Source organism: Streptomyces sp. NPDC002054, from assembly GCF_040296685.1.
GTDB lineage: Bacteria > Actinomycetota > Actinomycetes > Streptomycetales > Streptomycetaceae > Streptomyces.
Genome location: NZ_JBEOXT010000044.1, coordinates 1 through 55,353, shown reverse-complemented (window position 1 = coordinate 55,353; position 55,353 = coordinate 1). Strand labels below are relative to the sequence as shown.

General features: G+C 71.9%; 54 protein-coding genes (1 of these 54 only partly in view). 21 read left to right on the top strand and 33 right to left on the bottom strand.

Features of this window, described 5'->3' with window-relative positions; all coding sequences use genetic code 11:
- A protein-coding gene (locus tag ABT123_RS31915) for a maleylpyruvate isomerase N-terminal domain-containing protein (protein ID WP_351321062.1) crosses the window boundary here: on the bottom strand, window positions 1–77 show its 5' end (the start). It extends 1,144 nt beyond the left edge of the window; only the first 77 of its 1,221 coding nucleotides appear in the window; it begins with the start codon at window positions 75–77; its stop codon lies off the left edge, out of view.
- A complete protein-coding gene (locus tag ABT123_RS31910; protein WP_351321060.1) occupies window positions 74–637 on the bottom strand; it encodes a sigma-70 family RNA polymerase sigma factor in 564 nt (187 codons plus the stop codon). Before ABT123_RS31910 ends, ABT123_RS31915 begins: the two co-directional genes overlap by 4 nt.
- Before the next feature lie 268 nt (window positions 638–905).
- On the opposite strand from ABT123_RS31910, the gene ABT123_RS31905 reads away from it, so the two are divergent.
- Window positions 906–1,424, top strand: a complete 519-nt coding sequence (locus ABT123_RS31905; protein WP_351321058.1) for an EF-hand domain-containing protein — start codon at window positions 906–908, stop codon at window positions 1,422–1,424.
- Window positions 1,425–1,458: 34 nt separating this feature from the next.
- On the opposite strand, the gene ABT123_RS31900 is transcribed toward ABT123_RS31905, so the two are convergent.
- Window positions 1,459–2,703 (bottom strand): serine hydrolase domain-containing protein, encoded by a 1,245-nt coding sequence (locus ABT123_RS31900; RefSeq protein WP_351321056.1) that lies wholly within the window; start codon window positions 2,701–2,703, stop codon window positions 1,459–1,461.
- 87 nt (window positions 2,704–2,790) lie between these two features.
- Window positions 2,791–4,344, bottom strand: a complete 1,554-nt coding sequence (locus tag ABT123_RS31895) for a class I adenylate-forming enzyme family protein (protein WP_351321054.1) — start codon at window positions 4,342–4,344, stop codon at window positions 2,791–2,793.
- Window positions 4,345–4,480: 136 nt separating this feature from the next.
- Here ABT123_RS31895 and ABT123_RS31890 point away from each other — a divergent pair, with 136 nt between their 5' ends.
- The 4 genes from ABT123_RS31890 (at window position 4,481) to ABT123_RS31875 (ending at window position 8,490) form a co-directional block, all read left to right on the top strand.
- Window positions 4,481–5,668: an amidohydrolase family protein gene (locus tag ABT123_RS31890; RefSeq protein WP_351321052.1), complete on the top strand. Its 1,188-nt coding sequence runs from the start codon at window positions 4,481–4,483 to the stop codon at window positions 5,666–5,668.
- The gene (locus ABT123_RS31885) at window positions 5,668–6,807 is read left to right on the top strand and encodes an acyl-CoA dehydrogenase (protein WP_351321050.1); all 1,140 of its coding nucleotides are present in this window, start codon (window positions 5,668–5,670) and stop codon (window positions 6,805–6,807) included. The genes ABT123_RS31890 and ABT123_RS31885 overlap by 1 nt, the downstream gene beginning before the upstream one ends.
- A gap of 8 nt (window positions 6,808–6,815) precedes the next feature.
- The gene (locus tag ABT123_RS31880; protein WP_351321048.1) at window positions 6,816–7,736 is read left to right on the top strand and encodes an acyl-CoA dehydrogenase family protein; all 921 of its coding nucleotides are present in this window, start codon (window positions 6,816–6,818) and stop codon (window positions 7,734–7,736) included.
- A 304-nt stretch (window positions 7,737–8,040) separates the two neighbouring features.
- The gene (locus ABT123_RS31875) at window positions 8,041–8,490 is read left to right on the top strand and encodes an ATP-binding protein (RefSeq protein ID WP_351321046.1); all 450 of its coding nucleotides are present in this window, start codon (window positions 8,041–8,043) and stop codon (window positions 8,488–8,490) included.
- Between the two features lie 170 nt (window positions 8,491–8,660).
- Here ABT123_RS31875 and ABT123_RS31870 read toward each other — a convergent pair whose 3' ends face one another.
- From ABT123_RS31870 to ABT123_RS31860, 3 genes are all read right to left on the bottom strand, one after another.
- Entirely contained in the window at window positions 8,661–9,371 is a 711-nt protein-coding gene (locus tag ABT123_RS31870; RefSeq protein ID WP_351321044.1) for a hypothetical protein, read from the bottom strand.
- A 200-nt stretch (window positions 9,372–9,571) separates the two neighbouring features.
- A complete protein-coding gene (locus tag ABT123_RS31865; RefSeq protein WP_351321042.1) occupies window positions 9,572–10,615 on the bottom strand; it encodes an AraC-like ligand-binding domain-containing protein in 1,044 nt (347 codons plus the stop codon).
- A 168-nt stretch (window positions 10,616–10,783) separates the two neighbouring features.
- Window positions 10,784–11,179, bottom strand: coding sequence for a hypothetical protein (locus tag ABT123_RS31860; RefSeq protein ID WP_351321040.1), 396 nt, complete (start codon window positions 11,177–11,179; stop codon window positions 10,784–10,786).
- Between the two features lie 58 nt (window positions 11,180–11,237).
- On the opposite strand from ABT123_RS31860, the gene ABT123_RS31855 reads away from it, so the two are divergent.
- On the top strand, window positions 11,238–13,934 hold the full coding sequence (locus ABT123_RS31855) for a DUF6185 family protein (protein WP_351321074.1): 2,697 nt from the start codon (window positions 11,238–11,240) through the stop codon (window positions 13,932–13,934).
- Window positions 13,935–13,944: 10 nt separating this feature from the next.
- Here the strand turns inward: ABT123_RS31855 and ABT123_RS31850 are convergent, their stop codons facing one another.
- Window positions 13,945–14,871, bottom strand: coding sequence for a cyclase family protein (locus ABT123_RS31850; RefSeq protein WP_351321038.1), 927 nt, complete (start codon window positions 14,869–14,871; stop codon window positions 13,945–13,947).
- Between the two features lie 97 nt (window positions 14,872–14,968).
- On the opposite strand from ABT123_RS31850, the gene ABT123_RS31845 reads away from it, so the two are divergent.
- The 3 genes from ABT123_RS31845 to ABT123_RS31835 are packed head-to-tail and all read left to right on the top strand — an operon-like array spanning window position 14,969 to window position 18,186.
- On the top strand, window positions 14,969–15,880 hold the full coding sequence (locus ABT123_RS31845) for an SDR family NAD(P)-dependent oxidoreductase (protein WP_351321036.1): 912 nt from the start codon (window positions 14,969–14,971) through the stop codon (window positions 15,878–15,880).
- 9 nt (window positions 15,881–15,889) lie between these two features.
- Entirely contained in the window at window positions 15,890–17,122 is a 1,233-nt protein-coding gene (locus ABT123_RS31840) for an acyl-CoA dehydrogenase family protein (RefSeq protein ID WP_351321034.1), read from the top strand.
- A complete protein-coding gene (locus ABT123_RS31835; protein WP_351321032.1) occupies window positions 17,119–18,186 on the top strand; it encodes a Zn-dependent alcohol dehydrogenase in 1,068 nt (355 codons plus the stop codon). The genes ABT123_RS31840 and ABT123_RS31835 overlap by 4 nt, the downstream gene beginning before the upstream one ends.
- 149 nt (window positions 18,187–18,335) lie before the next feature.
- On the opposite strand, the gene ABT123_RS31830 is transcribed toward ABT123_RS31835, so the two are convergent.
- The gene (locus ABT123_RS31830) at window positions 18,336–18,953 is read right to left on the bottom strand and encodes a flavin reductase family protein (RefSeq protein WP_351321072.1); all 618 of its coding nucleotides are present in this window, start codon (window positions 18,951–18,953) and stop codon (window positions 18,336–18,338) included.
- A gap of 168 nt (window positions 18,954–19,121) precedes the next feature.
- Between ABT123_RS31830 and ABT123_RS31825 the strand changes: the two genes are divergently transcribed.
- Window positions 19,122–19,898 (top strand): VOC family protein, encoded by a 777-nt coding sequence (locus ABT123_RS31825; protein WP_351321030.1) that lies wholly within the window; start codon window positions 19,122–19,124, stop codon window positions 19,896–19,898.
- 27 nt (window positions 19,899–19,925) lie between these two features.
- Here the strand turns inward: ABT123_RS31825 and ABT123_RS31820 are convergent, their stop codons facing one another.
- From ABT123_RS31820 to ABT123_RS31810, 3 genes are all read right to left on the bottom strand, one after another.
- Complete coding sequence (locus ABT123_RS31820) at window positions 19,926–20,726, bottom strand: enoyl-CoA hydratase/isomerase family protein (protein WP_351321028.1); 801 nt, start codon at window positions 20,724–20,726, stop codon at window positions 19,926–19,928.
- A 590-nt stretch (window positions 20,727–21,316) separates the two neighbouring features.
- Window positions 21,317–23,557 (bottom strand): acetate--CoA ligase family protein, encoded by a 2,241-nt coding sequence (locus ABT123_RS31815; RefSeq protein WP_351321026.1) that lies wholly within the window; start codon window positions 23,555–23,557, stop codon window positions 21,317–21,319.
- Between the two features lie 95 nt (window positions 23,558–23,652).
- Entirely contained in the window at window positions 23,653–24,819 is a 1,167-nt protein-coding gene (locus ABT123_RS31810) for a flavin-containing monooxygenase (RefSeq protein ID WP_351321024.1), read from the bottom strand.
- A gap of 166 nt (window positions 24,820–24,985) precedes the next feature.
- Between ABT123_RS31810 and ABT123_RS31805 the strand changes: the two genes are divergently transcribed.
- Both ABT123_RS31805 and ABT123_RS31800 read left to right on the top strand, forming a co-directional pair.
- Window positions 24,986–25,438 carry a DoxX family protein gene (locus ABT123_RS31805; RefSeq protein ID WP_351321022.1) on the top strand — a complete coding sequence of 151 codons (453 nt, stop codon included), beginning with the start codon at window positions 24,986–24,988 and terminating at the stop codon, window positions 25,436–25,438.
- Window positions 25,435–25,860, top strand: coding sequence for a Zn-ribbon domain-containing OB-fold protein (locus ABT123_RS31800; RefSeq protein WP_351321020.1), 426 nt, complete (start codon window positions 25,435–25,437; stop codon window positions 25,858–25,860). Before ABT123_RS31805 ends, ABT123_RS31800 begins: the two co-directional genes overlap by 4 nt.
- Here ABT123_RS31800 and rfbB read toward each other — a convergent pair.
- The 17 genes from rfbB to ABT123_RS31715 form a co-directional block, all read right to left on the bottom strand.
- Window positions 25,857–26,849: a dTDP-glucose 4,6-dehydratase gene (gene rfbB / locus ABT123_RS31795; RefSeq protein WP_351321018.1), complete on the bottom strand. Its 993-nt coding sequence runs from the start codon at window positions 26,847–26,849 to the stop codon at window positions 25,857–25,859. The two genes, ABT123_RS31800 and rfbB, sit on opposite strands and share 4 nt — an antisense overlap.
- 57 nt (window positions 26,850–26,906) lie before the next feature.
- Window positions 26,907–27,974, bottom strand: a complete 1,068-nt coding sequence (locus tag ABT123_RS31790) for a glucose-1-phosphate thymidylyltransferase (protein WP_351321016.1) — start codon at window positions 27,972–27,974, stop codon at window positions 26,907–26,909.
- Window positions 27,971–29,059, bottom strand: coding sequence for a glycosyltransferase family 2 protein (locus ABT123_RS31785; protein ID WP_351321014.1), 1,089 nt, complete (start codon window positions 29,057–29,059; stop codon window positions 27,971–27,973). The genes ABT123_RS31790 and ABT123_RS31785 overlap by 4 nt, the downstream gene beginning before the upstream one ends.
- A 240-nt stretch (window positions 29,060–29,299) precedes the next feature.
- A complete protein-coding gene (locus ABT123_RS31780) occupies window positions 29,300–29,875 on the bottom strand; it encodes a LuxR C-terminal-related transcriptional regulator (RefSeq protein WP_351321012.1) in 576 nt (191 codons plus the stop codon).
- Between the two features lie 248 nt (window positions 29,876–30,123).
- A complete protein-coding gene (locus tag ABT123_RS31775; protein ID WP_351321010.1) occupies window positions 30,124–30,786 on the bottom strand; it encodes a GOLPH3/VPS74 family protein in 663 nt (220 codons plus the stop codon).
- A 51-nt stretch (window positions 30,787–30,837) separates the two neighbouring features.
- Window positions 30,838–32,145, bottom strand: a complete 1,308-nt coding sequence (locus ABT123_RS31770; RefSeq protein WP_351321008.1) for a YcaO-like family protein — start codon at window positions 32,143–32,145, stop codon at window positions 30,838–30,840.
- A gap of 93 nt (window positions 32,146–32,238) precedes the next feature.
- Window positions 32,239–34,899: a class III lanthionine synthetase LanKC gene (lanKC, locus tag ABT123_RS31765; RefSeq protein WP_351321006.1), complete on the bottom strand. Its 2,661-nt coding sequence runs from the start codon at window positions 34,897–34,899 to the stop codon at window positions 32,239–32,241.
- 29 nt (window positions 34,900–34,928) lie between these two features.
- Window positions 34,929–36,590, bottom strand: coding sequence for a daptide biosynthesis intramembrane metalloprotease (gene mpaP / locus ABT123_RS31760; RefSeq protein ID WP_351321004.1), 1,662 nt, complete (start codon window positions 36,588–36,590; stop codon window positions 34,929–34,931).
- Window positions 36,587–37,333 (bottom strand): ABC transporter permease, encoded by a 747-nt coding sequence (locus tag ABT123_RS31755; RefSeq protein WP_351321002.1) that lies wholly within the window; start codon window positions 37,331–37,333, stop codon window positions 36,587–36,589. Before ABT123_RS31755 ends, mpaP begins: the two co-directional genes overlap by 4 nt.
- Window positions 37,326–38,090: an ABC transporter ATP-binding protein gene (locus ABT123_RS31750; protein WP_351321000.1), complete on the bottom strand. Its 765-nt coding sequence runs from the start codon at window positions 38,088–38,090 to the stop codon at window positions 37,326–37,328. The genes ABT123_RS31755 and ABT123_RS31750 overlap by 8 nt, the downstream gene beginning before the upstream one ends.
- Before the next feature lie 105 nt (window positions 38,091–38,195).
- Window positions 38,196–38,366, bottom strand: a complete 171-nt coding sequence (locus ABT123_RS31745; protein ID WP_351320997.1) for a daptide-type RiPP — start codon at window positions 38,364–38,366, stop codon at window positions 38,196–38,198.
- A 49-nt stretch (window positions 38,367–38,415) separates the two neighbouring features.
- Complete coding sequence (locus tag ABT123_RS31740; RefSeq protein WP_351320995.1) at window positions 38,416–38,583, bottom strand: daptide-type RiPP; 168 nt, start codon at window positions 38,581–38,583, stop codon at window positions 38,416–38,418.
- Window positions 38,584–38,622: 39 nt separating this feature from the next.
- Window positions 38,623–39,828, bottom strand: coding sequence for a daptide-type RiPP biosynthesis dehydogenase (gene mpaC, locus ABT123_RS31735; protein ID WP_351320993.1), 1,206 nt, complete (start codon window positions 39,826–39,828; stop codon window positions 38,623–38,625).
- Window positions 39,825–41,096, bottom strand: a complete 1,272-nt coding sequence (gene mpaD, locus ABT123_RS31730; protein ID WP_351320991.1) for a daptide-type RiPP biosynthesis aminotransferase — start codon at window positions 41,094–41,096, stop codon at window positions 39,825–39,827. The genes mpaC and mpaD overlap by 4 nt, the downstream gene beginning before the upstream one ends.
- A complete protein-coding gene (mpaM, locus tag ABT123_RS31725) occupies window positions 41,093–41,911 on the bottom strand; it encodes a daptide-type RiPP biosynthesis methyltransferase (protein ID WP_351320989.1) in 819 nt (272 codons plus the stop codon). The genes mpaD and mpaM overlap by 4 nt, the downstream gene beginning before the upstream one ends.
- A 10-nt stretch (window positions 41,912–41,921) precedes the next feature.
- Window positions 41,922–43,007, bottom strand: coding sequence for a daptide biosynthesis RiPP recognition protein (gene mpaB, locus ABT123_RS31720; RefSeq protein WP_351320987.1), 1,086 nt, complete (start codon window positions 43,005–43,007; stop codon window positions 41,922–41,924).
- Window positions 43,008–43,028: 21 nt separating this feature from the next.
- Complete coding sequence (locus ABT123_RS31715; RefSeq protein ID WP_351320985.1) at window positions 43,029–43,991, bottom strand: LLM class flavin-dependent oxidoreductase; 963 nt, start codon at window positions 43,989–43,991, stop codon at window positions 43,029–43,031.
- A 195-nt stretch (window positions 43,992–44,186) separates the two neighbouring features.
- On the opposite strand from ABT123_RS31715, the gene ABT123_RS31710 reads away from it, so the two are divergent.
- The 6 genes from ABT123_RS31710 to ABT123_RS31685 are packed head-to-tail and all read left to right on the top strand — an operon-like array spanning window position 44,187 to window position 50,529.
- Window positions 44,187–45,236, top strand: coding sequence for a glycosyltransferase (locus tag ABT123_RS31710; RefSeq protein WP_351320983.1), 1,050 nt, complete (start codon window positions 44,187–44,189; stop codon window positions 45,234–45,236).
- Entirely contained in the window at window positions 45,233–46,525 is a 1,293-nt protein-coding gene (locus tag ABT123_RS31705) for an NDP-hexose 2,3-dehydratase family protein (RefSeq protein WP_351320981.1), read from the top strand. The genes ABT123_RS31710 and ABT123_RS31705 overlap by 4 nt, the downstream gene beginning before the upstream one ends.
- A complete protein-coding gene (locus tag ABT123_RS31700; protein WP_351320979.1) occupies window positions 46,519–47,610 on the top strand; it encodes an NAD-dependent epimerase/dehydratase family protein in 1,092 nt (363 codons plus the stop codon). The genes ABT123_RS31705 and ABT123_RS31700 overlap by 7 nt, the downstream gene beginning before the upstream one ends.
- Window positions 47,607–48,719 (top strand): DegT/DnrJ/EryC1/StrS family aminotransferase, encoded by a 1,113-nt coding sequence (locus tag ABT123_RS31695; protein ID WP_351320977.1) that lies wholly within the window; start codon window positions 47,607–47,609, stop codon window positions 48,717–48,719. The genes ABT123_RS31700 and ABT123_RS31695 overlap by 4 nt, the downstream gene beginning before the upstream one ends.
- Window positions 48,716–49,306: a dTDP-4-dehydrorhamnose 3,5-epimerase family protein gene (locus ABT123_RS31690; protein ID WP_351320975.1), complete on the top strand. Its 591-nt coding sequence runs from the start codon at window positions 48,716–48,718 to the stop codon at window positions 49,304–49,306. The genes ABT123_RS31695 and ABT123_RS31690 overlap by 4 nt, the downstream gene beginning before the upstream one ends.
- Entirely contained in the window at window positions 49,303–50,529 is a 1,227-nt protein-coding gene (locus ABT123_RS31685; protein WP_351320973.1) for a methyltransferase domain-containing protein, read from the top strand. Before ABT123_RS31690 ends, ABT123_RS31685 begins: the two co-directional genes overlap by 4 nt.
- Here the strand turns inward: ABT123_RS31685 and ABT123_RS31680 are convergent.
- Complete coding sequence (locus ABT123_RS31680) at window positions 50,526–51,137, bottom strand: TetR/AcrR family transcriptional regulator (RefSeq protein WP_351320971.1); 612 nt, start codon at window positions 51,135–51,137, stop codon at window positions 50,526–50,528. The genes ABT123_RS31685 and ABT123_RS31680 overlap by 4 nt on opposite strands.
- Before the next feature lie 108 nt (window positions 51,138–51,245).
- Between ABT123_RS31680 and ABT123_RS31675 the strand changes: the two genes are divergently transcribed.
- Window positions 51,246–52,184 carry an alpha/beta fold hydrolase gene (locus ABT123_RS31675; protein WP_351320969.1) on the top strand — a complete coding sequence of 313 codons (939 nt, stop codon included), beginning with the start codon at window positions 51,246–51,248 and terminating at the stop codon, window positions 52,182–52,184.
- 126 nt (window positions 52,185–52,310) lie between these two features.
- Window positions 52,311–52,562, top strand: a complete 252-nt coding sequence (locus ABT123_RS31670) for a hypothetical protein (RefSeq protein WP_351320967.1) — start codon at window positions 52,311–52,313, stop codon at window positions 52,560–52,562.
- A 100-nt stretch (window positions 52,563–52,662) separates the two neighbouring features.
- Here the strand turns inward: ABT123_RS31670 and ABT123_RS31665 are convergent, their stop codons facing one another.
- The 3 genes from ABT123_RS31665 to ABT123_RS31655 form a co-directional block, all read right to left on the bottom strand.
- Complete coding sequence (locus tag ABT123_RS31665) at window positions 52,663–53,145, bottom strand: hypothetical protein (protein WP_351320965.1); 483 nt, start codon at window positions 53,143–53,145, stop codon at window positions 52,663–52,665.
- The gene (locus ABT123_RS31660) at window positions 53,142–53,366 is read right to left on the bottom strand and encodes a hypothetical protein (RefSeq protein ID WP_351320963.1); all 225 of its coding nucleotides are present in this window, start codon (window positions 53,364–53,366) and stop codon (window positions 53,142–53,144) included. Before ABT123_RS31660 ends, ABT123_RS31665 begins: the two co-directional genes overlap by 4 nt.
- 102 nt (window positions 53,367–53,468) lie before the next feature.
- Window positions 53,469–54,659, bottom strand: a complete 1,191-nt coding sequence (locus ABT123_RS31655) for a helix-turn-helix domain-containing protein (RefSeq protein WP_351320961.1) — start codon at window positions 54,657–54,659, stop codon at window positions 53,469–53,471.
- A 159-nt stretch (window positions 54,660–54,818) separates the two neighbouring features.
- Between ABT123_RS31655 and ABT123_RS31650 the strand changes: the two genes are divergently transcribed.
- Window positions 54,819–55,262 carry a GNAT family N-acetyltransferase gene (locus ABT123_RS31650; protein WP_351320959.1) on the top strand — a complete coding sequence of 148 codons (444 nt, stop codon included), beginning with the start codon at window positions 54,819–54,821 and terminating at the stop codon, window positions 55,260–55,262.
- Window positions 55,263–55,353: the final 91 nt, after the last annotated feature.

The following is a 55,353-nucleotide window of genomic DNA, read 5'->3' as shown; positions in this document are numbered from 1 at the left end:
GCAGCGCGCGGACCCGGTATCCGGGCAGAGCCGGGGCGCTTGTAACCGTCGTCAGGGGACTCGGCGGGGCCGTTCATCGCGGTGTTCCGTATCCGGGCGGGGAGGTGCCCTCCCGTGGGAGGGCGTTGGCGGTCGACAGCAGCTGCAGGCCCAGCCGGAGCCGGCGGCGCGCCTCGTCCTCGCTGATCTGCAGGTCGGCGGCGGCCTGCCGGTAGTCCCGGCGCTTGAAGTACGCCAGTTCCAGGGCGGCCCGCAGCGGCGCGGGCATGGACGTGACGATGTAGTCGGCGCGGGCCGCCGCGTTGGCGCTGCGCACCTTCTGTTCGAGCTCCTCGCGCGAACCGCGGCCCAGCTCGGCCTGCCGCAGCCGGGCCACCGCCTGTCCCTGGGTGATCCGGGCCACCCAGGAGCGCATGGAGCCCTGTTTGGGGTCGTACGCGTCCGGGTTCTCCCAGATGTACCCGAAGACCTCGCGGGTGATCCGGTCCGCGGCCTGCTCGTCGCCCAGCACCCGGTGCGCCAGACTGTGCACCAGCGAGGCGAAGCGGTCGTACAGCTCCCCGAGTGCGGCGGCCTCGCCGCGCGCGAGCCGTTGCTGCATCCGGCGGTCCCAGCGGGGTGGTGCATCCTTCGGCATAACGCCCCCAGCCCTTGTCGACCCTCCCGAATGTAGTGTCAGTTCGCCGCTCTGCGCCTGTTTTGGCCGAAGCTCCTCCTTGCGGGGGAGGGCGCGTGGTAGGTGAAACGGCAGGTTCCGGGCGACGCGCCCCATTGCGCTCCTCGTGCGCGGGTTCGATGCGGCCACCTGCTTGCCCGCTTCGCTTAACGCGCAGGCCATGGAGGCCTTACGCTCCTGCCTTGTCTTGAACTGCACCCCACCGCATATGCAAAGGCGGATCCCGAATATGGACAGCGCACAGTACGAGCGCAAGATCGCCGCCCGATTCGCCATCTTCGACCAGGACGGCAACGGCCATATCGACCGCGAGGACTTCAGCAAGGCCGCCAAGGAGGTGATGGCCGAATTCGGTGTCACCGCACGCTCCGACAAGGGGCAGGCGGTCATCCACGGTGCCGAGGCCTTCTGGCAGGGCATGGCCGGCATCGCGGACGTGGACGGCGACCAGCGCGTCACCCGCGAGGAGTTCATCACCGGCGCCGCGAAGCGGCTGCAGGACAGCCCGGAGCGGTTCGCCGGAATCGGCCAGCAGTTCCTGCACGCGGTGATCGCCGTGGCCGACGAGGACGGGGCCGGGGTCACGCCGCCGGCCGCGGCCCGGGTGCTGCGGGCGCTGGGCATCGCGCCCGAGCTCGCCGCGACGGTGGCCGCGGCGCTGGACGCCGACGGGGACGGACGGATCTCGGAGGCCGGGATCCTGACCGCCTTCGCCGGCTACTGCGGGGTCGAGGCCCCGGACGCGTAGGCCCCCTCCGGGCGGTCTCCCGGTCCCTTCGCGGTCACCGCGGCGGGCTCGGGCTCGAATTGGGGCTGGGGCCCGGTGCGGTCGGCCGGGCCGCGGCCGGGCTGGACCACGGGTGTGCCGGTGTGGCGATCTCGGTGACGGTCTTGCCGATGAGGTCGCTGGCGCTGCCGTTCTCGTGGTTGATGTCGGAGTTGACGAGCACCACCAGGGTGGCGCCCGCCGACGGCAGCCGGATCGCCAGGCTTTCGTAGCCGGGCAGGTCGCCGGTGTGTCCGAACCAGCCGTTGACCTCCATGATGCCCAGGCCGTACGAGATGCCGGGGTGGCCGGTCGGTTCGACGTCCAGCCGCTGGGCCTGGGTGGCGGGCTTCACGAGGGGTTTGCCGTCGGGGAGCCTGCCGTCGGCGAGGACCGGCACCCAGTCGTGCAGGTCGTCCAGGTCGGAGATCACCGCGCCGGCGGCCCAGGTCCAGGAGGGGTTCCAGAGGGAGGCGTCGGCCGTTTTCCCGGTGGGCGTGAAGTCGGTGTAGCCGTGGGCGTACGGCTCCGGCATGGCGGCGTCCGTCGGGAAGACCGTGTCCGACAGCCGCACCGGCGCGAACACCTCCTGCCGGAGGAACTCGCCCAGGCTCTTCCCGCTGACCTTCTCGATCAGCAGCCCCAGCAGCACGGTGTTGGTGTTGCTGTACTGCCACCGGGCGTCCGGGGCGAATTGCGCGGGGTGGGCGAAGGCGATGTCCAGGAGCTGCCGCGGGGTCCAGGTCCGGTACGGGTCGGCCTTCAGCGAGGCCTGCAGCTTCGGGTCTTCGGCGTAGTCGTAGAGCCCGCTGCGCATCTCGGCGAGCCGGCGCACGGTGATGGCGTCGCCGCCGGGGACCCCTTCGACGTAGCGGGAGATCGGGTCGTCGAGGCCGACCCGGCCGGCGTCGACCAGCCGGAGCACGGCGGTGATGGTGAAGGTCTTGGTGACGCTGCCGGTCCGGGTGAAGAGGTCGGTCTTCATCGGGGTTCCGGAGCTTGTGTCGGAGACTCCGAAGGAGCGCACGTAGTCGCCCCGGCCGTCGATCCACAGCCCGACGTTGGCGCCCGGGATGCCGGTCTGCCGCATGACCGCGGTGATCGCCTCGTCGAGCCGTTCGACGGTCGCCTGATCGAGGTCTGCCCGGCCCGGTGGCGCCGCCGCGGGCGCTTGGCCCGTGCAGAGCACGGTGAGCAGCAGGGCCGCGGCGGCGCAGGCCGGGCCGGCCCGGAGCCGTCTGCGCATGGGGCGTCTGCGCATGCGGGGATCACCTCTGACGCGCCGGTCCCCCGAGACCCCCGAGGCCGCTTCCTTCCATCGTAGGAAGGACTGCCCGGCCCGGCGACCTCAGTCGGCGCGGCGCGGCTCCGCGTAGCGCTCGCGCAGTTTGTACTTCAGCACCTTGCGCAGGGTGTCGTTGCGGGGGAGGGCTTCGACCAGTTCCAGCTGTTCCGGCAGTTTGTGGGTGGCCAGGCCCTCGGACCGCAGGTGGGCGGCCAGCGCGGCCAGGGTCAGCGGCTCGGCGCCCGCGGGCTGTTCGACGACCGCGCAGACGCGTTCGCCGCGTTCGGGGTCGGGCAGGCCGATGACGGCGACGTCGCCGACGCCCGGGAGGCGGTGCAGCAGGTCTTCGATCTCCTTGGCGGAGATGTTCTCGCCCTTGCGGATGATGACGTCCTTGCTGCGTCCGGTGAGGACGAGGTGGCCGTCCTCGGTGAGGTGTCCGAGGTCGCCGGTGATCAGATAGCCGTCGGCGTCGAAGGCGGCAGCGGACTGGGCGGGGTCCAGGTAGCCGCGGCAGACCGCCTCGCCGCGCAGCCGGACCTCGCCGTCGGTGCCGGCCGGCAGGGGCTTGCCGTCCGGGTCGGTGATGCGGACGGACATGCCGGCCGGGGGCCGGCCCTCGGTGGTGGCCAGCTGTTCCGCGGTGTCGGTCGGCGAGCCCATGGTGATCATGGGTACTTCGGTCATGCCGTAGCCGTGGGTGAGCGCGCAGCCCATTTCGCGGACCACCGCGTGGTAGATCTCCGGCGGTTTGGGTGCTCCGCCGCCCGCCAGCAGCCGGAGGGTGGGGATCAGCGGCCGGCCGGGGTCCTTGCGCTGTTCGGCGAGGAAGAGGGAGTAGAAGGCGGTGGAGCCGCCTGCGAGGGTGACCCCGTGGCGGCGGTAGCCGTCCAGGGCCTCGGGCAGGGCGAACTTCTCGAAGAGCACGGCCGGGAAGCCGTACAGCAGCAGCATCACCAGGTAGTCCGGGCCGCCGATGTGGGCGTAGGGGAAGGCGATCGAGCCGACGTCGGCCGCCGTCAGGTGCAGGGCGTGGCCCAGGCAGGAGCCGCCCGCGATGAGCGAGCGGTCGGTGTGCAGGACGCCCTTGGGATCGGAGGTGGTCCCGGAGGTCCAGTAGATCCACCGTACGTCGCTGCCGGCGGCCGGGGCCGGCGGCAGCAGGGCCGGGTCGCCCTCGGGGAGGTCCTCGTACGCCTGGAGGACGCCGCGGGCGCCGAGCCGCCGGGCCATGGCGATGTGGTCGAAGCCGCGCCAGGTGCCCGGCACGGCGAAGTACTCGGCGCGGGACTCGCGGAGGGCGAAGCCGACCTCGCGGTCCCGGTAGAAGGGGATGACGGGGGACTGGACGGCGCCGATCCGGGCCAGTGCCAGGGACAGCAGCACCGTTTCGATGCGGGTGGGCAGCTGCCAGGCGACGACCGTGCCGGGGCGGACGCCCAGGCCGTGGAGTCCGGCGGCGACCCGCTCGGCGCGGTCGCGCAGCCCGCCGAAGGAGAGCGTGCGGCCGGTCTCCGCCTCGATCAGCACCGGGGCGTCGGGGGTGAGCGCGGCCCGGCGGGAGACCAGCTCCCAGAAGGTGGCGGACCGGTCCAGTTCGTGTGCGGTGTCGTCCATGCCCGGCCTCCCGAATGACATGAAACTGACGTCTCGTCAGATCCGACGGAGAGCGTAAGGCGGGAGCGCTTTACGGTCCAGGGGTCGCGGGGCTAGCTTGTTTCTGACGGGCCATCAGAAACGGTGAGGGGAATCCATGGAACTGCCTCGGATCATCAGCGTCGACGACCACGTGATCGAGCCCGCCCACCTGTTCGACCGGTGGCTGCCCGCGAAGTACCGCGACCGCGGCCCCAAGGCGCTCACCGCCGGCATCGGCGAGCTCGTCTACACCGGCGGCAAGTACGTCATCTCCATGGACCCCGACGGCCCGCCCACCGACTGGTGGATCTACGAGGACCTGAAGTTCCCGTACAAGCGCAACATCGCCGCCGTCGGCTTCGACCGCGACGAGATGACCCTGGAGGGCATCACCCGCGAGGAGATGCGGCGCGGCTGCTGGGACCCCAAGGCCCGGCTCGCCGACATGGACCTCAACCACGTCGAGGCCTCCCTCTGCTTCCCGACCTTCCCGCGGTTCTGCGGCCAGACCTTCGCGGAGGCCCAGGACAAGGAGGTCGCGCTGGCCTGCGTGCGCGCGTACAACGACTGGATGGTCGAGGAGTGGTGCGGGGACAGCGGCGGCCGGCTGATCCCGCTGTGCATCATCCCGCTCTGGGACATCGAGCTGGCGGTCGCCGAGATCCGCCGCAACGCCGCCCGCGGGGTGAAGGCCGTCACCTTCTCCGAGATCCCCACCCACCTGGGCCTGCCCTCGATCCACTCCGGCTACTGGGACCCCTTCTTCGCGGTCTGCCAGGAGACCGGGACGGTGGTCAACATGCACATCGGGTCCTCCTCGCAGATGCCGGCCGCCTCCCCGGACGCCCCACCCGCCGTGCAGGCCTCGCTGAGCTTCAACAACGCGATGGCCTCGATGATGGACTTCCTGTTCAGCGGGGTGCTGGTGAAGTTCCCGACGCTGAAACTCGCCTACAGCGAGGGCCAGATGGGCTGGATCCCGTACGCCCTGGAGCGGGCCGACGACGTGTGGGAGGAGCACCGGGCCTGGGGCGGGGTCCGCGGCCTGATCCCCGAGCCGCCGTCGACGTACTACTACCGGCAGATCTTCTGCTGCTTCTTCCGCGACAAGCACGGCATCGCCTCGCTCGACGTCGTCGGGCGGGACAACGCCACCTTCGAGACCGACTACCCGCACGTGGACTCGACCTTCCCGCACACCAAGGAGGTCGCCCTCGACCATGTGAAGGGCCTGGACGAGGAGACGGTCTACAAGCTGATGCGCGGCAACGCGATCCGGATGCTCGGCCTGGACCTGGTCTGATGCGCCTCGACCACACGGCGGAGGACGAGGAGTTCCGGGCCCGGCTGCGCGAGTGGCTGGCGGTGGTGCTGCCCAAGCTGCCCGCCAAGCCCTCGCCCGCCGACTGGCCGGGCCGGCGCGCCTACGACGCGGGCTGGCAGCGGGCCCTGTACGACGCCGGGTACGCGGACGTGCACTGGGACGCCACCCCCACCCGGCGGCTGATCTTCCTGGAGGAGACCGAGAAGGCCGGCGCCCCCTACGTGGGCGCCAACTTCGTCGGCCTGCTGCACGCCGGCCCGACCATCGCCGCCGAGGGAACCCCGGAGCAGCGGGAGCGCTGGCTCGGGCCGATCCTGCGCGGGGACGAGATCTGGTGCCAGGGCTTCTCCGAACCGGACGCCGGCTCCGACCTGGCCGCCCTGCGCACCCGGGCGGTCCGGGACGGGGACAGTTACGTGGTCAGCGGATCGAAGATCTGGACCTCGCACGCGGAGGTCGCCGACTGGTGCGAGCTGCTGGTCCGGACGGACCCGACCGCTCCCAAGCACCGGGGGATCAGCTGGCTGGCGATGCCGATGGACGCACCGGGGGTCACCGTCCGGCCGCTGCGCACCCTCGCGGGCTCGACGGAGTTCGCCGAGGTGTTCCTCGACGAGGTCCGGGTGCCGGTGTCCCACCGGGTGGGCGCGGAGAACGACGGCTGGCGGGTCACCATGGTCACCCTGTCCTTCGAGCGGGGCACCGCCTTCGTGGGCGAGGTGGTCGCCTGCCGCCGGACCCTCGGCGAGCTGGCCCGGGCCGCCCGCGACAACGGCCGCTGGGACGACCCGGTGCTGCGCCGCCGGCTCGGCCGGCTGTCCGCGGAGTTCACCGCGCTGTGGCGGCTGACCCAGTGGAACGTGAGCGAGGCGGAGCGGGAGGGCGGGGTACCGGGGGCGGGCGGTTCGGTGTTCAAGCTCCGCTACTCCCATGCCCGGCAGGAGCTGTACGAGGCGGCGGCGGAGGTGCTGGGCCCGCTCTCGCTGTCGCCGGATGCGGGCCGGGAATGGACGGCGGACCGGCTGTCCTCCCTCTCGTACACGATCGCCGCCGGTACCTCGCAGATCCAGCAGAACATCGTGGCCGAGCGGATCCTCGGCCTTCCGAAGGGCCGGTGAGGGGTGCCGTGGACTTCCAGCTGACCGAGGAGCAGCGGGACCTGCAGGCGGGCGTCCGCGACCTGCTGGCGGGCCGGTACGGGCGGGACGCGCTCCGGGCTTCGGTGGACTCAGGTCACTCTGGTCAGTCCGGTCCGGTGGTGGACCGGGCGCTGTGGCGGGAGCTGGGCGAGGCGGGCTTCTTCGCGCTCCGGCTGCCGGAGGCGGACGGGGGCGTGGGGCTGGGCATGCCGGAGGCGGTGCTGGTCTTCGAGGAGGCCGGGCGGGCGCTGCTGCCGGGCCCGCTGGTGGCCACGCACCTGGCGGCCGGCCTGGTGCCGGGCGCGGCCGAGGGGCGGGCGGTGGTCACCGCGTACGACCTCGGGGACGGCGGCCTGGTGGCGTACCTGGCGGAGTCGGACGCGGTGCTGGGGGCCGCCGAGCCGGTCACGGGCGAGCCGGTGGCGTCGGTGGACCCGCTGACCCCGCTGTCCAGGGTGGCTGAGCCGGGCGTCTCCCCGTACTCCCCGTACCGGGAGGAGGGAGCGCTGCTGACGGCCGCGCTCCAGCTGGGCAGTGCGCTCCGGGCGGTCGGGATGGCGGTGGAGTACGCCCGTACCCGCGAGCAGTTCGGGCAGCCGATCGGGGCCTTCCAGGCGGTCAAGCACCTGTGCGCGCAGATGCTGGTGCGGGCGGAGCTGGCCCGTACGGCGGTCTACGCGGCGGCGGTGACGGGCGACCCGGCGGAGATCGCGGGGGCGAAGCTGCTGGCGGACGAGGCCGCCGTGCTGGGCGCGCGGGACTGCCTCCAGGTGCACGGGGGTATGGGGTTCACCTGGGAGGCGGACGTCCATCTGCATCTGAAGCGGGCCTGGGTGCGGGCGGAGCAGTGGCGGACGGCCGCGGAGGCGGAGGAGCTGCTGGCGGCGGAGCTGTTGGCGGCGGAGTAACGGATCGGACAGGAGCAGACTCATGTCCGATTACGGAGAGTTGATATCTGTTTGTGTCCTTAGCCGTGACTCGTAACGGACCGGAGTCGGGGGCTGCTCCGGTACGCTCCCGTCAATGCGAGCGGTTGAGCGGCGTGAGCGTCGCACAGTATGCACCACGCCTACTCCTTCGCGCTGGAATATGCCCGAAGCGCTTGTTCCGGTGACTGTATGTCAACCATGCTGCTCCGCAAGGGGGTCACTTTCGGTGATCCCGTCGTCCTTTCGCGAGGCGAAGTGTCCGCCGGTTCGGATGGTGTGAGCGGTGCAGGTGCTTCAGGTTCAGCTGGAGGTAGGCCCGGATCCCGCGGAGGTCGGCCGGGCGCGCAGATGGGCGCGCTCCCGGCTGGCCGGATCCGGGATAGGGGACGATGAACCGCTGGCGGAGACGCTGATCCTGCTGATCTCCGAGCTGGTCACCAATGCGGTGGTGCACACCGGCTGCCCGGCGGTTCTGCGGATGCTGTTCGGCGGCCCGGGCGTCCGCGTCGAGGTCGCCGACGCCAGCGACCGCCCGCCGGCCCCGCGCCATGCGGGCGGCGAGGACACGGGCGGCCGTGGCCTGGAGCTGGTGGACGGGCTGGCGGACCGCTGGGGCTGGCAGCGCGAGGGCGCCGGAAAGCGGATCTGGTGCGAGATCGACCGGGCTGACAAGTCGGTGGATGACACATCGGAATTTCCCGGCGCGCCGCGGGAACCGCGCGTGTACCTCTAACGAGGTGTTGACGGCTCGTCACATGGTGATCACCCTGTAGTGAGCGATTCGTCGCGAGGGGACGTCAAGGTTCCGCCTTGGCGAGTGCGGGTCGTGGGGTGGCGGCTTGCCGTGCCGCGCTCGGGGCGTGCACGACCGTACGCCGCCACCCACAGCTTGTGATCGGGCCGTCAGCGCTTGGCGCAGATCACGTCATAGGGCCGGCCGACCGACATGGTCAGCCGCATCGGCTCGTTCGTGCCCGACGGACACTCGTCCTTCGTCTTGACCAGGGCCAGCACCTTGAGCGCGCGCGAGCCGCCGGAGGCACAGGCGACCTCCTGGGCCTGCGAGTCCACGCAGTCGCCCTTGACCAGCTGGCCGCCGCCGGCACCCGCATCACCGGGGTGTGCGCCGGTCAGGTTGCGGCCACAGACGGTGTTGGTGGGGATGCCGCTGCTCGCGCTGTTCGATCCGAAGGAAATGCTCACCTCGATCACGAGGTCGGTGCCCGCAGGGCACTGGATCGACCCGGGGAGGATGCTCGCCTCCTTGATGTCGATGGCCTTGAAGGTGGCACCGGACTCGGAACACTTCAGCGCCCGGTACCCGTCGGGCTGCCGCTTCGGGTCGGGCCCGCCGCAGTCGCCCACCTTCCAGTGGTTGGAGGTGTCGGAGGAGGACTCGGCGGAGCCGGGGTCCTTGGTCTTGGCGGCGGCCGAGGCGGACGCGGAGGCGGACGGGGAGGACTTCGACTTCCTTTCGTCCTCGCCGAGCACCTTGGAGGCACCGTAGGCGCCGCCGATGATCAGGGCGAGGATGAGGAAGCGGGCGAGCTTCCCGCCCGGGCGTCTCGGCGGTGCCGGCGGTGGGGGCGGCGTGACCTGGTACGGGTTTGCCATGCGCTTCTCCTGCGTGGAGTGAGGTGGGGAGTGGGGGGTGACGCGCGAACGGGGACGCGTCATGTACACCTCATGGTTCCACGGTGGGATGCACTGGGGGCGGGGTGTTCTGCCGAGATGCCCGCGGGCCGGAAGGTCCCCGGTTCCTTCCGGGCCGCGAGCGGTGCCGGGCGGGTTCTTGCCCTCGCCCAGCGGGGAGCCTATGGGGCCGCCGGGGGGCGGGGTGTGCGCGGCGTGCGGCCCGTTTCGCCATTTCGTGCAGCCACGTTTGCCAGGGCTTCGTGTGCCTCGTGGCGGTGCTGGGTCGGCGTGACCCCGTACACCTCCCGGAAGGCGCGGGAGAAGGCGGTGGCGCTGGTGAACCCGCGGCGGGCGGCGATGGACTGGACGGTGTGGCGGCGGAGTTCGGGGTCGGCGAGGTCCTGATGGGCCCGCTCGAGGCGGCGCCGGCGGATGACGGTCGCGACGCCGCCGTCGTCGACGTCCTCGTACAGGCTGTAGAGCGTCCGCAGGGAGACCGCGTGGTGGGCGGCGATGGCGCGCGGGGTCAGCTCCGGATCGCCGAGGTTGTGCTCGATGAACCGGTCGATACGGGCCCTCAGGGCCCGGCTCCGGGCCTCGGCCGGGAGCTCCCCGGGCGTATCGAGGTGCTCGGCCAGGCAGGCCGCGACCAGGTCGGTGGTGATGCCCGCCAGCCGGGCCAGGTCCTGCGGAGCGCAGTCGGGGCCCTCCTCGTGCAGGGAGGTCAGGAACCGGGCGAGGATCGCCGCCATGCCGGTGCGGGCGGGGATACGCCGGGCGAGCAGGCGGTCCAGCCGGTCGGCGCGCAAGGGCATCGCCGACCGGGGCAGTTGCAGCACGACCGCCTCGACCTGGCCGTCCGCCTCCGGGACGCCGGCTTCCCAGGGGTGCGAGGAATTCCAGAACACCAGATCGCCGGCGGCCAGCTTCGACCCGTTGCCCCGCTGGGTGATCCACTCGCTGCCCGAGGTCACCAGGGCGAGCTGGTACTGCTCGGGGTCACTCCGGCGGATCAGCGCGGGGGTGCGCTTCGAACGCAGCGGGGAGTAGGAGAACTTCGACACCTGGAGCGCGCCGAGGTCGAGCGCGGCGACCTCGGCGCGGAAGGTGGCGGTCTGGTCGGTGCTGAGGGCGGTGGGCATCAGCTCGCTGGCAACGACCTCGTTGAACCACTCGAACCGGTCCGCCGTCGGTACGCCAACGGTCGAAAGATCCACCCACATCGCTCGCGCCCCCTCCCTCACCCGGGCCTCGCCCCAGACTATTCTCGCCCGTCCGGCCGAACGCTCCCGCGCCACCGGGTGCGTGGCCGCTCCCGGTGCTGCACGCTGGGCTCGCAGCGTTTCGATTTCCCGCAGAGGGGTCGATCGGTCATGCCGTCAGCGTCAGCGTCAGTGCTTGCGTTCACGTCCGGGGCACAGGTCCTCCAGCGGGTCGCACAACATGATGACCTGATAGGGGCCCTGCTTCCGGTCGTCCCTGTCGTCCCTGTCGTGCCGGAGGAACCTCCACTGTGAGGGCTTGGCGTGCCGGGTCCGGCCTGCCTTCTCCACTTGGGTGTGCAGGGTGCGTGCCTGCGGGTCGTTGGTCTCCACCAGGACCTCGTCCGGGCCGAGCGGGAAGTGGTCGTGCAGCAGGCACAGGCCGAATCGGTCCAGATTCCCGTGCTTGTCCAGCACGGCGACGAGGTCCCGCACGAACTCGGCGTCCTGAGGCCCCAGCCCTTCGGCTTCCTCGAACGAGGGAAGCTTCGCCTTCGGCGTGGGGGAATCCTTTGTCTCGGTCATTAATCCTCCCGGTGAACGCGCCCATCCATCCCGTTATGAATATGATCGGTTGCACAATGTGATGCCGCAATCCGGAAATCAACAACCAGAAAAGCCCTGGTGGCGTCGGTACCGTCTGCTGCCCTTGTCGCTGCTGATCATCGGGTGTCTGCTGGCATTGTTGCCGTTGATCACCGGGTGGTGGGCGATGTCGTCGGGCGTGGTGGACGCCGCCGCTCGTGATCACTGCCAGACGGGTCTGCTCGCAGCGCGTGTCGAGAGTGCCGAGCTGGAATTTCAGCACCGGGGGCGCATGTCCACCCAGGTGCAGTCGGATATGACCGTCGAAGTTCCGGACACCTGGCCTTACGCGAGAGATCTGACCCTGGGTGAGGACTCCACGGAGTACCAGAACGCGATGAGCTGTCTTCTGCGCGGGAGCGAGGACAGCCTGCCATCCGCTGTTCCCGGGGCAAGGGCCTCCGTACCCGCCCGCCATGCCGAGTGGCGCTTCCACAACCCGAAGGTCACCGCAGAGGGCGACTCGATCGCAGTGAACTACCGGGCGCTCGCCTGGATCGATCGCAAGGGGAACATCCGGATCGGGCCGTGGGGAATCGACGTCGATGACGAGGTGTGGCGGGTTGCGCTCAAGCCGCCGGACGCACTGAAATTTGTCGTATGGCGGGGTGTCAAGGTCAAGCTGGGCGGCCTCGATGCCGCCGTGATCTCACCGGAGCCCATGTCCCTCAAAGAGGGTGTGCTGGAATGGCCCGAGCCGCAGACCCTCGACATCGCCGTCGATGTGGATCCGCCCTGGCAGCGGTATTTCACCTTGACCAGCGCCTGGCAGCTGGCGACCACGGTGGGTGTCATCTCATGGTGGGTGGCCGCCTCTGTCGTGATGGCGCTGGCCGCGATCCGCGCCCTGCCGCAGGCGGGGAACGCGGCGCAGGAGCCGGGGCGTACCGACACATTCTCCCGTCGGCCGGCCGGCGGGAGGGGCAGGGGTTTCAACGAAGGCCCCAAGGAGGCGGTCCTGTACTGGGCCGTGCTGAGCGCGGCGGTCATCCTGACGCTGCGCATGCCCATGAAAGAGATCGCGTCGCCTTCGTGGCGCGCCCTCATCGGCATCGCGGCAGGGCTGGCCCTGGTCCTGGTCGCCCGCCCGTGGTGCCGCACCGAGTCGCCCACCCGGCAGGAGCCCGGGGTCGAGACGGTCGTCCCACCTGCCACCCGACGCCGTCAGGCCCTGGCCGTGACGGTGACCGCAACCGGGGTGGCCGCGGTCGGGGCGCTCGTGATCGGGGCCCTGCACCTCCTCGGACATGGGTCGCTTCCAACGCCGGAGGCCCAGCGCCTTGGCCACCTCGGGCTTGTGATGCTGTGGCTGGTGACGCTGTGGCTGGCTCTGGCCGCCATGACGGCCTGGGCATGGCGTTTCGTTCGGGAAGGGGAGCTCCGGAAATCCTGGATCAAGAGGTGGGACGATTCCCCGGTCCGATGGGTCGTGGGCGTCTCGGTGGTGCTGGCGGCGATCGCAGCGGTCATTCTGGGCTGCTTTGTGTGGGCGAAACATCGTGACTGGAAGCGCGTCGCCTGGCCGGGCGAACGCACCGGAATCCCAGATAGGGAGCTCAGGCAGTTCCTGGAAGACTTTCCCTTGCTGAGCCTCCGCTGGGTCTACGCCTACTCCTGGGTGTTGGCGGGTATCGCCCTCGTCGCACTGCTGCGCATCGGCGTCGAGAAGCAGCGGGGTAAGGGAGATTCCGGGCAGGAAATCTCCCTGTACCCGAAGGAATCGGACTTTCTGCTGACGGCCGCGATCTTCGCCTTCCTCGTGGGTATGAGGCAGGTCGAGTTCGCAGGCTCCTCGGCATTCTATGGTCTGTGGTTCCTGCTGATCATGCTCTCGCTCCTTGCCGTCCGCAAGGTGGGCTTGCGCTGGTCGGTGTTGAGCCAGGCGGGCGAGCAGTTCTGCAAGCAGACATTCAGCAGGCCGGAACGCCGAGAGGCACTGCTGAAGAAGGCCCATGAGTACCGCAACTGGCATCACCAGATCTACCTGATGGAACACGGCCGTGCGGACGGCGCCTCGCGTGAAATGATGGAAGGGAAACTGCGCGAACAGGAGCGGTGGCTTTCAGGGCAGGGTCGAAGGCGGCCGGCGGAGCAGTATTCGGTGGTGGACATCGCCCTTGCCTGGGGGCCCGAGTTCCACTGGTGGGACAACGCGAAGCATTCCGCCCGGCTGGCATTCCTCTTTGGCATCCCGGCAAGCATCGCCCTGGCATGGCTGACCAGCCTCTCGCGTTCCCAGAGTTGGCTCTTCATGTTGCACAACTCCACGGGACTGCCGGACTTGTTGGCGAAGTTCTGTGCATGGCAGATTGCCTGGGCCGGTGCCGGCATGGTCCTGGGGGCACTCTGGCGTGTGCTGCCCGGACGCCACAGCCCCGTGCGTGCGCTGAGCCTGACCTTGGCCTATGCCCTCCCGGTCGGGTTGGGTGCCCTGCTCAGCCGCATCACCGACACCGAACTGGGCTATGCGCTCCTGAGCGTCCTGCTCATGCTCACCGTCCTGACGCTCACCAGCCTCTGGATGGACATGGCGACCTTCCATGAGGAAAGGCAGTTCTGGCCCACCCGCTTCGGCCTGCTGCTGTCGATCTACCAGATGCGCGGCCTCTCGGCGCAGATCGCCTACCTCCTGGCCCAGGTGGCTGCCGCCGTGGCGATCTGGCACGAGGTGACGAGCGGCTTGGGCGCGTCGTAGTGGCATGGCGTCAGAGGATCGCCACCGGGGCGACCGGGGTGCCCGTCGCGCCGACGAAGGGTTCCGGCATGGCCGAGAGAAAGAAGCTGTAGCGGCCCTCTTCTGCACAGGCTGTGGACAACTTTTCGAGGTTCCAGTTCTGGCCCTGGTGCATGCCCATCTCGACCAGGTCGAGCGCATGCACCGGCAGCCACAGGTTCTCGATCTCCGGCGGGAAGATCTCGAAGGTCAGGGTGTCGTTGGCGACGGCCGCCACGTCGCGGGCGTGGAACCACTCCGGGGTGTGGACCGACAGGCCCGGGGACGGGAAGCCGTAGCCGTGCTTGTCGCCCGCCAGGTAGGTCTGGATCTGGCCCGTGCGGACCAGCACGATGTCGCCGGGCCGGACCTTCACCCGGCCGAACTCCTCCGCTTCGGCCAGGTCCGCCGGGGTCACCGCGTGGGCGCCCGGCAGCCGGTCCAGGCCCTTGGCGCGGGCGATGTCGAGGAGGACGCCGCGCGAGACGATCGGGGTTGCCTTGTCGATGCCGCTGAACCGGGCGCGGGTGTGCGGGGTGATGGAGTCGGCCGGGCGGCCGTTGTAGATGCGGCCCGAGTGCGAGACGTGGGTCAGGGCGTCCCAGTGGGTGGCCGCCTGCAGGCCCATGGTCACCGCGTCGTCGCTGCAGGCCACCGTGCCCGGGCCGAAGAGCTCCTGGTTGATCTGCACCATCGTGTGCAGCGGGTTGATCCGGCCGGGGATCAGGCCGGCCTGTACGCCGTCCTCCTTGAGCGGGAGGGCCAGCGGGATCCGGCGGCCGGTGCGGATCTCGGCCGCGGCGGCGCGCAGCACCTCGGCGGTGATCAGGTTGAGGGTGCCGATCTCGTCGTCGGCGCCCCAGCGGCCCCAGTTGTTGACGCGCTTCGCGATGGCGTGGAACTCGGCGGGGAGAGTCATGGCTTCGCTCACTCCTGACGGACGAGGGCTTGTGCACGTGTATCCGGGTGCCCATAGAATCTAACGGTCCGTCAGAAACCGCGGGAAGGGGCCGGACGTGGGGAACTTCTTGGCAGGCAAGGTGGTCGCCGTCACCGGCGCGGGCCGGGGCATCGGCCGGGCCGTCGCCCTTGCCGCCGCCGCCGAGGGCGCGCAGGTCGTCGTCAACGACTACGGGGTCTCGATCGAGGGCGGGGAGCCGACGAGCGAGGTCGCCGACACGGTGGTGAAGGAGATCGTCGCGGCGGGCGGGCAGGCGGTGGCCGTCGCCGACGACATCTCCACCATGGCGGGCGGCCAGCGCATCGTCGACACCGCGCTCGCCGAGTACGGGCGCCTCGACGGGGTCGTCTGCGTGGCCGGGATCCTGCGCGAGCGGATGCTGTTCAACATGAGCGAGGAGGAGTGGGACCCCGTCGTCGCCACCCACCTGAAGGGCACGTTCACCGTGTTCCGGGCCGCCGCCGCCGTCATGCGCAAGCAGGGCACCGGCACCCTCATCGGGTTCACCAGCGGCAACCACCAGGGCAGCGTGGCGCAGGCCAACTACTCCGCCGCCAAGGGCGGGATCATCTCGCTGGTGCGGTCCGCCGCCCTCGGCCTGAACAAGTACGGGGTCACGGCCAACGCCGTCGCCCCCGTCGCCCGGACCCGGATGTCGGCCAACGTGCCGATGGAGCTGAAGGAGATCGGCGAGCCGGAGGACGTGGCCGCGCTCGTCACGTACCTGCTCAGTGACCGGGCCCGGGAGGAGAAGATCACCGGGCAGGTGTACACCATCGCCGGTCCGAAGATCGCCGTATGGGCACAGCCGCGCGAACTGCGCGCCGGATACGCCGAGGGGGCCTGGACCCCGGAGAAGATCGCCGATTTCCTGCCCGGCACCGTCGGCACCGACCCGATGCCGATGCTGGCGCAGCTGGAGGCCATGGCTCGGGCGGCAGCCGCCAAGGACCGCCCCAACGCGTAAGGGGATCTCGTGGAGTTCGGCTTTGATGCGGCGGACGACGATTTCCGGTCCGCCGCGCGGCACTGGCTCGCCGGGCACCTCCTCGGGCCGTACGCCGAGGCCGCCGGCCTCGGCGGGCCGGGCAGCGAGCACGAGGGCGTGGCCGCCCGCCGGGAGTGGGAGCGGGAGCTTGGGCGGGGCGGCTGGATCGGACTCGGCTGGGATGCGCCGCCCGGCGCGTACGGGCAGCAGCGCGCCACGCTCACCCAGCAGGTGGTGTGGGCCGAGGAGTACGCCCGGGCCCGCGCTCCCGGCCGGGTCGGCCACATCGGCGAGAACCTGCTCGCCCCCACCCTGCTCGCGTACGGCACCCGGGAGCAGCGGGACCGGTTCCTGCCGGCCGTCGCGCGCGGCGAGGAGCTGTGGTGCCAGGGGTACAGCGAGCCGGGAGCCGGCTCCGACCTCGCGGCCGTCCGCACCACCGCCGTACGGGACTGGGAGCAGGGGCGGTACCGGGTCAGCGGGCAGAAGATCTGGACCTCGCTGGCGCGGGAGGCCGACTGGTGCTTCGTCCTGGCCCGCACCGAGCCGGGCTCCCGCCGGCACCACGGGCTGTCCTTCCTGCTGGTCCGGATGGACCAGCCGGGCCTGATCGAGGTCCGGCCGATCCGGCAGATGTCGGGGACCAGCGAGTTCAACGAGGTCTTCTTCGACGGGGCGGTGGCCGAGGAGGTGGTCGGCGGGGAGGGCCACGGCTGGACCGTGGCCATGGGACTGCTGGCCCTGGAGCGCGGGGTGTCCACCCTGGTGCAGCAGATCGGCTTCGCGGCGGAACTCGAGCGGGTGGTGGGCGCCTACCTCGCCTCCTCCGAGGCGGCGGACGAGGTGCTCCGGGACCGGCTGGTCCGGCAGTGGGCCGAGCTGCGCACCATGCGGTGGAACGCGCTGCGCACCCTGGGCAGCGACGCCGGCAGTGCGGGCAGCGCCGGCAGCGCGCAGGACCCGGGGGCGCCGAGCGTGGCCAAGCTGCTGTGGGGCGGCTGGCACCGGCGGCTCGGCGAGCTGGCGGTGGCGGTCCGGGGCGCGGCCGGCGGGGCCGGGGTCCGGGACTGGGCGCCGGGGATTCCGTACGAGGACGGCCTGGCGGAGGCGCAGCGGCTGTTCCTGTTCACCCGGGCCGACACGATCTACGGCGGTTCGGACGAGATCCAGCGGAACATCATCGCCGAGCGCGTGCTCGGCCTCCCTAAGGAGTCCAGGTGAGAGGCGTTGTCTTCGACGGCAAGCAGGCCCAGGTGGTCGACGATCTGGAGATCCGCGATCCGGGCCCGGGGGAGGTGCTGGTCGCGGTCGCGGCGGCCGGGCTGTGCCACAGCGATCTGTCGGTGATCGACGGGACGATTCCGTTCCCGCCGCCGGTGGTGCTGGGGCACGAGGGCGCGGGGGTCGTGGAGGCGGTGGGGGCCGGGGTGACGCATGTGGTGCCCGGCGACCACGTGTCGCTGTCCACCCTCGCCAACTGCGGGGCCTGTGCGGACTGCGACCGGGGCCGGCCGACGATGTGCCGGAAGGCGATCGGGATGCCCGGTCAGCCCTTCTCGCGGGGCGGCAGGCCGCTGTTCCAGTTCGCCTCCAACTCCGCGTTCGCGGAGCGCACGATCGTCAAGGCCGTGCAGGCGGTGAAGATCCCGGCGGACATACCCCTGACCAGTGCGGCGCTGATCGGCTGCGGGGTGCTGACCGGCGTGGGCGCCGTACTGAACCGGGCCCGGGTGGACCGGGGCGAGTCGGTGGTGGTCATCGGCACCGGCGGGATCGGCCTCAATGTGCTGCAGGGGGCCCGGATCGCGGGAGCCTCGGTGATCGTCGCGGTGGACGCGAACCCGGCGAAGGAGGCGGTGGCCCGGCAGTTCGGGGCGACGCACTTCGTGGACGCGTCGGCCGTGCCGGACAGCGGGGTGGCGGTGAAGGAGATCCTGCCGACCGGGGCGGACCACGCCTTCGAGTGCGTGGGCAGCGTGAAGCTGATCCGGCAGGCGATCGACCTGCTGGACCGGCACGGGCAGGCGGTGCTGCTGGGGGTGCCGGGCTTCACCGAGGAGGCGTCCTTCCAGGTGTCCTCCCTGTACCTGGACAAGACGATCATGGGCTGCCGGTACGGATCCTCGCGCCCGCAGCGCGATATCGCGCTGTACGCGCAGCTGTACCGGGAGGGCCGGCTGCTGCTGGACGAACTGGTCACCGAGGTCTACCCGGTGGAGGACTTCGCCAAGGCGGCGGCCGACGCCAAGCACGGGCGGGTGGCCAGGGGCGTGCTGACGTTCTAGCGGGGCAGGGCCGCAGCCCGAAGCCGGGGGCCGGGGCGGGCTTCGGCCCTGGCCCCGGCCCCGGCTTCGGCCGGGCGAGGCCCGCGCTTTGACCCAGGCCCCGGCCGGGCCCAGGCCCCGGCCCGGGCTCCGGGCCGGGGGGGCGTTGGTCAGGTCGGGGAGGTGGCGGCCAGGCGGCCGAATCTGCCCTTGTGGAAGAGCAGCGGATCGCCCTCGCCGGCCGCGCCCATCGCCTCGACCCGGCCGACCACGATCAGGTGGTCGCCGCCGGTGTGGACGGCATGGATCCGGCAGTCGATCCAGGCCGGTACGCCGGCCAGCTGCGGGGATCCGGTGACCGGCGCCGGTGTGTGGTCGACCCCCGCGAACTTGTCGGATCCGCTGACCGCGAAGGCCCGGCAGAGCGCGCTCTGTTCCGCCCCGAGGATGTTCACGCAGAACACCCCGGCCCGGGCGATGCGCGGCCAACTGGTCGAGGTGCGGCCGACCATGAAGGTCACCAGGGGCGGATCGAGGGACAGCGAGGCGAAGGACTGGCAGGCGAAGCCGGCCGGCCAGGGCTCGTCGTCCACGCCGGGGGCGGTGATGATCGTGACCCCGCTGGCGAAGTTCCCGAGCACGGCCCGGAAGTCGGCCGGGCTGACGGGGGCGCGCTCGTCGTCACCGACGGCGCGGAGATCGGGGCGCGGATGCGCGTCGATCGGCGCGGGCTCCATGGTCGTGGGGAAGCCGGCTGACCTGAGGTATCGGACGACGGTGGCCGCCATCCCTGCGTGTCCCATCACAGAATCGATTCAAGCTGACGGATCGTCAGATTGGAACCCCTTGAGGCCAGCCGGGTGAATCCTGGGGATGCCCGGGGGAGGTGCGGGCGGTGGGCGGGTGCGGCTCGGCATCGTGGCGGGGGCGTCTCAACCGACCCTCAGGAGGACAGCATGCTCGCCACCGACTTCCGTACCGGATCGCCCAACTGGCTCGACCTCGGCAGCCCCGACACCACCGGTGCCGCCGCCTTCTACGGCGTGGTCTTCGGCTGGGAGTTCGTCTCGGCGGGGCCGGATGCGGGCGGGTACGGGTTCTTCCACAAAGGCGGGAAGACCGTTGCCGCAATGGGGCCGCTGATGGACGAAGGGGCGGAGCCGGCCTGGATGGTGTACTTCCAGACCCCGGACATCCAGACCACCGCCAAGGCCGTGGAGCAGGGCGGCGGGCAGGTGCGGGCGGAGCCGATGGACGTGATGGGCGAAGGCTGGCTGGCCCAGTTCACCGACCCCGGCGGCGCCGAGTTCGCCGTATGGCAGCCGGGGAAGACCAAGGGGCTGGGGGTGGCCTCCGCCGACAACACGCTGTGCTGGGTGGAGCTGCACACGGCGGACCCGGTGGCGGCCATCGCCTTCTACCGCACGCTGTTCGGCTGGCGGTCGCAGGAGATGGACGCGCCCGGGATGACCTACCGGGTGCTGAGCGTCGGCGAAGGCGACCAGCAGGACGGGTCGTTCGGCGGGGTGGCGCCGCTGCAGGAGAGCGATGACACGCGCTGGGTGCCGTACTTTGCCGTGGCGGACGTCGATGCCATTGCCACGGCGGTGGCGGAGAACGGCGGCACGGTGCTGATGCCGGGGGTGGACGTGCCGGACGTCGGGCGGATTGCCTGGCTGGCGGACACGAGTGGGGCGGTGTTTGCCGTGCTGAGGCCCAACCCGCAGCAGTAGGAGGAGCGGGGCGGTTCGCGGGGCGGATTAGTGGCCGTGGTACTTGGGCGTGCGTCGTTCCACGAAGGAGGCCACGCCCTCGTTCGCGTCCGCGGTGGTCATGTTGATCTCCTGGGCGGTGGCCTCGGCGGCCAGCGCGGTTGCGCGGTCCGAGTCCAGGGAGGCGTTGACCAGCTGCTTGGTCAGGGCGATGGCCCGGGTCGGGCCCTGCGCGAGGCGTTCCGCCCAGGCGCGGGCCGTCTCGGCCAGCTCGTCGGCCGGGACCACCGTGTTGACCAGGCCGAGCCGCTCCGCCTCGCGGGCGGTGAGCGCATCGCCGAAGAACATCAGCTCCTTGGCCTTCTGCGGGCCGATCAGGCGGGGCAGGAGGTAGGCACCGGCGCCGTCCGGGACCAGGCCGCGGCGGACGAACACCTCGATGAACTTGGCCGGTTCGGCTGCGATGACAAGGTCACAGGCGAGGGCGAGGTGGGCGCCGATGCCGGCGGCGGTGCCGTTGACTGCGGCGATCACGGGTTTCTCGCAGTCCAGGACTGCGGTGATGAGGCGTTGGGCGCCTAGGCGGATCATGCGGGCGATGTCGCCGGCAATGCGATTGCCGCCGGTGGCGGGGCCGCCGCGGAGGTCGGCGCCCGCGCAGAAGCCCTTGCCGGTGGCGGTGAGGACGACCGCCCGGACGGCGGGGTCGGCGGTGGCCTCGGCGAGGAGGTCGATGAGGCGGTCGCGTTGGTCCCAGGTGAGGGCGTTCATGGCGTCGGGGCGGTTGAGGGTGATCCAGGAGACGTTGTTCTCGGTGCGGTGGAGGAGGGTGGGGGTGGGGTCGGTCATGGTGGTGCGGCTCCTTGGGTGACGGTCGGATGCTGTGGCGGGGCTGCGGGTTGCGGGGTCCGCTGCGCGGGGCCATTCCCCCACCCCGCCCCTTCCCGAAACCGGGGCTCCGCCCCGGACCCCGCCGGTGGCCCGGGCTTCGCCCGGCAACCCGGGCCGGCCGGGCTCCGCCCGCCGGTTACCCGGGCTCCGCCCGGCAACCCTTTGCGGGGCTGCGCCGCACCCCGCCGGTGCGGGCTTCGCCCGGCAACCTTGCGGGGCTGTGCCCACCCCGCTCCGCGGGGTGCGGGGCGGGGCCTGGGCCCCCGTTCTGGTGCGGGCTGCGCCGCACCCCGCCGGGTGCGGGCTTCGCCCGGCACTCCGGGCCGGCGGGGCTTCGCCCGGCAACCATGCGGGCTGTGCCCCCCGCTCCGCGGGGTGCGGGCTGGGCCCCCCGCAGGGTGCGGGCTCCGCCCGGGCACCCGGGGGAGCGGGGCTCCGCCCGCCGGTTGGCCGGGCTTCGCCCGGGAACCCCGGGCAGCTGCGCCCGTGCCCTGCCGGGGTGCGGGCTTCGCCCGGGGGAGCGGGGCTGCGGGTTCGCCCCGGCGGGGTCAATGGCAGATGGCCAGCGCGTCCAGGGCTACTGCGCCTTGGCCGCGGGGGAGGACCATCAACGGGTTGATGTCGAGTTCCGAGAGTTCGTCGCCTAGTTCCAGGGCCATGCGCTGGATGCGGAGGACGACCTCCACCAACGCGTCGACATCGGCTGGAGGGGCTCCGCGGACGCCCTCCAGAAGGGCGTGGCCGCGGAGTTCGGTGAGCATTGCGCGGGCCTGGTCCTCGCCGAATGGGGGGACCCGGACCGCCGCGTCGTGCAGGACCTCTACCAGGACGCCGCCCAGGCCGACCGTCACGGTGGGGCCGAAGAGGTCGTCCTGGGTGACGCCGACGACCATTTCCACGCCCCGTTCGACCATCTGGCAGACCAGGATCCCGTCCAGCGGGATGTCCTCGTAGCGGGCGATGTCCGTGAGCTCGCGGTAGGCGTCGCGGATCTGGCTGGCCGAGGTGAGGCCGACCTTGACCAGGCCCAGTTCGGTTTTGTGGGCCAGTTGGGGGCCTGAGGCCTTCATGACGACTGGATAGCCGACCAGGCCCGCCGCGCGGACGGCCGCTGCCGCGCTGGTCACCAGCTGTTCGCGCGGCACCCGGATGCCGTACGCGCGCAGCAGCTGCTTCGCCGCGTGCTCGCTCAGCTGCTGGCCCGGCCGCATCAGGGCCTGTGCCTTGCGGTACGAGGGCGAGGGGGTGCGGGGGGCGTCGTCGAAGGGGGAGCGGTAGGCCGTGGTGAAGCGGTGGTGGTCGAGGTAGGCGCGGACGGCGGTGATGCAGTTGCCGAAGGTGCGGAAGGTGGCCACCCGGGAGGAGCCCAGCAGCACCCTCCGGTAGGCGTCCTCGGTGCCGACCGGGGAGCCCCAGATCACGCAGATCAGTTTGTCGGTCTGCTCCGCTGCGTCGACCAGGTCTTGGGCGAGCTTGTCGCTCATCGGGGGGAAGGGGCCGGTGATCGGGCAGATGAGGATGCCGACCGACGGGTCCGCGAGGATGGCGTCGATGATTTTTCGGCCGCGCCAGTCGCCGACCGGGTGGCCGCCGTTGTCCACCGGGTTCGCGACGTTCAGGTACGACGGTATCCACTGGTGGAGTTCGGCCTGCTTGGCGGCGGAGAGGCCGGGCAGGCGCAGGCCCGCCTCCGTGGCCAGGTCGGAGAAGTGGGCGCCGGTGCCGCCGGAGATGGAGTAGACGACCACCCCGTCGGACTGCGGGCGGCGGGCGCGGGCCAGCAGGGCGGCGGTGTCCTGGAGTTCGTCCAGGCCGTCGACGCGGATCACGCCGAACTGGCGCATGGCGGCGTCCACGACCGTGTCGGCGCCGGTGAGTTTGCCGGTGTGGGAGGCGGCCATCCGGGCGCCGGTCTCGGTTCGGCCGACCTTGACGGCGACGACGGGGACGCCGTTGCGGGCGGCTCGGTCGGCGGCCAGGAGGAAGGAGCGGCCGTCCTTGAGGCCCTCCACGTAGCAGGCGATGGCGCCGACCTCGGGCTGCTCGGCGAAGTAGGAGATGAAGTCGGAGGTCTCCAGGTCGGCCTCGTTGCCCGTGGGGGCCCAGTGGGAGAGCCGGATGCCCAGTTCCTGGAGGGTGTAGACCGGCCGGCCCTGGTGGCCGGACTGGGTGATCAGGGCGATGGCCGGGCCGTCGAGGTCCTCGCGGAACCGCTCGAAGGCGTTGAGGTTGGTGTTCGGGCCGAGGAGGCGCAGTCCGGAGCGCGCCACGGCCGCGGTGAGGCGGGCCTGGGCGGCCTTGCCCTCCTCGCCGGTCTCGGCGAAGCCGGAGGCGAAGGCCACCGCGAACTTCACCTTCGCCTCGGCGAGTTCCTCGATGACCGGCAGCGGGTCGCCGACCAGCAGCACCGCCAGGTCCACCTGTTCGGGCAGGTCGGCCACGGAGGCGAAGCAGGGGTGCCCGAAGACGGTGGGGCGGGTGGGGTGGACGGGGTGGATGCGGGCGCCGACGCGCTCGGCCCAGGCGAAGAGCTGGCGGGTGATGCCGGTGTTGGGTCTGCCATCGGCGTCGGAGGCGCCGATGACCGCCACGGACTCGGGCCGGAAGAACCGGTCGAGGTCGGGCACGTCGGCGTGCAGGGGTCGCCCGCTGACGTCCAGGGCGTCCCGGTCCGCGCCGCCCCCGGACGGGGCCGTCGTGGAATGGACAGCCGCCCGGGGGTGCTCCCCGCAGGCCTCGACACGTGCGCGGAAGTCGGTGGTGAGGGTGCCGTGAGTAGATCCAAGCATCGTTCCGCCCGCTCCTGCTCGATGACTCGTACTAACTGACGCGTAGTCAGATTACTGAACTGACGCGCCGTCAGGAACAGGTGCGGCGTGAAGAATCAGTGGCGGCGGCTCCGTGCCAGGGCCTTGGCGATCTTCTCGGCGTCCCGGGCCATCTCTCGGAACATTCCGCTTATCGGGTTGGTGAAACCGGTGAAATACAGCCCCGGGGCGGCCGGATCCGTGCGGGCACCGTGCGGACGGGGCCGGCCGCGCTCGTCCAGGACGCCGAGATGCCCCACCAGCCCCTCCAGGGCCCGCCGGTAGCCGGTGGCCGCGATCACCACGTCCGGGCCGATGCGCGAGCCGTCCGCCAGGACCACCTCGGCCCCGTCGAAGGAGGCCACGGCCGCCACCGGCTCCACCTTCCCCGCACGCACCGCGGCGATCAGCCCGACGTCCTGCACCGGGATCGCGCCCTGCCGGACCCGGCTGTACAGGCCGGTGTCCGGGCGCGGGAGTCCGTACGCCGACAGGTCCGGCACCGCGACCTTGGCCTGGAGGGCGGAGATCCGGTCCACCAGCTTCACCGGCAGCCGGCGCACCAGGATGCCGGAGCGCTGGGCCGGCCAGCCCGCGGTGGAGCGGCGCACGATGTGCGGGGCGGTGCGGACCGCCAGCCGGACCCGGGCCGCCCCGCCCTCGGCGAGGTCCACGGCTATCTCGGCCCCCGTGTTGCCGGTGCCGACCACCAGGACATCGCGCCCCGCGTACGGCGCGGGATTGCGGTACGCGCCCGCGTGCAGCAGCTCGCCCGGGTACGCCGCCGCACCCGGCCAGTCCGGAACCGCCGGGGTGTGGTTGAAACCGGTGGCGACGACCACGGCGCTCGCGGCGAGCTCGCGGCCCCCGCTGGCGTGCAGCACCCAGCCCGCCCCGTCGGCCGCCCGCTCGATCCGGGTCACCTCCACCCCGGTGACCAGCTCCAGCTCGTGGTACTCGGCGTACTTCTCCAGGTAGCGCACCACGTTGTCGCGGGAGACCCAGCGCCCGAAGCGGCGCGGGATGGCCAGTCCGGGCAGCCCCGACAGGCGGCGGGTGGTGTGCAGGTGGAGCCGGTCGTAGTGGCGCCGCCAGGAGGCGCCGACCGAGCCGGACTTCTCGACCACCACCGCGCGGACCCCCTGGGCGCGGAGTGCGGCGGCTGCGGCGAGACCGCCGGGTCCGCCGCCGATCACGTACACGGGGCGGGGCTCGGTGGTGGTCATGTCAGGCGCTTCAGGCATGAGGTGTGAGCGTATCGCCACGGAGCGTTGATGGGTCTCGGTCAAGCGGGGAATCGGTTGCGGATCGATCACGGCGGGGTGTGCGGACCCTTGCGCCCGCCCTTGCGCACGGGCCGCGGATCCGCTTATCTGACGTACCGTCAGGTAGTGAGGGAGGGGAGGCTGTATGCAGACCATCTGGCTCAGCGGGGCCGAATGGCTCGCCGTGCTCCGGATCGGCCTCGGCCTGTGGTGGCTGGAGAGCTGGCGGCACAAGGACAAGAAGGGCTGGTTCGAGCGCGGTACCGGCATCGCCTGGGCCGCCGACGTGGCCGGGAAGCACCGGTGGCCGTTCGTGAAGACCGGCTTCGCCACCGTGGTCGAACCCCGCCCCCGGCTGATGGCGTACGTGGTGGTCTACGCCGAGCTCGCCCTGGGCCTGGGCCTGGTCCTCGGGTTCCTCACCCCGGTCGCCCTGATCGGCGGGCTGCTGCTGAACCTGCTCTACCTGGTGCTGATGATCCACGACTGGGCCGAGCAGGGCCAGAACGCGATGATGGCGCTCATCTCCCTCGTCGCGCTCCTCGCCATGAGCTGGCAGACCTGGTCTCTCGACTCGGCGATCGGACTCTTCCTGTGAGCACCGTACGGTTCGACCTTCCCGAGGTGGACGAGTTCACCCGGCCCTACTGGGCCGCCGCGGCCGAGGGCCGGCTGCTGCTGCGGCGCTGCACCGCCTGCACCCGGGCACACCACTACCCCCGCGAGTTCTGCCCGTACTGCTGGGCCGGCGAGGACCGGGTGGTCTGGGAGCCGGCGAGCGGGGACGCGGTCCTCTACACCTGGTCGGTGATCCACCGGAACGACCTGCCGCCCTTCGGCACCCGTGTCCCGTACGTCGCCGCCGTTGTGGACCTCGCCGAGGGGCCCCGGATGATGACCGAGATCGTGGACTGCGCAGATGCGCAGCTGCGCATCGGCATGGTGTTGCGCGTCGCCTTCCGGGCGGAGCCGGCGGCCGGGCTCGCGGTCCCGGTCTTCCGGCCGGCGGACACTCCCTAGAGCCGGGCCTGGGAGGGCGTGGTCAGGGGTTCCCACCAGGCGCGGTTCTCGCGGTACCAGTCCACGGTGGCGGCCAGGCCCTCGTCGAAGGAGCGCAGCGGCCGGTAGCCCAGCTCGTCGCGGATCTTGGACCAGTCGACCGAATAGCGGGCGTCGTGGGCCTTGCGGTCCGCCACGTGCTCCACGCTGTCCCAGTCCCGGCCGCAGGCCTCCAGCAGCAGGGCGGTCAGCTGCTTGTTGGTGAGCTCGGTGCCCCCGCCCACGTTGTAGACCTCGCCGGGCCGGCCGCCCTCCAGCACCAGCCGGATGGCCCGGCAGTGGTCCTCCACGTGCAGCCAGTCCCGGATCTGCTCGCCGTCCCCGTAGAGCGGGACGGAACCGCCGTCCAGCAGCCGGGTGATGAACAGCGGGATGATCTTCTCCGGGTACTGGTGGGGACCGTAGTTGTTGGAGCACCGGGTGATCCGGACGTCCAGGCCGTGGGTCCGGTGGTACGCCAGGGCCAGCAGGTCGGAGCCCGCCTTGGCCGCCGAGTAGGGGGAGTTGGGGGAGAGCGGCTGCTCCTCGGTCCACGAGCCGACCGGGATCGAGCCGTACACCTCGTCCGTGGAGACGTGGACGAAGGTGCCGAGCCCGGCGTGGACGGCGGCCTCGAGGAGGTTCTGGGTGCCGAGGACGTTGGTGGAGGCGAAGCCGCCGCCGGCGGCGATGGACCGGTCCACATGGGATTCGGCCGCCAGGTGGACCACCGCGTCGTGCTCGGCCATCAGAGCGGTGACCTTGTCGGTGTCGAGGATGTCCCCGCGGATGAAGGTCAGCCGCGGATCGTCCTGTACGGAGGCCAGGTTGGCGGGGTTGCCGGCGTAGGTGAGCACGTCCAGCACGGTCACGGCCGTGGGCGCTGTGAGTCCCGGGCCGGCGTCGGACAGCAGCTGGCGGACGAAGTGGGAGCCGATGAAGCCGGCCCCTCCGGTGACGAGGATTCTCATGGTGCGTCTCGCGGTCTTTCGCGTCGGGTGGGATCGGGTCGGGAGGGGTGGGGGTGTTCAGGAGGCGATCTGGATCCGGCTGTGGTCGCCCAGCACCAGCCGGTGCGCGCGGGGTGCCCGCACCGCGCCGGAGACATGGACGGACCGGCCGATCAGGGAGCCCTCGATCCGGCCCGCGTCCTCGATCCGGGCGCCTTCCAGCAGGATGGAGAACTCCACCTCGCTGCCGCTGATCCGGCAGTGGTCGGCCACCGAGGTGAAGGAGCCGATGTGGGAGTCGGTCACGACGGCGTCCGCGCCGATGACCGCGGGGCCCACGATCCGCGACCGGACGATCCGGGCGCCCGGCGCGATCCTGACCCGGCCCACGATCTCGCTGGCCGCGTCCACCGAGCCGGCGACGGCCGGTTCGATGCCCTCCAGCACCGCCCGGTTGACCTCCAGCATGTCGGCGACGTTCCCGGTGTCCTTCCAGTAGCCGGTGATGGTGGTGGCCGTGACGGTCCGGCCCGCGTCGATCAGCCACTGGATGGCATCGGTGATCTCCATCTCCCCGCGCGCGGAGGGCGCGATCGCGGCGACCGCCTCGTGCACGGCGGAGGTGAAGAGATAGACCCCGACCAGTGCCAGGTCGCTGCGCGGGGCGGCCGGCTTCTCCTCCAGGCGTACGACGGCGCCGTCCGGGCCGAGTTCGGCGACGCCGAACATCGACGGGTCGGCAACCTTGGTGAGCAGGATCCGGGCGTGCGGGCGCTCCTGCCGGAACTCCTCGACCAGGCCGGTGATCCCGCCGACCACGAAGTTGTCGCCGAGGTACATCACGAAGTCCTCGTCACCCAGCCAGTCCCGGGCGATGAGCACGGCGTGCGCGAGGCCGAGCGGGGCCTCCTGGGGCAGGTAGGTGATCCGGGCGCCGAACTGCGAGCCGTCGCCGAGGGCGGCCCGGATCTCCCGCTCGGTGCCGCCGACGATCACCCCGATCTCGGTGATGCCGGCCGCGACGATCGACTCGATGCCGTAGAAGAGGACCGGCTTGTTGGCGACCGGGACCAGCTGTTTGGCGGCGGTGTGGGTGATGGGGCGCAGTCGGCTGCCGGTGCCTCCGGCGAGGACCAGCGCCTTCATCGGGCGCCCGCCGACTCTGTGTCCGCCTCGGCTGCCATGGCGTTCAGCAGGGCGAACAGCCGTGGCTGGGTGCGGCGGACGAGTGCGGTGATGCGTTCCGCGTGGTGCGCATCGGCGCAACGCAGCGGCTGGGCCAGGACGTACCGGCCCGTTGGCGCGGTGGAGCGTGGCAGCCGTACGACCGCGAGCTCCGGCCACAGCTCCTGCCCGGCGGTCGGCTGCCGGTCCCGCGCTATCTCGGCCGCCGCGTCGCCGGCCCAGCCCACGGGCCGGGTGAAGTCCGGGTCGGCCGTCAGGCGGGCCAGCCATTCCGCGGTGTCGGCGGCCTGGGCCGCGCTCAGTGCGGCGTCGGAGTGGCCGGAGCGCAGCCGCTCCAGCATCGTGTGGGCCGCGCGCGGGTGGTCGAAGGTTGCCAGCGGCAGCCAGTGCCGGGCCGGGATCCGGTGCCGGCGGGTGCCGGCGTCGTCGAGCAGTACGGCCGTACGCTCGGCCACCGTGGTGAACCGGGCCCCCGCGTCGGTCATCCGCAGCCACAGGTCCCAGTCCTCCAGCCCGGCCCCGGCCCGCCAGCCGCCGACCTGCTCGGCGAGGCCGCGCCGGTGGGCCACCCGGGAGGGCTCGAAAACCACGCCCAGCAGCTGGAACTCCGGGTGCCAGCACATCTCGTACGGCCGGGACAGGGCGGTGGACCGGCCCTGCGGGTCCTGGAGTTCGAAGCCGGTGGCCACCAGCTCGGCGCCGGCGTCGGTCAGGGAGAGGACCACGGCGAGGTGGTCCGGCCGCCAGCGGTCGTCGTGGTCGAGGTAGGCGATGACCTCGCCCCGGGCCTCGGCGAGACCGAGGTTGCGGGGGCCACTGGGATGGCCGTGGCGCTCGGCACGCAGCAGCCGGATCCGGGGATCGGCAAGGGCGGCCTCGCGCACGCAGGCGTCGGTGTCGTCGGTGCTGCCGTCGGACACCACCAGCATTTCCCAGTCGGTGACGGTCTGGGCGCTCACCGAGGCGAGGGTGTCGAGAATCGGGCGCGACCGGTTGTAGGTCGGACAGATCACCGATATGCGGGGCTGCCCGGGGGAGTGGTCCATCTGTGCAACTTTCCGCGCGGCGATATCGGTGGCGGCACCGCCCGCCCGCCCGGCCGAATGAATTACCGGCACGCCGAATTGACGCATCACTGATGCGAATCCGTGGTAACGCGAATTCGTTTTCTCCCGGTACGGCGTGCGGCGCCTGGCGTAAAACTAGTGCCAGGCGCCGCAGGAGCGCGCCCGCCGCGAGGCGGGTCATCCCCCGTCCCGGGACGGGGGTTTGTGTCAAGGTTCCGTCTAGGCCGCGAAGCGGACCGGTGTGGCGTGCGAGTGCCAGAGCGCGGCCACCTGGGACCGGTCGCGCAGGTGCAGCTTGCGCAGCACGTTCGACACGTGGAACTTCACCGTGCTGCGCTCGATCGTCAGATGCTCGGCGATCTCCGAGTTGGACATGCCCTCGGCGACCAGGTTGGCCACTCCGCGTTCCCGGTCGGTGAGCCGGATGACCTCGGCGGCCGGCGGTTCCGCCGGGCGGAACTGCCCGGTCCGGCCTGCCAGCAGCGTCGGCACCAGCTCGGGGGAGACCCAGCCCCGGCCGCCCAGCACCTCGCGGACGGCGGTGATGTGTCCGTGGTCGGGGTCGTCCCGGTCGATGATGCCGACCACCCGGCCGAAGGCCGCGGACTCCCAGAACGGGTCGTCCTCGCCGGAGACCAGGGCGATGGCCCGGGTGCCCCACGCGGCCAGGCCGTGGTCGGCGTCCAGGGCGCCTGCCTCGACCACCACGACATCGGCCGGAGCGGCGGGTCGCACGCCCCCGTCCGCTTCCCGTCCGCAGACCTCCCAGCCGGGTGCCGAGAGCACCTCGGTCATCCTGCGGCGCAACGATGGAGAATTGATGACAAGAAAGATACGTTCCATGCTTCCCCGTAATTCTGCTATGCAAAGCGGTCGGTAACCCGAGTCGGTCGAACCTCGGGTTGTCGCCCCCGCGACAACAACCTTGATCAGCAATAGGGAAGTTAACACATTCGGCCACCCCGGTGAACGGAAGGTGCCGGCCGGAACGGGTCGGTCCGGGGGAATTGAGGAAGACCTGAGGAACCCCCGTTCGTTGCGTCCTAGTTGCCCGTGTTGATGGCGGCCACGCTGGTGGCCGCGTACCCCGCCAGGCCCACGAACACCGAGTCCACCAGCTGCTTCATGACCGGCTCGGACCAGTGGTTCTCGGACAGTTCGGCCATCCGGGCGCGGACCGCCTCCTGGTCCTTCCGGTCGGCAAACACCAGGCTCTCCAGGCCGCCGCCATGCAGCAGCGCGATCAGGGCGGCCGTCCGGTCGTCCGGCTGCCCGCCCTCCAGGACCACAGCTGCCAGCTTCGCGCGGACCCCGTCCTCGGCGGTGCCGTCGGCCTCCGGGTAGCGCTTCGTCGGGAAGATGCCCCAGCGGCGGGTCAGCTCCTCGCGGATGATGCCCTTGTCGAGCAGCCCCTGCCGGGCGCCCTCCACGGCCTCTTCCTTCAGCCGGAAGATCCAGGCCTGGGCGTCCTCGGGCTGCTTCGCCGCGGCGATGGCCGCCAGCGTCGCGTCCAGAACCGGAATCCCCAGCGGGGCAGGGTCGTTGACGAGGATCCGGCCGTCCTCCAGGCGGATGCGGCCGGCCAGCGCGAGCTCCAGCACCGAGGCGGTGGAGATCATGAACTCGGACTGCGGCTGCAGCGCGGCGGCGCCGGTGGTGTCGTCGAGCGACAGGAGCATGATCTGCTCACCCAGTGTGGTTTCCATACGAATGGTCCTCTCCATGGTTCTGACCTGCGAAACTTCCTGTGTTGCAGATCATGGCAAGGGGTGCGGGCGCCACTTCACGGCGGGTTCGGTATCGGCCGGCAGCCCGGGAAGCCCGGTTCGCGCCTCCGCGGTGCGCAGCCGTCCGGTGTTCCAGGTGAAGTCGTGGCTCTCGGCCAGCCGCAGCGGCTGGTAGCCGACCGGGACCACCTTCACCGCCGCCCAGCCCATCTCCCGCAGCCCAAGCGGAAGTCGGTGGGTGAGGTCGACCGCGACCGGGTCGGCGCCATCGGCGAGCATTCCCGCCACCAGCTCTGCGGTCGGCACCTCGCGGGCCTCCCGGGGCGGGCGGGATCCACGGAACCCGCCGGTCCACTCCGCGACGTGCTCGAAGCACTCCCGTGAGGCGACGTACCGCAGCCGGTCGTCATCGTCCTCGATGGCGGCCGGAGCCGTCCCGTACCCGTGGCTCTCCCACTGGTTGACCACGGCGGAGCGCACCTGAAGGGCCTCCTGCAGCGCGCCCAGCATGCTCCAGTCCACCCGGTCGGTGGCATTGCAGCCCATCGTCGCCAGCGGCTGCGGGCCGGTCCGGTCGATCACCACCCCGACCGTGCAGACCACCCCGGGGATCCCGGTGGGCAGATCGGCCAGCACCGGTTCCAGCCCGGCCCGCAGCGCCGACTCCCACAGCCGCAGCAGCCCGCGCCGCAGCGCGTTCTCCTTGCCGCGCGGGATCCCGTCGGCCGTCAGCGGGGCCAGGTCAATGCGCATCGGGCGCAGCCGCTGCTGCCAGGCCACGAGCAGTGCGTCCCGCTCCACCAGCTCCAGCAGGGCGGAGCGCAGGGCCATGTCGTACCCCTGCCCGGAGGCGGCACCGGAGGGGCCCGGATCGAATCCCTCCGCTTCGCCGGGCGGGACCGGATAGTCCACCAGCCCGGCCGGTACGAGGAGTTCGGCCCCGTCTGCGAGCCGCCGGGCCGGGTACCAGGTCAGGGTGCGGTCGGCGGCGGCCGGATCGCCGAGGCCGAGGCCCGGGGCGGCGAAGTCCAGGGCCCGCGCCCCGAGTCCGGCCGCGGTGCCCCGGACCTGCCCGGGCACCCCGCCGTCCTGCGGAAACAGCGCGAACCGCTCGACGGCCTCGCCGGCGCCGCGGACCAGGGCGTCCATCCGGGTGTGCCCGTACGCGCCGACCACGCGCGGGGTCAGGGCCTGGCCGTCCCGCTCCGCCTGGTCGGTACCGGCGGCCAGCCGGACCAGGGCCCGCCACAGCAGGTCGTCCGGCGGCCCGGGCGGCAGCATGCAGGAGTCCTCGGCCAGGCCGTTCGCGGGGTCGAGGGTGGCCAGGAAATCGATCATCAGCGGTTCCAACCTGGGGAGGGAAGGACGAGCCCCTTCGGCGGGGGCTCCGTCGGGGCTCGTCCGGTCTGTGCGGTGCTACGCAGGTGTGGTTCAGAAGAACGGCAGCCGGGCGCGGCGGTCGCTCAGGGCGGCGGTCAGGGCCAGCAGCACCCCGGCCGATCCGGTGGCCAGGTCGGCGGAGATCCGCAGGCACTCCTGGCCGAGGAAGGCGATGCCGCCCCGGAAGGGCACGGCATTGATCCCGAGCCCGGCCAGATGCCGCTCCAGCGCGGGGTCCGCCCCGGCGCCGATGCCGGCTGCACCGGCGCCCTCCGGGCCGGATCCCCGGCTCGCGGGGGCCGAACGGCCCTGGCCGGGTGGGGCCACTGCGGGGGGCTCTGCCCCCGGTCCGGCAGCCCGCGCCGGTTCGCGGACGCCGTCCGAGTGGAGCGGCCGGCCGGAGGCCAAGTGGACGCGGGTCAGGATGGCGCCGGCGCGGCCGTTCAGGAGGCCGGCCTGGGGGAGGAAGGGCAGTTCGGTGGCCGCCAGGATCGCGTCCCGGGCCTGGGCCAGCTCCTCGTCCGGCCGGTGCGCCAGCAGATCGTGCAGCACCATGCCGGTGCCGCCGCTGCCCGCGCCGATCACCGGGATACGGCCGGTGGCGGACTCCCCGAAGGGTTCCCCGCTCTGCCAGCCGAGTCCGGCCAGGTCGGTGCGCAGGGCTTCGGCCACCCGGTCCAGCAGGGTGCCGTCGCCCGTGTGCTCGTACAGCCGGAGCAGGAACAGGGCGGTGCCCGTGCTGCCTCGCAGCAGCCCGGTGGCCGGGCGGCGGTCCGGTCCGCGGCCGGCCGGGGAGGGCAGCTCGGCGAGCCGTCCCGCGATCTGTACGGCCTCGTCCGGGAGCCCGAAGTGCAGCAGGGTCAGGCCCACTCCGGCCAGGCCGTCCTGCAGGGTGTGGTCGAGCCCGGACAGCGGCGCCTGGGCGATCCGGCCCACCAGCTCGCGGGCGGTGTCGGCGCGGCCGAGCCGGTCCAGGGCGTACGCGATGCCGCCCAGCCCGGCGTAGAAACCGGGCTGCGGATCGGCCGCCGCCTGCACCCGCTCGACCAGCCAGTCGAGGTGCTCCTCCGGGACCGGCAGCCCGGCCTCCCCGAGCGCCCACAGCACCCCGGCGGCTCCGTGGGCGAACCCGAGACCGCCCTCCGGGGTGAAGAACTGCGCGGCGTCACCGGGGAACAGCCGGTCCTCCCGCCCCTCCTGCACGGTGGCCAGCACGCTGTCCCCGAGGGTTCGCAGCCACCCGGCACACTCCCCGGCCCCGGGCACGGCCCACAACCTGCCCGAGTCCGGGCCGGCGGCAGGCAGCCCCAGGTCACGGCGTACAGCGGCGGCGAAGCCGGATGGCACCGGATAGGACCGCGTGATCAGCTCGAGCAGTTCCTCCGGCTTGTCCGGGGACCACGACACCATCGCCACCAGCGGCGCGAACATCGCCAGCCGCAGACAACCCAGCGCATAGCGGTCCACCGCGAACCCGGTGTACCCGGCCGGGGCGATGAAGCCCACCGCGCCCATGGTCTGGCCGTTCTGCTCCTCCGGCGGTACGGCCGTCTCGAAGTCGATGAACACGACGTCGCCGTCCGGCCGGACCAGCAGGTTGCCCGGGTGCAGGTCGCCGAAGACCACGCCCCGCTCGTGCATCCCGGCCACCCCGCGCTCGGTCTGGCCGAGCACGTCCAGCGCCCACGCGGTGTACTCCGCGAGCGCCTCGGGCGACGTCAGCCCGTTCAGCAGCGGGTTGCGCCGCATCAGCTCCTTGGACAGCGCGGTGCCCTCCACCCACTCCCGGACCAGGAAGTAGTGCTCGTGGCCCTTGCGGTAGTCGATCAGCCGCGGCATCGCCGGTGCCCCGGCCAGCCGGCGCAGCGCCCAGTGCTCCTGCTGGTGCCGGGTGACCGCGTCCCGGCCGTCCGCGTCCAGGCCCGCGTACGGCCGGGCCTCGCGCAGCAGGACCTCCGAGCCGTCCCGGGTGTCCGTACCCCGGTACACCCCGCCGCCGTTGGAGAAGTGCACGGCGGCGGTCACCCGGAACGGGAAGTCCCGCAGGGTGCCCGCCCCGCGCGCGGCCAGCGACTCGGCCAGGCAGTCGGGCACCGTCACCCACTCCGGCGGCCGGAACCCCGGGCCCCGCCGGTCCGGCACCAGTTCGCCGTCCGGGTTCTCGATGCAGTAGACGAGCTCACCGGTCTCGGCGGAGCGGACCGCCTGGAGCACGAAGCCGCCGTAGCGGACGTAGAGCGGGCCCTGCCGGTAGCGCAGGTCGCTGAGGATGTACGGGCCGGGCTCGCCCCCCACCAGGGTGTCGAGCTCCCGCAGCACCTCCTCGAAGTGCGCGTCGTCCAGCGGGTACACGGTGAGGAACTTGCCGCTGCCGCTGCGGTCGCCGTACTTGCCGTTGCGCTGCCGCAGCAGCTGCGGGGAGCGGATGAACTTGAACATCACGCCCTCGGCGACGCAGTACTTCGCCACCAGGTCGAGCAGGTGCGCGGCATTGTCCAGGGTCGCCGACACATGGATCTTCCAGCCCTGCTTGGGCAGCGTCACCCCCGGCGGGGCCATCACCACCCACTCGCTGCCCGGCGTACGCGACCAGCCCTCGGGCAGCGCGTCATGCGCCAGGGGGAAGGCGTCCTCGGCCGGATCGACCCGGGCCGGCAGATCGAAGAACGGCGTACCGGGCGGGCAGAAGTGCAGATGCCGGAGGATGTCCATGTCGTGTGCGAGTCCTATCCCCGTGAGGGTCAGCGAGTGGCCGGGGCGATGTACGAGAGGTAGAGCCAGGTGCCGAGCGAGCGGGTGCCGGCGGCGACGCGCGCGGTGCCGATGGGCTCGGCCGGAGCCGTGCCGGTCACCGACAGCGGCAGGACCAGGGCGGGCACGGGCAGGGAGTCGCCCTCCCGCACGGGCACGAACGCGGACATCGGCGCGCTGCCTTCCTCGGCCCGGCCCCGCCCCACGGTTCCGGTCCCGGTTTCGGTCCGGGTGACCATCCCGCGGCGGAACAGGGTGACCTCCGCGCCCTGGGTGACGGCCTCCACGTCGGCGGAATCGGACAGCACCAGCGAGGCCTTGCCGTCCTCGACGACGTACCCGCCGGCCACCGTGTACGGCACGGTGACCGTGGTCAGCACGGCACCGGCGGCGGCGACGGCCAGCAGCGCCGTGGCGCAGATCCGGGCGGTCCGGGCGCCGGCCGTACGCGCCTCGCGCAGCAGCAGCCGGCCGCCGACCCAGGCCCGGTACCCGAGGTAGCCCACACCGGCGAGGACCAGCGTGGAGCCGATGAACCCCATGCCCTGGAGCAGGTCGAGCCAGAGGGTGACCGCCAGCACGATCAGGTACAGCGGGAAGAGCATGCAGACGAGCCCGAACGGCACGGACCACCACAGCCCCGGCAGTTCCTTCTCGTACCGGCCGCCGAAGAGGATCCGGGCCAGGAACCGTCGGGCGTCGGCCATGGTCCGGTCCCGCAGGTGCGGGATGTCCAGATGGGTCATCAGCGCGATGTAGCCGTCGAGTTTGACGAACGGCAGCAGGTTCAAAAGGCTCGTGAGGTACGTGGAGACGGCGAAGACGAGCATGCCGTCCCGCAGACCCCCCTCGCCCGCGGCGAGCGAAGCGAGCCCCGCCGAACCGGCGATGACCAGCTGCGTCACGATGCCGGCCAGCGCCACCTGGACGCGCTGCCGGCGCTCGGGCAGCCGCCAGCCGTCGGAGACGTCGCAGAAGAACGCGGGGGTCAGGTAGAAGAGCATCACGCCCATCCGGCTGGGCCGTCCGCCGTGATGGGTGAGGACCGCGCCGTGACCCATCTCGTGCAGCGCGGTCGCCAGGGCGGAGGCGCCGGAGACGCCGAGCAGGATGCCCAGCGGCAGCGGCGCTCCCAGACTCTCCTTGAGCACCGGCGCCTGGGAGGCGAGGGCCAGCAGACCCCCCAGGGCGAGGACCGCCGCGAGGACGGCGCCCGCCCGGTTGGCGAACAGCCGCAGCAGCGGCGCGAGCCGGGAGAGCATCCGGTCCGGCTTCACCAGGGTGAGCTGGAAGGTCAGCGGCGGCACGAACTTGAACCAGGTGCTGCTGTGCTTGTGCGGCAGGCCGTCCTCCAGCAGCCGCATCCGGTTCAGGTTCTCGACGGCCTTGCCGACCGTGTCCTCGGTCCACGGCGAGCCCAGCTCGGCCGCCAGGTCCGGGTGGCCGCGTTCTCCGTCGATGGCCTGGAGCAGCCGGACCATGTCCGCGCCGACCCGGATGTACTGCTGGGCGCCGCGCTGCACCACCCAGGGGGCGTCCTCGGCGATCGGCTCGTGGAGCGTGACGTCGGGTGCCAGTTGCGGCCGGGCCAGCAGCGCGGTGGCCCGCTCCGGGGTCAGCACGGCGCCCGCGCCCGCCCGGCCGGACCTCATATGACGTCCCGGGACAGGAACAGCTTGCGGGCGGCGAACCCGGACAGGGCCAGCCAGCCGGCGATGACGAGCAGGGCCAGCGGCACGGACAGCAGCTCGGGCTTGCCGTCCCGGTAGACCGAGCTCATCGCGATGGTCAGGGTGAACTTGCCGGCCTCGGGCAGCAGCCGCAGCAGGGCCTCGTCCACGAACAGGGTCAGGCCCAGCAGGGTGGCGACGGCGGCGGTCTGGTTGCGGATGATCCAGCCGAGGAAGACGCCCCAGGGGGCGCTGAGCAGGGTGACGGCGAAGACGCCGACCAGGGTCAGGGTGGTCTCGCCCGTCCACACCGGCTCGTGCTCGGTGGCGCCGGCCACGAGGAGCATCGGGGAGGCCGCGGCCAGGGCGGTGGCGAGTACGGCGTACAGGGCGCCCATGCCGGTGCCGGCGATCAGCTTGGCGGCCAGCAGCCGGCCGCGCCCGCCGCTGAGCAGCACGGTCCGGGCGATCGCACCGGAGTTGTACTCCTTGGTGACGGACACGGCGCCGAACAGAGCGGAGAACAGCATCAGCATGAACCAGCAGCGGACCACCTGGTCGGTGGCCGCCTCGACGGTCTCCCGGCCCGCGGCGATGTCCGCGTCGGCCTGGGCGACGAAGCCGGTGCCGGCCAGGACGCCGAGGAACACGCCGATCAGGGCGAGGATCCACCAGGCCTTGCCGGTCCAGGCCTTGGACCACTCGGCGGCGATGACGTTACGCATGTGCGGCCTCCTTCGCCGGCTTGGTTCCGGTACCACCGGTGCTTCCGGTGTCCCCGGCGAGGGCGAAGAACCGGTCCTCGAGGCTGTACCGGCCCTGTTCGGTGAGCTCGTCGAGGGTGCCGCAGTAGCGCAGGCTCTGCTGCACGATCACGACGTCGTCCACGGTCTGTTCCACCTCGGCCAGCAGGTGGCTGGAGAGCAGAACGGTGCGGCCCTCGTCGGCGAGGGACCGCAGGAAGGTGCGGAGCCAGCGGATCCCGTCCGGGTCGAGACCGTTGGCGGGTTCGTCCAGCACCAGAAGTTCGGGGTCGGCGAGCAGCGCGCAGGCCAGGGCGTGCCGCTGCTTCATGCCGGTGGAGAAGCCCTTGTGCTTCTTGTCGGCGCGGTCGGCGAGGCCGACCCGCTCCAGTACCTCGTCCACCCGGCGGGCGGGGAGGCCGAGCATCTTGGCCCAGATCCTCAGATCGCGGCGGCCGGACACGCCCGGCATGGCGCCGATGCCGTCCATGGTGACGCCGATCCGGTGGGCCGCGTCGGGCAGTTCGGCGTAGGGGGTGCCGAAGACGGTGGCGCTGCCGGAGGTGGGCGCGGTGAGGCCCAGCAGCATGCGCAGGGAGGTCGTCTTGCCGGCGCCGTTGCGGCCGAGCAGACCCACGATCCGACCCGAGGGGACCTCGAAGGTGATGTCGTCGACGGCGGTGAATGCGCCGAAACGCTTGGTCAGACCGTCGAATTTCGCTACTGCGGTACTACTCATGCGTGCTCCGTGGCAACGTGGCAACGTACAAACGGCGGGACCCCGGGTCCCGGAAGGAAATGAGGCTTCCTTCCGGGACCCGGGACCTTGCTGTGCACCTGAGGATCAGGTGACGGCGACAGCGGTGGCCACGCTGCCGTAGATGGCGGAGGCGGCGACCGAGACGGTCACACCGTCCTTGAAGTTGGACCAGACGCCGGGGGCCTCCATGGCCTCCAGCTCCTGCATGCCCAGCTCCAGGGAGTCGATGGCGTCCTTCTCGAAGATGTCCTGCATGTTGTTCACCTCCTTCACGCGGTTCGTGGGGTCGATGGGGGGACGGTCATCAGGTCGCCGCGATGGCGGTGGCGACGATGCTGTACGTGACCGCACCGCTGATGCCCGCGCCGCTGATGTAGCCGCCGACGGACCACCAGCCCGGGGCCTCCATGGCCTCCAGCTCCTGCATGCCGAGCTCGAGCGCCTCGAAGTCCTGGTTCAGGTTCTCCTTCATGTGTGACACCTCCTTTCTTCGTTCTGACGTGTGTTTCGGTCATCCGCAGGCGGTGAGCGACAGCTCTCCGCGAGCGGAAGTCTTGGTGGGGACCGCCCGGTGCAGCAGGGCCTCGATGTCCGCGGCGCTCAGGCCGTCGAGCATCGGCAGCCCCGCGCCCCAGGCCCGTACGGAGCTCCGGGCGACCGCGGTGAGTTCCGCGGGGTCCGCGGCGATCTCCCGTATGACTCCCCAGGAGTCGATCAGGGCCGCGATGCCAGGACCGGGGTCCTCGGGCAGCGCCGCGTCCGGTACGGCCGTCCGCAGCAGCCGCCACAGCCGGTCCAGCCGGCGGGCCGAGCCGAGCCGGGTGTCGCCCGCGGCGATCGCGGACCACAGCGGCGGCAGCAGCGCGGCCACGGCCGTCATCTTCCGCAGGCCCAGCCCCGTCGACAGCTCGTTGGCGAGGTACCAGCCCCGGCCGGCGTACGGAGCCCGGCCCAGCAGCACCCAGCCCGCATGGCTGAGACCGCTGATCTTGGCGATCTCGGCGCGCAGCCCGGCGTCCGCGGAGCGGAGTCCGGCGCCGAGCCGGACCGCCCGGACCGCCAGCGCCTCGGCCAGTGCGTCCTCGGTGGGCAGGTCCCGGTGGTCGCCGATGTACTGGCCGGTGATCCGGAACAGCACCTCCAGCAGGCCCTCCGCGAGGAGTGCGTACGGCAGGGTGGCCGTGGCCTCCGGGTCGATCACCGCGGCGTCCGGCCGCAGCGAGCCGCCCATGACCAGCCGCTTGCCCTGCGGGTACTCCAGGCAGGCGACCGCGCTCAGTTCGGCCCCGGTGCCCAGGGTGGTGGGCACGGCGACCAGCCGCGGCCCGCGGTGCTCCGCCGGCGGCAGCAGGATCAGCCCGCACCGCTGCGGCACCCTGAGCCGGTCTTCGGTCCCCGGGTCCGCCGACAGCAGGACCGCCAGCTTGGCCTGGTCGAGCAGCGAGCCGCCGCCGACCGCGATCACCAGTTCCGTGTCCGCCAGTTGCCGGGCGAGCCCGGTGACGGCGGTCAGATCGCCGGAGCCGCCGATCACGACGGTCCGTGCGGTCCGGCCGGCACGCTCGATCTGCTCGCCGACCGAGGCGGCGATCGCCGCGCCGGCGATCCCCTCGTCCAGCAGCAGGGTGATGGAACGCTCCGTACGGGTGCCGAGCCATGCGGCGAGCTCGTCACCGCCGTACATCATCACCGTCGGGCAGTGCCAGCCGTTGCTCATGCGAGGGCCTTCTCCCCGGGCGTCCGGGCCGCCCGGTATACGGCCAGGCCGGTCCGGACGCAGTCCAGCAGTTCGGCCAGCTCGGCCTCGGTGTAGGTCAGGGCGGGGATCAGCTGGATGCCGTGGATTCCGGGGTGGACGATGGCGCCCGCCGCGCGGATCGCGGAGACCAGCGCGGGGACTTCGGCCTGGGGCAGGGGAGTGCCGTCGGCCGTGGTCACCCGGATGGAGCGGAAGCAGCCCGCACCGGTAGTCCCGGACACCGAAGGGTCCTCGGCGGTCAGCCGGGCCAGCTCGGTGTCCAGCCGCTCCGAGAGCCGCTGCCCGAGGGCCACGGCGTCCAGCCGGCGCATCTCCGCCAGGGTGGCGAGGATCGCGGCGCAGGTCACCGGCGTACCGGCCTGGGTCTCCCCGTGCGAAAGCAGCGCACCGGCCTCGTCGAAGGCGTCCGCCACCCGGTGGGAGACGATCACGGCCGCCGCGGCGGACGTGCCGTTGGTGAGGCCCTTGGAGCTGACCACCAGGTCGGGGGCGGCCGGCCAGCGCTGCGAGGCGAAGAAGCTGCCGGTCCGGCCGAAGCCGGTGGCCACCTCGTCGGCGACCAGCAGGAAGCCGTACTCCTCGCGCAGCCGCAGCAGTTCGGCCACGTACTCCTCGGTGAGCGCGACCGCACCCGAGCCGAGCACCGGCTCGACCACCACGGCGGCGATCTGGCCGCCCTGCCGGGTCAGCAGTGCGCCGATCTCGGCGGGGTCGTTCGCGGTGACGTGCCGGACCAGCCGCTGGTCCACGCCGTACAGCTGCTGGCCCAGGTTGTCGCCGGTCAGCGAGAAGCTGCCGTAGGTCAGGCCGTGGTAGCTGCCGCGCAGACCGACGACCACCTTGCGGCGGTCGTCGCCGCGCAGTGCGTGGTAGTGCCGGGCGAGCTTCATCACCAGGTCGTTGGCGGCGCCCCCGGAGGTCGAGAAGAGCACCCGCTTGTAGTCCTCGGGGCCGCTGACCTCGATCAGCGCCTCGGCGGCCCGCCGGGCATAGGTGTTCTCGTACCGGAAGGTGCTCAGGTAGGAGGCCTCGCGCAGGGCTTCGGCGGCGGCCTCGGCGATCGCCGTGTTGCCGTAGCCGATGTTCGTGTTCCACAGGCCGCTGGAACCGCAGAGCAGTTCGCTGCCGTCGGCATAGCGCACTCGGACGCCGTCCGCGGACACCGCGCAGAGGTCGTCGCGCCCCTGGTCTGCCGGGGCGAGCAGGGAGGCCCAGAGGGCGGTCATGCCGTGACACCTGCTTCCAGTAGTACGTCGTGGTGGCGCGAGCCGCCGGCCGGCAGCGGGTGCCGGGCCAGGACGGACAGGCCGGCCTGTTCGAGTTCGGTCGCCAGCCGGTCGGCGGGCAGCACTCCGACGGTGCTGGTGCACACCGTGACGGGGCCGCTGTCCGCGATCGGGGCGGGAAAGATGGTGACGGTCCGGGTTTCGGCGCCGGCCGGCCAGTACTCGTGCATCCGGTAGCCGGAGCCGCCGGCGCCGGTCACCTCGAACACGGCCTCGGCGTCCGTCTGGGCGCTGGGGTCGGAGATGTCGGCCGTGGAGAGCAGGAACCGGCCGCCGGGCGCGAGGTGTTCGCGCACCGCTGCGTACAGTCCGGCCCGTCCGGTCGCGTCGAGCAGCGAGATCGAGGTCGTGCCCAGCACGATCAGTTCGAACCGGCGGCCCAGCGCGAAGGAGCTCATGTCCCCGTGGACGGGGGTGCAGCGGTCGCGCAGCCGGGCCGGGGAGCCGGCGAGCCGCTCGGCGAGCAGGCCGAGCATGCCCTCCGACAGTTCCAGGGCGGTGACCGAGCGGCCCAGCGCGAGCAGGGGCAGGGTCAGCCGTCCGGAGCCGGCGGCGAGTTCGAGGATGTCCCCCGGAGTACGGCGGACCTGGGCGATCAGTTCGCGCACCTCGTGGGTGTCGCGGACCGAGAGGTCGTGGTAGACCGGGGAACCGGTCGGGTCGTACAGGTCGTGGAGCTCGGCCCGGTCGCCGAGCTCGGCGATCAGCCGGCCGGCGTCGCCGGGTACGGCGAGCGGAGTCAGTGCGAGGGCCATGGCCGCGGGCTCACTTCCCCGCGCCGAGCAGTTCGCCGGAGCGCAGGGAGACACCGGCGGCGGCGAAGGAGGATTCGACCCGCGCCAGGGCGTCACGGTCGGCGTGGGCTGCGGCGGCGTCGAGGGAGCCGTGCACCAGCAGGGCCTCGGCGAGTTCACCGGCGGACCGGTTGATCCGGAAGGTCCGGCCGGAGGCGTGCAGGTACGCGGCCTCGTCGGTCCACAGCAGCAGCGGCAGCTCGGCGTCGGTGAGGTCGGCGGGGCTGGTGGGTTCGCCGGCTTCGCTCGTGGGCGCCAGGCGTCCCCCGAAGCCGGAGACCCGTATCTCGCCCAGACCGCGGGCACGGAGTTCCCGTACGGCGTTCAGCGCGGCCAGGTACCGGCCCAGCCAGGGGCGTGCCGCGAGCTCGGCGGCCCGCTCCGGCTCCGGCAGCACCTCGCCGAGGGAGACCGGACAGGGCTGGTCGCTCGTGGAGTTGAGGTATTCCCAGGCGGCGTGGACGGTGGCGAAGGAGTCGCCGAGCGTACCGATCCGGCTGCCGCCGGGGGAGACCGACAGCTCGCCCTCCGGGCCGACCCACAGCCGGGTGGCGGGGCCGTCGCCGGCCGGGCCGCCGCCCAGGGCGGAGAGGTCGGCGAGCTGCACCGCGGGGTCGGTGACGAAGGAAGCGAACTCGCCCTCGGCGCGGGCCCGGTCGGCGTCGGCGAGGAAGGCTTCAAAGTCGGCCTCCTCGGTGATCCGGATCAGGGTGGCGCCGATCACCGACATGTAGGCGGAGGTGGCGTAGTCCTGGGACTGGAGGAAGAAGTCGTCGTCGATGGAGAGGTCGCCGCCGGGTTCGCTCAGCGAGCCCTCGTACCCGACGACCAGCGGCGTGCCCTCGGTCTCCGGCGCTCCGGGGGAGAGGATGACCGAGTGCGGGCCGACCAGGTCCGAGCCGAGCAGCTGCGCCAGGTGGTCCGCGTTCTCCAGGACCACCGTGGCGGCGCCTGTGCCTGCGGCCGGTTCCCCGGCACGGCCGGGCAGTGCCCGGCCCACACCCCAGGACATCAGGTGCCGCTTGGCCACGGACATACGGTTACCGCTACCGTTCATGATTTCCACCCCCCTTACTGATTACTGAGAAACTGCCGAAAGAATGGTCTTGAGATCGTCCATGACGGCGTTCTGGCCATGGACATTGAAGACACCGGTCAGGTTGAGAATGATTTCCTCGACCCCGGCCTTCGTATAGGCGTCGAGCTGTTCGACGACCCGGTCGATATCGCCGTGCACGAATGCACCGCCCTCGATCATTCTCTTCGCCGCTGCCGGGAGTTCCAGTCCGGAAATGTCGATTCCGGCCTGCCGCAGCATGTCGATGTAATGCGGTGCCTTCATATGCGTCGCATTGCTGGCGATGACCATGTCCGACGGTTCCCGGCCCGGCCGGTCCAGCGCCACCGGGACGATGGCCGTCAGCCGCGGAGTGCCGCGTCCGGCGGTGCCGGCGCCCTCCCGCATGGCCGGAAGCACCGTGCCCTCCAGGTAATTGGCGGGCGTCAGCCAGGTGATGGCGGCGTCGGCGACCTCGCCGGCCAGCCGGGCCATCCCCGGCCGCAGCACTCCCAGACCGAGATCGATCCGGGGCGCCACCGCCGGGCCCATCCCGGCGTGGCAGGAGAAGTACTCGCCCTTCATGTCCATGACCTGCCCGGAGAGCAGGCCCCGCATGATGGTCAGGTACTCGCGGGCCGCCGTCAGCGGACTGGCGTACGGCTCGCCCATCAGACCGCGCTGGAAGGACTTGCCCCCCGGCCCGAAGCCCGCGACCACCGATTCCCCGGTGGTCAGGGCCAGCGACCGGACCTGGTGGGCGGCCTCGTACGGATGCCGCAGGGGCATCAGCGTGACGCCGATACCGGTGGGGATCCGGAAGCCGGCACCGGCCGCGGAGGCGAATCCCTGGAAGGGCTCCACCAGCATGGCCTGTCCCTGCCACAGCCGGTGGGCATCGGTCCATTCCACCAGGGCTGCGTACGGCAGCAGCTGTTCCGGCCGGCGAGGCAGGAACGGCATGAGTACCGAATACGCGGTCATGTTCTCACTCCGTTTGCGTTTCCCGACCTCTCGGCCGGACAACAGCAAATCTACGGACCTGCCGAGGACTGCACACCCGCCACAAGGAGAGTCCTTTCCGGCCCCTCCCCCGTCCCGGGACGGGGGAGTTCGGTCCGGTGCAATACTCCGTCGCACCTGACCTTGGAAAGGTCGCGCTTGGAAAGGCCACACCACATGCCACCGCGCATCACCGTCATTTGCCCCACGTACAACCGCAGTAAGGCAATCCTTTCGACGCTGGAATCCGTGCGGGCGCAGCGCATGCGCGACTGGGAACTGCTGGTGGTGTCCGACGCGAGCGACGACGACACGGACGCCGTGGTCGCCGGGGCGGCTGCGCAGGACTCCCGGATCCGGCTGCTGCGCACCCGGCGGTTCGGCTCCCAGTCCGGTCCGACGAACATCGCCCTGGACGAGGCGCGCGGCGAGTTCATCGCCTACCTCGACCACGACGACCACTGGGAGCCCGGCCATCTCGCCGGGATGTGGGAGGCGTTCGAGGACGGGGCCCGCTGGGTGGCCACCCGGGCCCGGAAGATGACCGGGGCGGGCACGGTGACGAACACCGCCCACCCGCTCTCCCTGGTCTGGCACCCCGAAATCCAGCTGATGAGCCCGCTGTTCGAGAACTCGTGCGCCGGCCATGTGGCCGGGCTGGCCCAGCAGGTGGGCGGCTGGCGGGAGTCCCCGGTCGGGCTGGAGGACTGGGACCTGTGGCTGCGGTTCGCCGACGCGGGCGAGCGCTGCACCACCCTGCTGGACCGTACGGTCACCCTGCTCGACGACCCGCGCACTCGGACGCACAGCCTGGAGCGGCAGTTCAGCCAGGAGATCGCCCGGTTCGAGACCCCGCGGGAGGCCCGGGCCGCCTACCGGGCGCTCTCCGACGCCCGGCTCCGGGACCGCGAACTCGCCGCCACCCGCCTGGACCTGCTGGAGTGGTACGGCCGACTGGCCGAGCGCGGCGAACTGGTACTGCCCCGCGGCTGGCAGGGCGGCACGGGCGCGCTCGAGGCCGCTGTCGAGGACGCGCTGGCGGTCGGCGGCACCGTGTGGAAGGGCCTGGCGATCGTGGACCGGGAGACCCATGTGTCCCTGTGCGTACCGCTGTCGACCATGACCGCCGGGCACGCCGAGCGCTACACCCGCCACTTCCGGACCGCCATGCGGCACCAGATGGCCTTCCTGGAGGACGTGCTGCCGGCCGGGAGCGTGCTGCGGTGAGCGCCGGCGTCCCGTACTGGGTGGCCGAGGTCCGGGAGCGGATATGGACCCGCGCCGAACGGGTCCCGCTGGAGGCCCTGGCCGACTGGGACACCGATCCGGCGGCGGGCGCCCTCCGGCACCGCAGCGGGCGGTTCTTCTCCGTCGAGGGGCTCGGCGTACGGCTGCCCGGCCACCCGGTGCCGCACTGGCAGCAGCCCATCATCAACCAGCCGGAGACCGGCCTGCTGGGCCTGCTGACCGCCCGCTTCGACGGGGTGCCGCATGCCCTGATCCAGCTGAAACCGGAACCGGGCAACTGGGGTGGGCTCCAGCTCTCCCCGACCGTGCAGGCCACCCGCAGCAACTACACCGGCGTACACCGGGGCGCCCAAGTCCCTTACCTTGAACAGTTCTTGGGGGCGAGCCAGGAGCGGGTGGTGGCCGACCTCCGGCTGTCCGAGCACGGCTCCTGGTTCCTGGCCAAGCGCAACCGGAACATGGTTGTGGAGGCTGGGCCGGCCGGTCCGGCTGTGGCGGCGGAGCCGGCCCCCGGCTTCCGCTGGCTGTCCTTCGCCGAACTGCGCCGGCTGCTGGCTGTGGACGACCTGGTGAACATGGACACCCGGTCCGTGCTGGCCTGCCTGCCCGGCGGGACGGCGGAGCCGGGGCCCGCGGTGCACCGCACCGAGGAGATCCTCGGGTGGATCACCGGGGCCCGGTCCCGGGCGGGCCTGCGGGAGCGGCTGCCGCTGGACCGGCTGGCCGGCTGGCGGTGGGCCGACGGCCGGATCGGCCATGACAGCGGCCGGTTCTTCGAGGTGATCGGGGTCCGGGTGGAGGCCGCGGGCCGCGAGGTGGGCGGCTGGGACCAGCCGATGATCGCCCCCCGCCACACCGGGATCCTGGCCTTCCTGCTGACCCGCATCGACGGCGTCCCGCACGTGCTGGTGCAGTTGCGGGCGGAGGCCGGTGCGCCGGCCGGCCCGGAGCTCGCCCCGACCGTGCAGTGCACCCCGGAGAACTACGACCTGCTGCCGGCCGCCGCCCGGCCCGCCTTCCTGGCCGAGGTGCTGGGCGCGGCGCCGGACGCGGTCCGGTTCGACACGGTCCTCTCCGACGAGGGCGGACGCTTCCACCACTCGCGCAGCCGGCACATGATCGTCGAGCTCGATCCGGCCGCCGAGCGCCCGGAGCATCCGGACTACCGCTGGGTGACCCCCGGGCAGCTGCGGGAACTGCTGCACCTGGGCCCGTACGTGAACATGCAGACCCGTTCCCTGCTCGCCTGCCTGGACGCCGCATGCTGATCACTGTGCTCGGCGCGTCCGGGTTCATCGGATCGGCCGTGACCGCCGAACTCGCCCTCCATGGTGCCCGGTTGCGGACCGTATCCCGCCGTCCGGCCCTCGAGGTCCCGGGCGCGGAGCACCGTATCGCCGATGTCACCGAGCCCGGCCGCCTGGCCGAGGCCGTCGCCGGATCCGATGCGGTGATCCACCTGGTCGCCGAGCTGTCCGGGACCGGGACGGCGAACTGGCGGGCCGCCGGTGACGGCCCGGCCGCCCGCCTGATGGAAGATCTGGTCGGCGCGTTGGCCGACGGGCGCGCCGGGCGCGGTGGCACCGGCCGCCGCACCGAGGCCGGCCCGCGCGCCAAGGCCGACGGGGGCAGCGGTGCCGGCGGGCGCGCCGAGGACGGCCGGCCCGGCGCTGTCGGCTGCCACGGCGCTGCCGGCCGGCCCGGCGGGCCGCCGCCCGTGGTGCTGTTCGCCTCCACCGTCCCGCCGTGCGGGCCCGGCGCCCCGACCCCGTACGAGCGCGGGAAGCGGGCCGCCGAGCAGGTCCTGGAGCGGGCCACCGCGCGCGGTGCCGTCCGCGGGATCAGCCTGCGGCTGCCCACCGTCTACGGCCCGGCGACGACCGGCGCTGGCGCTGCCGACCGCGGAGTCGTCTCGGCCATGGCCCGGCGGGCCGCGGCCGGCGACCCGATCACCCTCTGGCACGACGGCACGGTCCGCCGCGACCTGCTGTACGTCCGGGACGCCGCCGCCGCCTTCGCCGCGGCGCTCGGCCACGCCGACGCCCTGGCCGGCACCCACTGGGACGTCGGCACCGGCGACAGCCTCCCGCTGGGCGAGGTCTTCCACGCCCTGGCCGGCGTGGTGGCCGCCCGGACCGGCCGGCCGCCGGTGCCGGTGCTCCGCGTCGAGGCGCCCCCGTACGCCGCCGCCGCCGACTTCCGGGACGTCACCGCCGACCCGGCCCCCTTCCGCACCGCCACCGGCTGGGCCCCGCGGGTCCCGCTGCCGGAAGGCCTCGCCCGTACCGCCGCCGCCCTGACCGGCGGCACCCCTGGAATCCCTGGAAACCCTGGAAAGGACGACCGCGCATGACCACCTACGTCTGGGACTACCTCCGGGAGTACGAGGCCGAACGCGAGGACATCCTCGACGCCGTCGAGACCGTGTTCTCCTCCGGGCAGCTCGTCCTCGGCGCGAGCGTGCAGGGTTTCGAGGCGGAGTTCGCCGCCTACCACGGTGCCGCGCACTGCGTGGGCGTGGACAACGGCACCAACGCGATCAAACTCGCCCTGCAGGCCCTCGGCATCGGCCCGGGTGACGAGGTGATCACCGTCTCCAACACGGCCGCGCCGACGGTGCTGGCCATCGACGCGGTCGGCGCCGTCCCCGTGTTCGTCGACGTCCGCGAGGAGGACTTCCTCATGGACACCGGCCGGATCGAGGCCGCGCTCACCGACCGGACCCGCTGCCTGCTGCCCGTCCACCTCTACGGGCAGTGCGTGGACATGGACGCCATCGGCCGGCTGGCCGCCGAGCACGGCCTGGCCGTCCTGGAGGACTGCGCCCAGGCCCATGGCGCCCGCCACCGCGGCCGGCCCGCGGGCACCATGGGCGATGCCGCCGCGTTCTCCTTCTACCCGACCAAGGTGCTGGGCGCGTACGGCGACGGCGGTGCGGTCCTCACCTCCGACCCGGAGATCGACCGGCGGCTGCGCCGGCTGCGCTACTACGGCATGGAGGAGCGGTACTACGTCGTCGAGACCCCCGGCCACAACAGCCGGCTCGACGAACTCCAGGCCGAGATCCTGCGCCGCAAGCTGGGCCGGCTGGACGCGTACGTGGCGGGCCGCCGGGCCGTCGCCCGCCGGTACGAGGAGGGCCTGGCCGGGACCGGCCTGGTGCTGCCGCGGACCGTGCCGGGCAACGAGCACGCGTACTACGTCTACGTGGTGCGGCACCCGCGCCGGGCGGAGATCATGGCGGCGCTGAAGGACCGCGGGATCTCCCTCAACATCAGCTACCCGTGGCCGGTGCACACCATGTCCGGCTTCGCGCACCTCGGCTACCGGACCGGCGCGCTGCCCGTGACGGAAGCCCTGGCCGGGGAGATCTTCTCGCTGCCGATGTACCCGTCGCTGCCGCCGGAGCTCCAGGACTACGTCATCGAGGCACTGCGCGAGGTTCTGGAGGTGCTCGCGTGAAGGCGCGCGAACTGGCGGTGCCCGGCGCAGTTGTGTTCACCCCGGAACTGCACCGGGACGACCGCGGGCTGTTCGTCTCCACCTACGAGGAGCGGGAGTTCCGCCCGCTCTTCCCGGTCCGGCAGGCCAGCCAGAGCGTCTCGCGGCGCGGGGTGGTCCGGGGCGTGCACTACACGGCAGTGTCCCCGGGCACGGAGAAGTACGTCCACTGCCCGCGCGGCGCGGCCCTGGACTTCGTGGTGGACCTGAGGGTGGGCTCCCCGGCCTTCGGCACCTGGGACTCGGTGCTGCTGGACGGGGAGAGCTTCCGCTCGGTGTACCTCCCGCCCGGGGTCGGGCACGCCTTCGTGGCCCTGGAAGACCACACCGTCATGTCCTACCTGCTGTCCACGGGCTACGTCGCCGAGCACGAGCTCGCCGTGTCCGTGCTGGATCCGGCGCTCGGGCTGCCGATCCCCGCAGACCTCACCCCGGTCCTCTCGGACCGGGACCGGCGGGCGGTCACCCTCGCCCAAGCGGCCGACCGCGGCCTGCTCCCCACCTACATCCCCGCCCCCGTACCCGCGATCCTTCAGGAGACCCGATGACCACCACCGCTCGCTGCCGTGTCTGCGCCGGACCGCTGACCGAGTTCCTCGATCTGGGCGCCCAGCCCAATTCCGATGCCTTCCCGCGTCCCGGCGAGACGGACGGGGAGTTCTTCTTCCGGCTGGCGGTGGGCCTGTGCGGGGAGTGCACGATGGTGCAGCTGATGGAGGAGGTCCCGCGGGAGCGGATGTTCCACGAGGACTACCCGTACCACTCCTCCGGTTCGACGGTGATGCGCGGGCACTTCGAGGACACGGCGCGGCAGCTGCTGGCCGACCACGCAGCCGGCCCGGACGCCTTCGTGGTGGAACTCGGCTGCAACGACGGGGTGATGCTGGCGACCGTGGCCGCAGCCGGGGTCCGGCACTTGGGCGTCGACCCGTCGGCGGGGGTGGCGGACCGGGCGCGGGAGAAGGGCGTCCGGGTCCGGACGGCCTTCTTCGAGGAGTCCACGGCCCGCGAGATCGCCGCCGAGGAGGGCCGGGCGGACGTGGTCTACGCGGCCAACACCCTGTGCCACATCCCCTACCTGGAGTCGGTCTTCCGCGGGCTGGACGCGCTGCTGAAGCCGACGGGGGTGTTCGTCTTCGAGGACCCGTACCTGGGCGAGATCGTGGAGCGCACCTCCTTCGACCAGATCTACGACGAGCACTTCTACTTCTTCACGGCCCGCTCGGTACGCAACCTGGCCCGCCGGCACGGCTTCGAGCTGGTGGACGTGGTCCGGCTGCCGGTGCACGGCGGCGAGGTCCGCTACACCCTGGCCCGCCAGGGCGCCCAGGTCCCGTCGGCGGCGGTGGCCGCGCTGCTGGCGGAGGAGGAGGCGGCGGCACTGGCCGAGCCGGCCACCCTGGAGCGGTTCGCGGCCGGGGTGCGGCGGACCCGTGAGGAGCTGACGGAGCTGTTGGGCCGGCTGCGGGCGGAGGGCCGCCGGGTGGTGGCGTACGGGGCGACGGCGAAGAGTGCGACGGTCGCCAACTACTGCGGCATCGGCCCGGAGCTGATCGAGTTCGTCTGCGACACCACCCCGGCCAAGCAGGGCCGCCTCACTCCGGGTTCCCACATCCCGGTCCGCCCGGCGGAGTCCTTCGCCGCCCCGTACCCGGACTACGCGCTGCTGTTCGCGTGGAACCACGCGGAGGAAATCATGGCGAAGGAACAGGAGTTCCGCACGGCCGGCGGCCGGTGGATCCTCTACACCCCGCAGGTCCAGGTCCTCTAGGCCTCGGGGGCGGTGAAGAACCGGTCCAGGTGGTAGCGGAGCACATCGAGGGCGGCGGCCGGTGTCCGCTGCCCCACCAGGATGCTGGTGCCCATGGTCGCGGTCATGGCGAGCAGGCTGATCGCCTCGGTGCGCGCGTCCGCCGCGGGATCGGCCAGCCCGGCCTCCTGGGCCTGCCGGAGCAGGCCGGCCAGGGCGTCCTCCGCCGCATCGGGGTTGTCGATGAACGGCTGGGCGGCCAGCGCCTCGTCGGTCACGGACAGGACGGCGTACGAGGAGTAGAGGAGGTGGAAGGTGCGGCTCTCCTCGTCGGTGGGGAGGGACGAGCCGAGCAGCGCCTCGGCGGTTGCGCGCGGGCCGGGGGCCGGGCCGGCGGCGCTCAGGCGGGCGCCGACGCGGGCGGTGAAGCGGTCGGTGAGGTGCTGGAGCCCGTAGAGGAGCAGCTTCTCCTTGGTCTGGAAGTAGTACTGCACGAGCCGGAGCGAGACGCCCGCCTCGGCGGCGACATCGCGCATCCCGACCGCGTGCAGTCCGCGCCGCCCGGCGACCCGGACAAGCGCCTCGGCGATCTGGGCGCGCCGCTCCTCGTGATCCACAAGCTTGGGCATGTCCCTCCACACTCTCCCTCCGCCCCCCGGATTCTTCATGATACCGCCGTACCACCATCATGATACGGTCGTACCACAAAGAACGGATGCTCATTCCGGAGGTGCCCCGTGCCCGAGAACACGCCCCGATCTCGCCCGCGCCGCGACATCGGCCGCTACGTCAACGACACCCTGCGCGACCGGTACTTCGCCGCCTGCGACGTGCTCTACGCGATGGGCGCGCCCATCCGCTCCGAGACGGACGTGGAGACGAGCTTCGGCACCACGCACGTCTACCGCTACGGCCCCACGGACCCCGCCGCCGAGTCCCGCACGCCGGTCGTCCTGATCCACGGTTCGGGCGGCTGCTCCGCCCAGTGGTACCCCAACACCCACGCGCTCAGCGCCGATCGCCCCGTGTACGCGCTCGACACCCCCGGCGACCCCGGCCGCAGCATCCACCGCGAACCGATGTGGCAGCCCGAGCGGGCCGCCCAGTGGATGGACGAGGCGCTCGAGGCCCTCGGCCTCGACCGGGTGCACCTGGTCGGCTCCTCCTACGGCGGCTGGCTGGTACTCAACCAGGCACACCGGCGCCCCGGCCGGCTCGCCTCGGTCACCCTGCTCGACCCCGGTGGCCTGGAGAAGGTCGGCCTGCGCTTCTTCGTCTGGATCTTCGCGAGCCTCTTCGCCACCTTCGCCCCCAAGGCGCTGCGCCCGCGCCTCGCCGCCTGGCTGGAGCAGCCGGTCCTGGTCGTTCCCGAGCTGCGTACGTGGATCCAGGCGGGGGTCAGGGCCTTCCGGATCCGCCGCCCCGCGCCCCTGCCCCTGGCCGAGGACGAGCTGCGCTCCATCCGCACCCCGCTCTACCTGGTCATGGGCAAGCGCAGCCTGCTCGTGCACCCGAAGCGGCAGCTGGAGCGGGTGCCGCGGCTGATCCCGGGGGCCCGCGCCGAGATCGTCGCCGCAACGGGCCACGGCCCGCAGCTCGACCACCCCGAGCTGGTCAACGCCCGCATGCTGAGCTTCATGGAGGACACCGACACCCTCGACCCGGCCAAGGCTTAGAGCATGTCTCCTTGATCCGCCATGGGCATTGGAGTGAACGTCCGTTTCCAGTCTCGTCCGCGCATGGTTGAACCAGCCGACGCGCGGATCGACCAGCGCGTCCTTCCGATGATTCTTAGGGGAGTCATGCGCATTCGTTCTGCTGTCACCGCGTCCGTCCTCGCCGCCGGCATCCTGTTCGGCGGCGCCGGTGCCGCTCTGGCGGACGGCGTCGAGATCGACGACTTCGCCGGTGGCCACAAGGCTCACTCGTCGAAGTGCACCTCCTTCGCAGCGGTGCCCCACAACCTCCCGTCCTTCGCCGGCCCGGTCTACAGCTCCTCCTGCCTCGAGGAAGGCGAGAAGGAGTGGGTGCAGGGCTCCCACCTGGGCGCCTGACCCGGAACGGTCCCGCGGGGGCGGACCGACTGCAACGTCGGTCCGCCCCCTGCGGCGTTCCCGCTCGGATGCAGGACGAATCCTTGGGGGTCACGGCACTCTAGTAGGGCAGCAGGGTGCGGACATGCTCCAGGAGGTCCAGGGCCATGGGGGCGAGCCGGGCGGCATAGTCCCAGCCTTCCGGGGCGCCCAGATCCGGCGGATCCTCCGTGGCGGCGGCATCCCAGGCGGCGATGCTCTTGGCCGTGGCGGCCGGCAGCTCGTCCAGGTCCCGGAGCCGGCGAGCGAGGATGCCGCCGGTCGCGTGGACGCCCCTCGCGGTGGCGCCGCCGATGAGATGGTCGGTGGCCCGGGCGGGCGTGGGGTTCATGGACCGGCGGAGATCCCTGTCCATGCGGTCGAGTTCGTCGGCGAGGATCTGCCGGACCACCGCCTCGACGTCATCGGCCGGCAGGGGAGGGCACGGCCCCCGGTGCACGTGCCGGTCCGGCCGGGCTCCGGATGCCGAGTGGGTGGGGAGCGTCTCGCATACGACGCTGCGGATCGTCTGGTTGCAGCGCGCACAGATCCGGACGGCGGTCACGCGGCGGCCACGATGTTGTCGGGGGAGGTCGTCCACTCGATCCCGTTGTCGCCGCGGATCCACGCGAGCTTCACAACGCGGCGCTGACCGCCGGGACGTCCGGCGACTGCCTCCCGGACCACGGCGGTGAGGATGCCCGACTGGCCCGACGCAATGTCGGTTACGCGTTGGCTCAGAAGCGCATGTTCGAGCTCGCAATACGGGTCTACGGGGGTGTCCATGCCGGTGCTCCCTGCGCTTGTCAGCGGATGGTGAGACCAGGGTGGGGGCACAACAAGGCCCCGACTATCCGGAGTTTCGGATAGTCGGGGCCAAGTGTTCGCTCAGTGTGATGCGCCCAGCCAGGAGCCGTAGGACAGGAAAGAGTCCGGGAGCCGGCGGCGCGCCGCCTCAAGCCCGGCATACGTCTCGCGGACAGTCTGGTGATACCGAGCCTGCTGTGGCGCGGCCTTCCGCGCACGCAACAGGTTTTGGAACGAAGCGTCGAAGTCCCCCGTCCACATCTGTGCCCGGGCAAGCTCGGCGTAGTGGTGCGATCTACGGGACTTCGGCCAGTCCGCCGGGACACTCACCCCCCGTCCGGTCTGAGCGGCCTCCCCGTACTCGTCCAGCTCGGCCAGCACGCTGACCCGGTGCACCTTGACGTTCGTCGGGCCGAATGCCAGGTGGTGCACGGTGACCGCCTCGCCCGTCGTGCCGGCGATCCGCTCGGCCTCCACGAGATGCCCCTCCGCGAGACCGGCGTTCTTCGACCGGCCGGCCATCACCGCAGCGCCGAGGTGCAGCTGCCCGGTGACGACCTCCCGCTCCCGGGACGGGTCGGCCTGCTCCAGCGTTCGGAGGCCGAGCGCGACGAGCCGCTCCCCGGTCCGGTACTCGCCGTCGCGGAGGTAGGTGAGCGCGCGCATGTACCGGTACATGCCGCCGAACACGGCGTCGGAACCGCGCTCAGCCGCCCAGTCCATGCGGGCCAGGGCCAGCGCAGCAAGGTCGAAGTAGCCCAGCTTCGACGCGACGTCGTAGGCGGTCCGGTACAGGCTGGCCAGCAGCAGCCACCCGTCCCGGCCGGGCGCCAGGTGCGCGGCTGTAGTGGACTCCTGCATCAGCGCAGGCAGTTGGCCGGCCACCTGCTTGATCTCGCCTGCGCGGACAGCCACGAGCAGGGCCTCGGCATCGTCGGCGAGGAGCTGGTGCGCCCGCGGGGTGACCTCGGGGTCCGCGCCCAGGTCGTAGACGTCCAGCGCCTCGCGGATGGGCCGGATCAGGACGTCCAGCTCGTCCGCACGAAGCTCGGTGACGTATGGCTGGCCGGTGACCGTGGCGACATCGACACGGAGGGCACGGGCGAGGCAGCCGATGACGTACGGCGTGGCAGCGGTGACGCCTTGTTCGACCTTTGTGAGGGTGCTGTAGGGGACCGTTGAAAGGTCGGCCAACGCCCTTTGGGTGAGGTGGCGTTCGAGGCGCAGCCGCTTGATGCGTGTGCCGGTGTGGTCATGAGGGAGAGCATGCATACTGACTCCAGTTCTGACTCGACACCAGAACAGTAGCTGGACGCGACCAGCCGCCGGTGCCGCGCTTGGACGCACCTTGGGGACCTGCCAGGGCGGTGGAGCAGCAGGTGCGGGCGCTGCGGGAAGTGCTGGCGCTGCCCGCGGGCGAGAGGGGCAGCCGTGCTGATCGAGCAGGCGACCGAGGCGGACGTTGAGGTGATCTCCGAGATGCTCGGAGAGATCGAGGCGTACTACGGCGGAGACCCCGTACCCGGCAACCCCGCCCGGATTCGGACGGCCCTGTTCGGCGCCCGGCCGGCGGCCACCGTGCTGCTTGCCCGTGACGGTGAGCAGGTGGTCGGCCTCGCGAGCTACACGTTCCTGTGGCCGGCCGCCGGCGCGGACAGCAGCCTGTACCTGAAGGAGCTGTTCGTACGCGAGACCGCGCGACGTCAAGGTGTGGCAGGCGCGTTGATGCGAGCACTCCGGGCAGTCGCCGACAAGGCCGGATGTTCGCGCGTGGAGTGGACGGCGGACCGCGCCAACCCGGCTGCGCTTGCCTTCTACGAGGCGCTCGGCGCCGTCCCTCAGGACGGGAAGGTCTTCTACCGGGCGGAGAGCTAGTCTTCTGAGTCGGGAATTCTGTTCAGATATGAGGCGAGGCGTTCGAGGATCTCGTCCGCGGTCCTGGTCCAGACGTAGGGCCTGGGGTCGG

Coding starts and splice junctions, on each gene's coding strand:
- ABT123_RS31910 (WP_351321060.1), bottom strand. CDS start 637: ATGCCGAAGGATGCACCACCCCGCTGGGACCGCCGGATGCAGCAACGG.
- ABT123_RS31905 (WP_351321058.1), top strand. CDS start 906: ATGGACAGCGCACAGTACGAGCGCAAGATCGCCGCCCGATTCGCCATC.
- ABT123_RS31900 (WP_351321056.1), bottom strand. CDS start 2,703: ATGCGCAGACGCCCCATGCGCAGACGGCTCCGGGCCGGCCCGGCCTGC.
- ABT123_RS31895 (WP_351321054.1), bottom strand. CDS start 4,344: ATGGACGACACCGCACACGAACTGGACCGGTCCGCCACCTTCTGGGAG.
- ABT123_RS31890 (WP_351321052.1), top strand. CDS start 4,481: ATGGAACTGCCTCGGATCATCAGCGTCGACGACCACGTGATCGAGCCC.
- ABT123_RS31885 (WP_351321050.1), top strand. CDS start 5,668: ATGCGCCTCGACCACACGGCGGAGGACGAGGAGTTCCGGGCCCGGCTG.
- ABT123_RS31870 (WP_351321044.1), bottom strand. CDS start 9,371: ATGGCAAACCCGTACCAGGTCACGCCGCCCCCACCGCCGGCACCGCCG.
- ABT123_RS31865 (WP_351321042.1), bottom strand. CDS start 10,615: ATGTGGGTGGATCTTTCGACCGTTGGCGTACCGACGGCGGACCGGTTC.
- ABT123_RS31860 (WP_351321040.1), bottom strand. CDS start 11,179: ATGACCGAGACAAAGGATTCCCCCACGCCGAAGGCGAAGCTTCCCTCG.
- ABT123_RS31850 (WP_351321038.1), bottom strand. CDS start 14,871: ATGACTCTCCCCGCCGAGTTCCACGCCATCGCGAAGCGCGTCAACAAC.
- ABT123_RS31830 (WP_351321072.1), bottom strand. CDS start 18,953: ATGGCGGCCACCGTCGTCCGATACCTCAGGTCAGCCGGCTTCCCCACG.
- ABT123_RS31825 (WP_351321030.1), top strand. CDS start 19,122: ATGCTCGCCACCGACTTCCGTACCGGATCGCCCAACTGGCTCGACCTC.
- ABT123_RS31820 (WP_351321028.1), bottom strand. CDS start 20,726: ATGACCGACCCCACCCCCACCCTCCTCCACCGCACCGAGAACAACGTC.
- ABT123_RS31815 (WP_351321026.1), bottom strand. CDS start 23,557: ATGCTTGGATCTACTCACGGCACCCTCACCACCGACTTCCGCGCACGT.
- ABT123_RS31810 (WP_351321024.1), bottom strand. CDS start 24,819: ATGCCTGAAGCGCCTGACATGACCACCACCGAGCCCCGCCCCGTGTAC.
- ABT123_RS31805 (WP_351321022.1), top strand. CDS start 24,986: ATGCAGACCATCTGGCTCAGCGGGGCCGAATGGCTCGCCGTGCTCCGG.
- rfbB (WP_351321018.1), bottom strand. CDS start 26,849: ATGAGAATCCTCGTCACCGGAGGGGCCGGCTTCATCGGCTCCCACTTC.
- ABT123_RS31790 (WP_351321016.1), bottom strand. CDS start 27,974: ATGAAGGCGCTGGTCCTCGCCGGAGGCACCGGCAGCCGACTGCGCCCC.
- ABT123_RS31785 (WP_351321014.1), bottom strand. CDS start 29,059: ATGGACCACTCCCCCGGGCAGCCCCGCATATCGGTGATCTGTCCGACC.
- ABT123_RS31780 (WP_351321012.1), bottom strand. CDS start 29,875: ATGACCGAGGTGCTCTCGGCACCCGGCTGGGAGGTCTGCGGACGGGAA.
- ABT123_RS31775 (WP_351321010.1), bottom strand. CDS start 30,786: ATGGAAACCACACTGGGTGAGCAGATCATGCTCCTGTCGCTCGACGAC.
- ABT123_RS31770 (WP_351321008.1), bottom strand. CDS start 32,145: ATGATCGATTTCCTGGCCACCCTCGACCCCGCGAACGGCCTGGCCGAG.
- lanKC (WP_351321006.1), bottom strand. CDS start 34,899: ATGGACATCCTCCGGCATCTGCACTTCTGCCCGCCCGGTACGCCGTTC.
- mpaP (WP_351321004.1), bottom strand. CDS start 36,590: ATGAGGTCCGGCCGGGCGGGCGCGGGCGCCGTGCTGACCCCGGAGCGG.
- ABT123_RS31755 (WP_351321002.1), bottom strand. CDS start 37,333: ATGCGTAACGTCATCGCCGCCGAGTGGTCCAAGGCCTGGACCGGCAAG.
- ABT123_RS31750 (WP_351321000.1), bottom strand. CDS start 38,090: ATGAGTAGTACCGCAGTAGCGAAATTCGACGGTCTGACCAAGCGTTTC.
- ABT123_RS31745 (WP_351320997.1), bottom strand. CDS start 38,366: ATGCAGGACATCTTCGAGAAGGACGCCATCGACTCCCTGGAGCTGGGC.
- ABT123_RS31740 (WP_351320995.1), bottom strand. CDS start 38,583: ATGAAGGAGAACCTGAACCAGGACTTCGAGGCGCTCGAGCTCGGCATG.
- mpaC (WP_351320993.1), bottom strand. CDS start 39,828: ATGAGCAACGGCTGGCACTGCCCGACGGTGATGATGTACGGCGGTGAC.
- mpaD (WP_351320991.1), bottom strand. CDS start 41,096: ATGACCGCCCTCTGGGCCTCCCTGCTCGCCCCGGCAGACCAGGGGCGC.
- mpaM (WP_351320989.1), bottom strand. CDS start 41,911: ATGGCCCTCGCACTGACTCCGCTCGCCGTACCCGGCGACGCCGGCCGG.
- mpaB (WP_351320987.1), bottom strand. CDS start 43,007: ATGAACGGTAGCGGTAACCGTATGTCCGTGGCCAAGCGGCACCTGATG.
- ABT123_RS31715 (WP_351320985.1), bottom strand. CDS start 43,991: ATGACCGCGTATTCGGTACTCATGCCGTTCCTGCCTCGCCGGCCGGAA.
- ABT123_RS31710 (WP_351320983.1), top strand. CDS start 44,187: ATGCCACCGCGCATCACCGTCATTTGCCCCACGTACAACCGCAGTAAG.
- ABT123_RS31700 (WP_351320979.1), top strand. CDS start 46,519: ATGCTGATCACTGTGCTCGGCGCGTCCGGGTTCATCGGATCGGCCGTG.
- ABT123_RS31695 (WP_351320977.1), top strand. CDS start 47,607: ATGACCACCTACGTCTGGGACTACCTCCGGGAGTACGAGGCCGAACGC.
- ABT123_RS31685 (WP_351320973.1), top strand. CDS start 49,303: ATGACCACCACCGCTCGCTGCCGTGTCTGCGCCGGACCGCTGACCGAG.
- ABT123_RS31680 (WP_351320971.1), bottom strand. CDS start 51,137: ATGCCCAAGCTTGTGGATCACGAGGAGCGGCGCGCCCAGATCGCCGAG.
- ABT123_RS31670 (WP_351320967.1), top strand. CDS start 52,311: ATGCGCATTCGTTCTGCTGTCACCGCGTCCGTCCTCGCCGCCGGCATC.
- ABT123_RS31660 (WP_351320963.1), bottom strand. CDS start 53,366: ATGGACACCCCCGTAGACCCGTATTGCGAGCTCGAACATGCGCTTCTG.
- ABT123_RS31655 (WP_351320961.1), bottom strand. CDS start 54,659: ATGCATGCTCTCCCTCATGACCACACCGGCACACGCATCAAGCGGCTG.